Here is a 57,671-nt window from a genome sequence, read left to right as displayed (position 1 = left end):
AACGAAATCTGGTGAAAAGTTCGGCAACAATCACATTTAGACGGCTAAATGTCTAAATGTCCGTTGACAGACTTCTGGACGGCTACTTAAACTGCCCCCACACGCCGAGGCCGGCGCCAACCAGAATAACAAGGGCGATCATCCAATGATCACACTGCAAGCCATCCATAAATCCTTTCGCCAGAAGGACCAGATCATCGCGGCGCTGAAGCCCACGGATCTGCATGTGCCCCAGGGCAGCATCTTCGGCATTATCGGCAGCTCCGGCGCCGGTAAAAGTACCCTGATCCGTTGCGTCAACCTGCTGGAGCGTCCCGACGGTGGCCAGGTGCTGATCGATGGCGTCGACCTGACCACCCTGCCCGCCAAGGAGCTGCGTCGTCAGCGCCAACAGATCGCCATGATCTTCCAGCACTTCAATCTGCTCGCCTCCCGTACCGTGTTCGGTAACGTGGCGCTGCCGCTGGAGTTGGCGGGTGAGGACAAAGCGGAGATCGAGCGCAAGGTTAAGGAACTGCTCAATCTGGTGGGCCTGGCAGAGAAGGTCGACGCCTACCCGGCGAACCTGTCTGGCGGCCAGAAACAGCGCGTGGCGATCGCCCGTGCCCTGGCCAACGACCCCAAGGTGCTGTTGTGTGACGAAGCCACCTCTGCACTGGACCCGGAGACCACCAAGTCCATTCTGGCGCTGCTCAAGACCATCAACCAACGACTGGGTCTGACCATCCTGCTGATCACCCATGAGATGGAAGTGGTTAAGCAGATCTGTGATCGGGTCGCCATCATCGATGGTGGCCGTTTGATTGAGCAGGGCGAGGTTGGGCCCTTCTTCGCCAACGCCCGCACCGAGCTGGCCCGCCGCTTTATCGCTTCCACCTTGCATCTGGATCTGCCGGAGAGCTTCCGTCAGGCGCTGACCGAAGAGCCCGGAGAGAATGGTAAGCCCCTTCTTCGCCTCAGCTTCCGTGGCGACAGTGTGGATGCTCCGGTGATTACCCAGGCGGCCAAGCGCTTTGGTATCGACATCAGCATCCTCAGCGCACAGATGGAGTATGTCGGCGGTACCAAGTTTGGCCTGATGCTGGCCGAGCTGATGGGTAACGAACGCGGCATTGAAGAAGCCAAGACCTTCTTGGTAGAACACAACATTGATGTAGAGGTGCTCGGCTATGTCCAGTGATCTGATCCCGCTGCTGTGGGGCGCCACCGTGCAGACCCTGCAGATGGTCTTTCTCTCTGGCTTGATCGCCGCGCTGCTGGGGATCCCCCTGGGTGTCATCCTGCACCTGACCAAGGCCGGTCAGCTGATGGAGAATCTCACCATCAACCGCATCCTGGGCGTCATCGTCAATGCCGGTCGCTCCGTGCCCTTTATCATCCTGCTGGTGGCCATCATCCCGTTCACCCGCATGGTCGTTGGCACCAGCATCGGCACTATGGCCGCTGTTGTGCCGCTGACCGTGGGTGCCATCCCCTTTATCGCCCGTCTGATTGAGGGAGCGCTGATGGAGGTGCCTGCCGGTCTGGTGGAGGCGGCAGAAACCATGGGCGCTTCACCGCGCCAGATCATTCAGAAGGTGCTGATCCCTGAGGCCCTGCCTGGCATCGTTAACAGCATCACCATCACCCTGGTCACCCTGGTAAGCTACTCCGCCATGGCCGGTGCGGTCGGTGGCGGCGGTCTGGGCGACGTGGGGATCCGCTATGGCTACTACCGCTTTGAACTCGACGTGATGCTGGCTACCATCGTCATCCTGCTGGTGCTGGTACAACTGATCCAATCCCTGGGCGATGCACTGGTACGTCGCATCGACCACCGCTAATCAACAAGAACAAATAACGAGAAGGAACAAGTCATGAAGAAGACCATCCAATCCCTGTTTGCCGCGGCCTCCCTGCTGGCCCTGACCGCCTGTGGTGGTAGCGACTCCAACACCCTGAAGCTGGGTGCCATGGCGGGCCCGGAAGCCCAGGTTGCCGAAGTGGCCGCTAAGCTGGCCAAGGCCAAGTTTGACCTGGATGTAGAGATCGTGCCGTTCACCGACTACGTGACCCCGAACGCCGCGCTCAACGATGGAAGCATCGACATCAACGCTTTCCAGCATCGTCCCTACCTGGACGGCCAGGTAGAAGCCCGTGGTTACGACCTGGTGGCGGTCGCCAACACCTTCGTTTACCCCATCGCCGCCTACTCCAGCAGCATCAGCGATCTGAGTGAGCTGGCAGACGGCGCCAAGGTGGCCCTGCCCAACGATCCGACCAACCTGGGCCGCTCCCTGGTACTGCTGGAATCCCAGGGCCTGCTGACCCTGAAAGAGGGCGTGGGCATCGCCGCGACCCCGCGTGACGTGGTAGAAAACCCGAAGAACCTGGAGATCCTGGAACTGGAAGCGGCTCAACTGCCCCGTGCCCTGCAGGACGTGAGCTTCGCGGTGATCAACAACACCTTCGCAGGCCAAGCCGGCCTGACCCTGGAGAGCAATGGCCTGTTCGTGGAAGACAAGGACAGCCCGTACGTAAACCTGATCGTGGCACGCAGCAACAACCAGGATGACGAGCGTATTGCCCAGTTCATCGAGGCGTACCAGAGCGAAGAGGTGCACACCAAGGCCAACGAGCTGTTTGACGGCAACATCGTCAAAGGCTGGTAAGCCATCCGCATCAAAAAAAGAGGCCTTAGGGCCTCTTTTTTTTGTCTTACACCTGAAACGAGATGAACAGATTCGCCGTCAGGCGCCCGCTGCTCGGTGAAGGGTCAATGTCCTGCTCAGCCATCACCGCAGTGGAGTGCAACAGATTGCCGGGGTAGATTGCCAGCCGGTTCGCCCGGTAACTGACCCTGTCATAACAGTCATAATGCCTGTCACTGCCGGTACGATAGCCAGGCTCATTCGCCTTCACCTCGGCCAGGGCATCGCGCCCCTGGTCAAAATAATCATCCATCCGCTCCTGGCCAACCCGTTCGAATGTCGATGCCCGATGACGAAAGAACAGGGTATCGCCATGGGGCGGTGCATTCAGGTAATGCAAGATGGCAAAGTGAAACCGATCCGGTGTGTCAAAGTGGGGCAGGCACTGAAGCGGCTTAAGGGATTCTGGCGCTTGAGTAATCAAGGAGAAACAAAACCCCCGGGGCTGCATCCTGGCTTGTCTCGGGATCCCATAAACCCGCTGCAGCAACGGGATCAGGTACTGCACCGTATCCACTACGTACGCTTTTGGCAGCGGCGCACGGATCCCCGGATAGTAAGTCTGCGGGTCCGGCTCAAAGCTGGCTCGCTCTGCTGCCTGTCGCAACGGCTCCAGATCCATTAAAAAGTCATCGATCTGGATCACCGGTGTTTGCTCCAGACCGATGCGCCGTATCTGTGGCTCGCTCTGTCGATTCAAGGCAAAGGGAGCCTGATGCGGTGTGCTCAACATCGCTATGACTCCTGAGGTTTAGCCGGGCAATAATGGGCAACGAAGTCAAAATGGGGCGGCAAAGAGGAGACCTTCTTGGTGACCCGGCCCTTGATCCCTCCCAAAAAGCCCTCCAACTCGTGATCGGACATCATATCCACGATGGGATGGTAAGATTTTGGCTCAATCCCCTGCCCCATCATCACCTGCACCCAGGAGGTTTCACCAAACAGGTCCGGGCCATGCTTGAACACCTTGCCGGCCTCCTCAAACATGTTCATGCGGTGGGCCAAACTCTCGGGTACCGGCATCCGCTTGCAGTGCTGCCAGAATGGGCTGTCGTCCCGCTCGGTGGCCTTGTAGTGCAGCACAATGAAGTCACGGATATTGGCCATCTCCTCCAGGGTCTGGCTGTTGAACTCGTTGCGCTCCGCCTCGTAGCTGCCGCCACTGGGCAACAGTTGCATTAAACGGATGATACTGCGCTGGATCAGGTGGATGCTGGTGGACTCCAACGGCTCCAGGAAGCCACTGGCCAGGCCGATGGCGATGCAGTTGCGATTCCAGTGCTGACGCCGGGTGCCGGTGCGGAACTGGATCACCCGCGGCTCATTAAGCAGCTCGCCTTCTAGGTTGGCCAGCAAGGTGGCCTTGGCCTCCTCGTCGCTCCAGTACTTGCTGCAATACACCATGCCATTGCCCACCCGGCTTTGCAGCGGGATGCGCCATTGCCAGCCGGAGGCGTGCGCGATGGAGCGGGTGTAGGCCGGCGGGTTGCTGACGGATTTGGTTTGCACCGCGATGGCCCGGTCACAGGGCAGCCAATGCGACCAGTCGTCGTAGCCGGTGTTGAGGGTTTGCTCAATCAGCAGGGCACGGAAGCCGGTGCAGTCGATGAACAGATCCCCGTCGATACGCTCGCCGTTCTCCAGCACCAGCGCCTGGATATCACCGCTTTCAGCACACTGAGTCACAGACTCAATCTTACCCTCAATGCGGCGGGCACCATGCTGCTCTGCCAGCTTACGCAGGAACTTGGCATAGAGGGTGGCATCCATATGGTAGGCGTGGTTGTAATCCTGGTTGGGCAACACGGCAAAGCGCCCTTCCCGGGCGGCCAGGTGCTCGGTGCAGTAGTCGCCGATCTCGCTGACCATGCCAAGCGCCTTGCCCTTTTGCCAAAAATGGTGGAAACCACAGGCCCAGCATTCTTTACCCAAGAAGCCAAAGGAGTGCAGGTAGCTTTCGTTTTGCACCCGCCAGTTCTCAAACTGGATCCCCAGTTTGAAGGTGGCGTTGGTGGCGGCCATCACATCCTGTTCCTTCAGGCCCAGCAAGCGATGGTAGATGTGCAGCGTGGGGATCGTCGCCTCCCCCACCCCAACGGTGCCGATCTGATCCGACTCCACCAGCACCACATCCAGGCGCTTCCCCATCAACTTGGCCAAGGCCGCGGCGGTCATCCAGCCGGCGGTACCCCCGCCGGCCACCACAACGCGCATCGGTGGCTGGTTCATAAGACTTCTCTCCCTGTCCTACAGCGCCCGGCTTGGGTCGCTATTGTCGTTTTAACTTGTGTAACAGATCCGCTTTGACCTGCTGGGCGCTGGGCGGATCCATCGGCATGCGCAGCATCCCCTGAGACGCTTCCGGCAGATGGGCCGGCGCGCTGCCATCATGATCAAACACGTAATGCTCAAACTGCGCCTTCCAAGCCTGACGCTGCTCCGCCGGCAGGTTACGCAGGGCCAAGATGGCGTGCTGTAAGGCGTTTTCCGGCCGCCCCAGGTAGCCTGGGGTATCCCGCCACCAATGGGTCAACAACACATTCAGTGGCGCCCGCCCCTCGACGTGATGCCACCACATACTGGGCAGATACAAGACGTCCCCCGGGGCCAGCACCGCCTCGGAAGCCACCGCCAGCGCTTCGGCGAAGCGGGGGAAGCGTTCAAGATCCGGATTGGCCAGCTCCACCATGCTGATCGCCTGGCCACCGGGGGCAAACTCCAAGGGTCCGACGTAGAGGTTGTCCACCTGCTCCGGAGGGAACAAGGTGAAGACCCGCTCCCCCACCAGGTTGCAAGCCAGGTTCTGGGGAAAGTCGTAGTGGGCCGCCACCCGGGTCTGGTTGCCCAGCCACAGGTTGCCGACCGGATTGACACCCCCAGGATTGAGGCTGTGCTCTGCCACCATGGTGGGGAACCACTGAGCCAGGTTGGTGGAGCCCATGTAGATCCCACAGGGCTCCGACTTTTCCATCTCTGCCGCCAGGGCGGACAACAGCTGGCCCAAGGTCAGGTGACCGGCCTCGTAGTTAAAGCCATCGACGCTGTCGTTATAGAACACCCGACCACGATGCTCCGGGGCCAGACGGTAGGCGGTGATGGGCTGGCCTGTGTAGTGGGTCAGCAGGTAATCCATCGCTGCCCGGTCTGAGTTCAGGCCGGCCTGGACCAGGGGCCAGTGGCGGCAGTAGCCCTCCAGCACCAGGGGGCTGGTCCGCGACTGGATCAGCGCATCCAGATCGGATATTTCGCTGCCGTTGATCCGCTCTACCGCTTTCATCACCGCCTCCGGACTTAGCTCAGCCGCTGGTTGACCCGGTTCATCAGGTCTCGCACGTTGGATTGGGAGGCCAGTGCCATGTAGATGGCCTGCAGGTAGCCCTGTTTGTGCAGGCTATCCAGCACCTCGGCAGAGAGGCTCTCCAACACCGGCTCGTTGATGGTGTAGAAGCCGTGCATACTGTGCTTATCGCCGTTATCCAGCTCGATCTCCAGGGTGAAGGACTCGAGCAAGTCGTGCTCCTGCAGCAGCTCGACAAAGGCCTTGCTGTCCTCCAGACCATGGTGGATCACCTCCAGCATGTCGGCGACCTCCTCCAGGTAGGGCGTGTTGCCGCCGTAGGGGTGGAACAACGCCTCCCCTTCGGTCTCACTGATGCGGGGGCTGTCCATATCGATGTGGATCACCCGTTGAGTAAAGGCCTCACCGGCATCGTGGATCCGTTGCTGGCCGATCAAGAAGGGCTGACGGCGTACGGTCAGTGGAATGTAGGAGGCGTTCCAACCCTGCTCATCCAGGAACAGGTTCTCGTTGTGTTTGAGGCCAAACAGCGCCACACAGTGGAATTGGCCGGTCTTAGGATCCTTGTGGAAGAACACCGGGTAGTGGGCCTGTACGCTGCGAAACTCCTGCGGAAAGGTGAGGGTAAACCAGATGTTGTCCCCATAGGCCTCACCGTACTGGGTGACGACCTTAAGATCCTTGTGTTCCGCACTATTCAGTAAAACGTGGTTGCCCATGACTCTCTCCCTGATATGGCACTGTCTAATCGTTATATTTTGTTGAAGCCGTACTGGCTTACCTGGTCCAGCAACGCCCGGTTGCTGGGTAACAGCCGCTGCAGTTTGGCGACCTGTTGTTGATTCTCATCAAATAGCCGTCGGGCTAATGCCTTGTCGGACGGCTTCATTAGCGCCATGGCCTGGGTTTCAAAGCCCATGCCATAGAGCACGTATTGGTAGCTGGCGGCGGGGAACAGCGGCTGCTTGATGGCGACGTCCTGGTCCCCCGGTGGCTGGTACTGCCACAGGTCCAGCTGCTCCAGCAGCGAGTCCGGGCAGGTACTGGGGTCACGATGATCGCGCCAATACGCCCCTTGCTCCCGTCGACTGAGCACATAGTGCAGCTTGAGAAACTCGATGATCTGATGCCAGTGCTGGCGATAGCGCCGGTTCATCCGTTGGGCCAACAGCGGCATCGCGGCCCGATCCCGGGGGAACTGATCCGCCAGCGCGTTAGCTGTCCATTCGATCAGCGCCAACGCCGAGGCTTCCAGCGGCTCAATAAAGCCGGCGGCCATCCCCACCGCCACACAGTTGTTTTGCCAGCACACCTGGTGGTGGCCGGGACGGTACTGGATGATCCGAGGGGTCAGGCCCTTGGGGATGCTACCACCGAGGTAGTGCGCCAGATGCTGCTCCGCCTGCGCCTCGCTGCAGTGATCGGCGCTGAACACAACGCCGACGCCACGGCGTTTGGGCAGGCCGATGTCCCAGATCCAGCCATGTTCAGTGGCGGTGGACAGGGTACAGGAGGCAATGGGGTCATCCGCGCGTTGATAAGGCACCTGCAGCGCCATCGCCCGGTCATTGAACAGCACCGACTTCTGACTGATGTAGGGCACCTTCAGATGTTGACCCAGCAACATGGACTGGCGACCGCTGCAATCGATAAAGAGATCGCCCTCAACAGCCCCCTTGCCCTGGGTGATCACCTGGGCGATGTCACCACTGGGGTGGGACACCACCTCGACAACATGATCCTGCAGATGGGTAACCCCCAGCTTTTCGGTGCAGTGGCGTTGCAGTAACTGACCGAACTTGGCGGCATCCAGGTGATAGCCGTAGTTAAGATGAAAATGGTACTCCGGGGTGGTCAGGGTCTTGGGGGCCAGACCCGCCTGGCTGATCGCCTCCTGGGCGCATACCGCTTCCGAGAAGGTGACCTGTTCGCGAAAGGGCAGCCAGAAATCGGCCAGGTTCAGCTGGTTTTGCCCCTGGGGCAAGGTGAAGGGGTGCAGGTACTGATCGGACACCCCCTCCTGCAAACGACGAGCATCGTCCAGGCCCCAGTGGCGAAAGCGGGAGCCCTGCTTAAAGCTGGCATCGCAACAACGAAGAAACTCGGTTTCCCGGATCCCGATGGTCTCCAGGGTGGAGCGCATCGACGGCCAGGTCCCCTCGCCTACCCCCACGGTGGGGACATCCGGCGACTCGATCAGGGTAATGGAGAGCGGCGGTGTGGGCGCCAAACGGCCCTGGTCGGCGTTGTGCTTGGCCGCCAGCACGCCAGCGGTCAGCCACCCGGCGGCACCACCACCGACAATCACGACACGTTGAATCGGATTTTGCATCTCTGGTTATTCAACCCTACTGCAGACAAGCGTTGCGTTTGTGGCATCCAGGCCACAGACGACCGGCGAGCGGCCCAATCCCAACGGAAACATTCCGCCATGAAACCGCTTACATTTATTTATCCACCTTACTACACACCATTAAAAACACAAACCGATAGAGGCGTCTAGGAAAGGAAAACCCGAGCTGGTCTGATCATCACCGCCTGGCCAGTGCAAATCCCCTTGTCGGCGGAATCAGCAAGGCGGTTCTGGGCCTGAGCAAACCACCCTGAAGACAAAAATGGACTTGGTCCTAGCCCGCAGCTGAACTCCATGAAAACTATTGTTGATAGCAGCTCATCGTGCCCCGCCAGCACTTCGCCGACTTGGCCGTTCCTGTGCATCCATGCACTCACGGCATTGATGCATCCTGCATGACAGGTCGCCCAAACGTAGTGGCCCAAGGCCAGGTCGAAGGCCTGGATGGCCTGAGTGGCTTGCGGAGACAAGGATGTCGACTCAAGCCAGAGCCGCAGACTTGGGGCATGAAAGTGCAGGATAGCGACGACTGGAGGCAAACGGGGGTTCCAAGGGGGCGGAACGCCCCTTTGGTTGCTGCCGGCAACCCGGCAACCCGGCAAAGCTATTAGCAAAGAGAATTTAGATCATGAGATCAGCTGGAATACCAGTTAACTCAAATAGAAACAAAAAAAGAGGCAACGATAAACGTTGCCTCCCAAGGAGAGTGACAGAGTCACACATTAGAAGGTGTAGCGAGCCCCCAGGGCATAACGGGCGCCGGTCTCGGTGTAGTTCAACACCTGGTAAGAGCTGCGTCCGTGTACTCGGGTTTCCTCTTCGGTCACGTTGATCCCTTCCAGGAAGACGGTCAGGCCATCCACGACAGGGATGTCGTAGCTGACGTTGAAGTCGATCTGGGAGTAGGCCTCGGTGTACTGAGGGTTGGCACCGGTGTCTTGACCGGTGGAGTTGAGGAACTCATCCCGCCAGTTGTAGGCAACCCGCACCTGGAAACCGTAGTTCTCGTACATGGCCACCAGGTTGGCGGTGTCCGAGATACCAACAATCACGTTCTGCGGGTCATCGCCCGGGCGGTTGAGGTTGAAGTTGTTGTACTCTTCATCCGCATTCACCAGGGTGTAGTTGGCCTGGAAACCAAAGCCGGTATCACCGAAGAAGTGCTGCAGTGCGAATTCCCAACCATCGATGGTCTGCTCACGATCATCGTTACTCGGACGAGTAATCAGGAACGACATGTCCTCATCATTCGCACCACCGGTGATCTCGATGTTGCCGTTGGCCGGGTTCATGGTGACGTTCGGATCCGGGTTAGCAGAGTTAGGACCGTAGTTGTCGAAGATCCACTGACGCTGCTCGATGGCGGTGGTGGCACCGGCGGCGATCGCTTCATTGACGTACTGACCGTTGGAGGGGTCGGCGATGCCGAAGGATTCCTCAAACGGGGTAGAGTCGATGAAGTTGGTCACCTCTTTCATGAAGAAGCCCACGGACACGTAGCTTGCTTCAGTGAAGTACCATTCGGCCGACAGGTCATAGTTGGTGGATTCCAGCGGCAGCAGCCCCGGGTTACCACCGTCACCGCTACCGCCACCCCGGTTGGCCAGGGTACCCAGTACTGTACCGCCCTGGATGGAGGTGTAGTCCGGACGACCAATGGTCTGACTGTAGGCGGCACGTAGGTAAACGTCGTCGATCACCTCGATGTTGAAGTTGACGTTCGGCAGCCAGTAGTCGTAGTTACCGGTGGCGGTATCAAATACCGAACCGTCCGCGTTGAGGGCGATCTCGGTCTCCGCAATCCAGGTAGCCGTGGTGTAGTTGGTCACCTTGGAGGTGGAGGTGACATCGGTATCCTCGTAGCGAACACCTACGTGGAAGTCGTACGGACGAGAACCCAGTTCCCCTTCCAGGTTGTACTGGAAGTAGGCAGAGAGCGACTCCTCCTCGGTGAAGCGGTCAATATCGTAGTTGGTGGAGGGGCAGAAGCCGTTGCCACAATCACCCACCACGCTGGAGTCGTAGTTCTCCGCAGCGAAGGCACGCACCGCCTCGAAGTCCCACATGAAGATGGTGTTCAGCGGCGTCGTGCTGGCATCACCCTGGTAGTCAGAGAAATCGCCCATGGAGCCATCGAACTTGTCCAGAACGGTATCCGCCGGGAACCAGGCCGGGTCCATATCGCCCGGGGAGCCTACGCCACCCCAGTCGTTACGCTGGACGTTCACTTCCTGGGTGTGGTTGCTGACGGTGGTCAGTGCCACACCGAAGTCGATGCTGCTGCCGCCTTCACCGATGTAGTAGCTGCCGTGCAGCTGCCACTGCTCAATCTCAGCACGGTTTTGCGCATTACCGAACACAGAGCCGGTCACCACCATATCAGTGGGCTCCAGCGGCTTGTCGGTACCCACTGCCAGCACCGGGATATCACCGGTGAAATCGGTGGCGGAGCTGTTACGGATAAAGGCCGCGGTACTGAGGTTGGCGTTGCTGCCCCAAGGGCCATTCGGGGTCTGCTCGGCGTAGGAGTCGTGGTAATCCAGCTCCAGGCTCAGGCGGTCGTTAACATCCCAAGTGACGTTAAAGCCCAGGGAGCCACCTTCATCACGGGTCGCGGAATGACCGGCCGCCATGGAGAGGTCAACACCACCGCCCGGGTAGAGCTCGGAGTACACCAGCGGGGAAGATACCGGGCCATCGCTCCAGGTGCTCTGGCTGGGCACAAAGTTGTACCAGGCAGACACGTCGTTGTGCTGGGTGTCGACGTCGTTGCGCATGTAGGTGTAATCCACCGTGGCGCGAACGGATTCGATCGGCTCGTATTGCAGTACCAGCTGGCCGTTAAGGCGCTCACGCTGCTGCTCTTCGAAGCGGTAGATGGTGGTCTGGGGAACGGAGTAAACGTCGTCATCGCCGGGGCGATTGATCTGGTTGTCGTCCTTAGGTACCCCACCCCATTCGGCGTTGTTACCACTCCAGTCCTGATCAACAACACCCGGGAAGCTACGCCAGCCGGTGCCCACCTGGGCCTGGCGGTTGCCACTTTCCCGCTCCTGGTAGCTGGCAGAAACCAGCACACCGAACTTGTCGTCAGCGAAGGTGTTGGAGTAGAGAGCAGAGAGCTCAGGGGTGATGGAGCCGTCCTCGGCGGAGGTATCATCCAGCGCTTTCACACCGAAGCTTGCCTTCATGCCCGGCGCGTTGAGCGGGCGCTGGGTCAGCACGTCGATGGTGGCACCGATGCCGCCGGTGGGGTTGTGGGCGGTGCTGGTCTTCTCAACCACCACGCCGCTGATCGCCTCGGAGGCGATGTTATCAAACTCAAACGAACGCGAGCCGGTGGTTACCGGCATCTGGCGACCATTGAGCAACACCAGGTTCTGATCCGGACCAAAGCCCCGCACGGTAACCCGGCTACCCTCACCGTTTTGACGGTCGATGGCCACACCGGTGATACGCTGCAGCGATTCCGCCAGGTTGGAATCGGGGAACTTACCGATGTCCTCTGCGTTGATGGTGTCGACGATGCCGTCAGAGCCGCGCTTCATGTCCATGGACTTGACCACACTGCCCCGCAGACCACGTACCTCAATTACCTCTACGTTGTCGGTGGAGCCCTCTTCTTCGGCGTGTGCAGGTGCCATGACACCTACGCCCAAAGCCAGCGACAGACTGGTCGCCAGCTTGGTCTTCTTAAAGGTAACAGACGTCATCCCTTCTCCCCTGTTGTGTCGTCTCAGGTACAACCTTCTGATTATTTGATTCGTTTTGAACACGCCTCTACTGCCCTGTCGGCTGTTCAGTTCAAGTCAGCGCCGAGTGAAAGCGCTTACATTCACCCTAGATGGGAAGCGCATTCATGTCAATAAATTATTGATTGTTTGTGTTAAATTGTTGCAACAATGATAAATGACTGATTTTTATAAGGAATGCAGGAAAGGACACCACCAAATGGGGGTATCCAATTCATAAATCTGGGAAAATGACGCCAGTTCAGACCGTGTGCTGGCGTCAGATGTGGGGAGTTGTTAAGGCGTCTTCACCGCGGTGGAGCCCCGGGGGATCAGCGTTGGCATGAATTCAAAGGCGATGGCCACATCCACCTGGTAAACGTGTTTGAGTACCCAGTGGGCCGCCATCTTGCCCATCTCATGGATGGGGTTGCTGATGGTGCTCATGGTGGGCGAGATGTAGCGCGGTAAGGGGTTGTTGTCGTACCCCATCACCGAGATGTCGCCAGGTACACTCAAGCCACGCTCCAGGCACACCGCAATGGCACCGGAGGCCATGCGGTCGTTGGCACAGACAACCGCGGAAAGCGGTACGCCCCGCTCAAGCAGGGCTTCCATCGCGGCGGCGCCACCGTCCTCGGCAAAGTCGCCTTCGACGAAATAGCGCTCATCATAGTCAATGCCCGCCTCGGCCAGGGCCCGCTTATGTCCGGCAATACGCTGGCGCACATCGAGCTTGTAGAGCGGCCCAGAGACGTAGGCGACGTCACGATGGCCCAGAGACACTACGTGCGAGGTGGCCAGGTAACCCCCCTGCTCGTTGTCCAGGTAGATGCAGCGGTCCTGAATGGCATCGATGTAGCGGTTGATCAGCACGATGGGGGTGCGGCCCTTGGCCAGCTGCACCAGGTACTCATCAGTGACCGCCTCCACGTCCAGCACCAGGGCATCACAGCCCCGGTCCAGCAGGAACTCGACCCCATCCTTCTCCAGCGCCTCATCAGAGCGGCCGGCAGCGATGATCACGTGCTTGCCAGCGCTGCGCAGCGCCTCCTCGATCTGCTGCATCATGGTGCCGTAGTAGGGACCCTCCAGCTGGGACACCAAAACGCCGACACTGTCAGAACGATTGGACGCCAGTGAGCGCGCGGTGGCATTGGGCCGGTAATCCAGCTTCTCCATTGCCTCCAGCACCTTGAGCCGGGTTTTCTCGCTGACCTTGGCGTTGTTATTAACCACTCGCGACACCGTCGCCAGCGAAACACCCGCCATCACAGAGACGTCGTAGATGGTAGCCATACTCTCCCTATTCACCACCGTTGAATTTTCGGACGCAGTCTAACACTCAGTTAGCGTGCCACACTATTGGTTTCCAGGGTCATCTGGGCCACTTTCTGGTTGTCCAGCTTGTACCAGCGCATCACCACCGCCACCACCAGCGAGCCGATGGCCGGGTAGAGGGTAAAGGAGATCAGGATGCCATGCAGTGCTTCGGGCGTTTGCACCGAGTCCGGCTGATAGCCGTAGCCCGCCAGCAGCCACCCTGCCGCCGCACCGCCCACCGCCAGGCCCAGCTTGATGAAGAAGATCACCGAGGAGTACACCAGGCCGGTGATCCGAACCCCGGTCTTGTAGTGACCGTAGTCCACTGTGTCCGCCATCTTGGCCCAAAGCAGCGGCGTGGCCATGTTAAACAGGCCGCACCAGAGCATGTAGGCACCCACCGCCAGTACGAATTGGTCGCCCTTAATCCAGTACGCCAGGACACAGACCACCGCAGCCAACAGCTGCAGGCTGATGTAGGCCTTCACCTTACACACCCGCTTAGCCAGCGGTTGCGCGGCCATACAGCCAAAGATGTTGGCCACCATCCCTAAGGTGATGAACAGGGTGATCATATCCGGTGCACCCAGGTAGTACTGGACGTAATAGATAGCCAAGGTGGTTTTGAGCACGTTGCCGGTGAGCAGGAAGAACGCCGCCAGGCAGAGTACCCGCCACTGATCGTTTTGCCACAACGAGCCAAACAGGGTCTTGAAGCTGCCATTTTGCTCCGCCGGCGGATGCAGCCGCTCCTTGGTGCCCTTAAAGCAGAGAAGAAACAGCACCACACCCAGACAGCTCATCGCCAACATGGTCAGCTGATAGCCCTTGGCCCTGTCGCCCTGGCCAAAGAAGTCCACCAGCGGCAGGGTCAGGCTGGAGACCAGCAGGCCACCGAGCATGGCAAAGACAAAGCGGTAAGACTGCACCGATACGCGCTCTTTCGGATCGTCGGTGAGCACCCCACCCAGGGCGCAGTAGGGAATATTGATGGCGGTGTAGGCCATCATCAGCAGGGTGTAGGTGACAAAGGCGTAGGCCATCTTGCCGTTCTGAGACAGATCCGGCGTGGTAAAGGCCAGCACGCTGATCACCCCAAACGGCAGGGCGAACCACAACAGGTAGGGCCGGAACTTGCCCATCTTGGTTTGGGTTCGATCTGTGATGCTGCCCATCAGCGGATCGGTGACGGCGTCCACCACCCGGACCAGCAGGAACATGGTGCCGACGAAGGCCGGCGAGATCCCGAAGATATCGGTATAGAAGAAGGTGAGAAACAGCATCACCGTCTGAAACACGATGTTGCTGGCGGTATCCCCCAGCCCGTAGGCGATCTTCTCTTTTGCACTTACCATTGCGACGTCCCTGTTTTACTTATTGTTATTCTGTCAGTCCCGCTCACCGATAAAATCTCGGTAGGCGTAGCCACTGGCCTTGATGGTGCGCTGCTGGGTGTCGTAATCCACCCGCACCAGGCCAAAGCGCTTGAGATAGCCTTCGGCCCACTCAAAGTTGTCCATCAGGCTCCAGGCGAAGTACCCGCGCACATCCACACCTTGTGAAATGGCGCTGTCCACGGCAGCCAGGTGGCCTTGATAGTACCGGATCCTGTCCTCGTCTGGCACCTCCCCGTCCACCACCTGATCCGCCATCGCGGCGCCGTTTTCGGTGATGTAGATGGGCGGCAGGCGGTAGCGCTCGTTCAGCGATACCAGCAGGTCGGTGAAGGCTTGGGGATAGATCTCCCAGCCGATGTCGGTACGCTCAACCCCTTCGACGATGACCGACTCGTAAGGGGCGGAATCGGCGGCACGGTACATCTCACGGGTGTAGAAATTGACCCCAAGGAAGTCCAGCGGCTGAGCGATGATCTCCATGTCGCCCGGTTGGATCTGCGGCTGCACCGCCTCAGGCAGAGACTGGATTATCTCTGGGTACTCACCATCGAACAGCGGCTTGATATACCACTGGTTGATGTAGTCGTCGGCGTAGTCCGCCGCCGCCTTGTCAGCGTCGCTGTCGGTCAACGGGTAGCAGGGGGTGAAGTTCAACACGATGCCATTGAGAGCGTTAGGCGCATTGCGCTGCAGCACCGGCATCGCCAGGCCATGGGCCAGCAGGATATGGTGCGCCGCCTGTCGGCCTTTCGCGGCTGAGGCTTCACCGGGGGCGTGAATGCCCACCTCGTAGCCCAGGTAGGCACTGCAGAAGGGTTCATTGAAGGTGGCGTAGGCGTGAACACGGTCACCGAATAGACGGGTTACCTTATCGGCGTAATCACGGAACTGGTAGGCAGTCTCACGGTTGAGCCAGCCGCCCTGATCTGCCAGGTGCTGGGGCAGATCCCAGTGATAGAGGGTGACATAGGCCTTAATGTTGCGCCGATTCATCTCGTCGAGCAGGTCCAGGTAGAACTGCGCCCCGGCCTCGTTGACGCTGCCATCCTGGTGCAGGATCCGCCCCCAGGCGATGGAGAAGCGATACGCATCGACCCCCAGCGACTGGATCAGGTCCAGATCCTCGCGCCAGCGATTGAAGTGATCGCAGGCGACCTGGCCATCGGAGCCATCCCGGATCTTGCCCGGTGTGGCGCAAAAGGTATCCCAGATGCAGGGCAGACGATGTTCGGCCCCCCCTTCGATCTGAAATGAGGCGGTGGCCACCCCATAGGTAAAGGCTTTGCGTCGCATCGGCGAGCTGTGTGGCAAAGAGAGCTTCATGGCGTAGACCGTTCCTTTTCCTTTCCATCGCAGCCGCGCTTTGGCCTGGCGATGTGGCTATCTGGTTCTGATGCTTATCCCGGTATCAGAGCGACGCACAGCCCAAATGAAGAATCCCCTTCACCGTCGTCTCTGCTGGGTTTGCTGGTCGGCGTTGACAATACGACAACATTGCACCAACAATGAAAGCGCTTTCATGAGACTAAGGGGTGTCGATATGAAGGTCAACAAGCAAATGAAAATGATTGTTAACTCACTGAATTAATTTAGTCTGGTGCCCAGCCCCTGGATTTGGGGTGCCATTTTTAAGGACCACACCGGGATACCACGCCGGCGTGTAAGGAAGAGGACCTCTATGAGCTCGCGCATTCATGGTACCGCAGTAATGGTGGCACTGCTGCTGTCAGGCTGCAGTCAAACCGAGTCCGGCAACGACGCCCCTCCGGGCAACTCCCCCAACGGCTACCTGGTTGATGGCCAAGCCACGGACATCAACCTGTGGCCGAAGATGGGTTCGCCGCTGCAACAGGATGACGCCCTGGAGCAGCAGGTGGAGAATCTGTTGGCCACCATGACGCTGGAGCAGAAGGTCGCGCAGATGATCCAGCCGGAGATCCGCGACATCACGCCCGAGGAGATGCGCGAGTACGGCTTTGGTTCCTACCTCAATGGCGGCGGCTCCTTCCCGGATGGCAACAAGCACGCCACCGCCCAGGACTGGATCGACCTGGCCGAAGCGATGTACCAGGCCTCCATCGACGACAGCCTGGATGGCATCGCCATCCCCACCATGTGGGGTACCGACGCAGTGCACGGTCACAACAACGTCATCGGTGCCACCCTGTTTCCCCATAACATCGGCCTGGGTGCGGCCCGCAACCCGGATCTGATCCGGGACATCGCGGCGGTGACGGCAAGGGAGGTGATGGTGACTGGCATCGACTGGGTGTTTGCGCCGACCGTCGCGGTCGCGATGGACGAGCGCTGGGGTCGAACCTACGAGAGCTACTCTGAGGATCCGGCACTGGTACGGGACTACTCCGCAGCCATCGTCGAAGGCCTGCAGGGTGCGGTGGATGACGACTTCCTTTCCGATCAACGGGTGATTGCCACGGTGAAACACTTCGTCGGTGACGGTGGTACCGAGGGCGGTGATGACCAGGGTGATAGCCTGGTCTCCGAGCAGGAGCTGATCGAGGTGCATGGTCAGGGTTACGTCGGTGGCCTCGGCGCCGGCGCACAAACCGTGATGGCCTCCTTTAACAGCTGGCACGGCAAGAAAAACCACGGCAATGCCTACCTGATGACCGACGTGCTTAAGGCCCGCATGGGCTTTGACGGCCTGGTGGTTGGCGATTGGAATGGCCACGGCCAGGTTGCCGGCTGCAGCAACGAATCCTGTCCTCAAGCGGTTAACGCCGGCCTGGATATCTACATGGTGCCCACCGACGCCTGGAAGCCGCTGTACCACAACACCATCGCCCAGGTGCAGTCCGGCGAGATCGCCCAGGAACGCATTGATGACGCGGTACGCCGGATCCTGCGGGTGAAATTCCGTGCCGGCCTGTTTGACAAGCCCAGCCCGGCCCAACGCCCGCTGTCCGGCAAGACCGAGCTGATCGGCAGCGCCGAGCACCGCGCCGTGGCGCGTCAGGCCGTACGTGAGTCTCTGGTCCTGATCAAGAATAACGACGACCTGCTGCCGCTCGATGGCAGCCAAAAGGTACTGGTGGCCGGAGACGGTGCTGACAACATCGGCAAGCAAAGCGGTGGCTGGACCATCACCTGGCAAGGCACCGGCAACCAGAACAGTGACTTCCCCGGTGGCACCTCCATCTACCAGGGCATCGCTGAGGCCGTCGCTGCCGCCGGTGGCGAAACCCAGCTGAGTGTCCAGGGCGAGTGGCAAGGTGACGACCGTCCCGACGTCGCCCTGGTGGTGTTCGGTGAAGAGCCCTATGCCGAAGGCAACGGCGACGTGGCCAACCTGGAGTACCAGCGCGGTCAGAAACGTGACCTGGCCCTGCTCAAGCGCCTGCAGGCGGAAGGGATCCCGGTGATCTCCGTGTTCCTCACCGGTCGCCCGCTGTGGGTGAATCCGGAGCTAAACGCCTCCGACGCCTTCGTGGTGGCCTGGCTGCCGGGCAGTGAAGGTGCCGGCGTGGCGGATGTGTTGGTTCGCGACCCGCAAGGCCAGGTACGTCACGACTTCACCGGCACCCTGCCCTTCTCCTGGCCCAACGCAGTGGACGATAATGTCGCAATGCGCCAGCAAGCGGACAACGCGCCGCTGCTGCCGGTCGGATTTGGCCTCAAGGCCGGCCAAGCCAGCACCCTGGCCAACAACCTGTCCGAGGACAACGGCCAAGATCCGAGCCAGTTGGCGAGCCTGGTGCTGTTCGAGCAATCCGCCAAGTCCCCCTGGCAGATGGCACTGGGTCAATGGGGCGAAAACGGTCCCAGCACCGCACCGATCCGCAGCAGCCAGCAATCCAACGCTGCGGTGACCATCAGCACCCAGGACCGCGACGTCCAGGAAGACACCCGCCTGCTCGCCTTCACCGGTGAAGGCACAGGCTGGGCCATGCTGGGCACCAACTTTGCCGAAGACCTTCGTGCCCACATCGAGGCGGGCTCCGCCCTGACCGTAGAGCTGCACGCGGCAGCACCGCTGACTGGTCCGGTGCAGCTGGGTATGGTGTGCGAAAGTGGCGCCGAGTGTTGGGCCCAGGTGGAGATCCAGCCCGCCATCGACGCCCTGTCACAGCAGTGGGGCACCGTCAGTGTCGATCTTGCCTGCTTTGCCCAGCAGGGCATCGATTTTGGCAACGTGACCTCCCCGTTCCTGCTGGCCAGTGGCACTGAGCAGCAGGTGAGTTTCGGTAAAGTCGCCCTGGTGCCGCAACAGGCCCAAAGCGCCGACGTGCGCTGCGAAACCCCGTAAACTCAGTTTGTTGGCGGCGGCAGCCTGGCCGCCGCCAACACTGGCTCGTCCACTTGTCACACATTTCCTGTTATCTTTCCTAACGTTAACCTCTGAAACATCGAATAGTTAGGAGTCATCATGTCGCTCTCCACCTTGATCTTCCCCGCCCTGCTGGTGGTGGTGGTTCTTTACCTAATCAGCATCTACAACAAACTGGTGAGCCTGAAAAACCGCCATCAAAACGCCTTTTCCCAGATCGAGGTTCAGCTCAAGCGGCGCTATGACCTGATCCCCAACCTGGTGGAAACCGCCAAGGGCTACATGAAACATGAAAAGGACACCCTGGAAGCGGTGATCAACGCCCGTAACCAGGCGATGGCCGGCCTGCAAAGCGCCCACGACAACCCCACCGGTGCCGCCGCGATGGCCCAGCTGGCCGGCGGCGAGAGCGCACTGACTGCCGCCCTGGGCCGCCTTAATGTGGTGATGGAGGCCTATCCAGAGCTCAAGGCCAACCAGAACATGATGCAGGTCTCCGAGGAGCTGACCACCACCGAAAACCGCGTCGCCTTTGCCCGTCAGGCCTTCAACGACGCCGTCACCGCCTACAACAGCTACAAGCAGCAGTTCCCACCGGTGCTGTTCGCCAGCATGTTCGGCCACGATGACGACGCCAACCTGCTGGAGTTTGAGGACAGCGCCGAGATCCAGGCCGCGCCCAAAGTACAGTTCTAATGGATTTCTTTGCCCAACAGGAGCAGGCCCGCAAGCGTACCGGGTTGCTGGTGCTGCTGTTTGTGCTCGCCGTCCTGGCCATCGTGGTGGCGATAAACACGGTGATCGCCCTGGTGCTCACCTTCGATAACACCGCTCCAGGCCAGGCCAGCAGCCTGAGTCAACAGCTGCTCTCCCCCACCACGGTGACCATCTCCGCCATCATCATTGTGGTGATCGCCCTGGTCAGCCTGTTCAAGTGGCTGTCATTGCGCGGCGGTGGCGCGGCAGTAGCCGAGTCGCTGGGAGGCCAACGGATCAGCGCCAATACCGACGACCCGGCCGAGCAGCGGCTGCGCAACGTGGTGGAAGAGATGGCATTGGCCGCGGGTATGCCGGTGCCGCCGGTTTACCTGCTGGCCCACGAGTCCGGGATCAATGCCTTTGCCGCCGGACATGGCCCGGCGGATGCGGTGATTGGCGTCACCCGTGGCTGCATGGAGAAGCTCAATCGTGAGCAACTGCAGGGGGTGATCGCCCACGAGTTTTCCCACATCCTCAATGGCGACATGCGACTCAACCTGCGCCTGATGGCGGTATTGGCGGGGATCCTGTTCCTCAGCCAGATGGGCGAATTTATGATGTACGCCCGCGGTCGCAGCAAAGAGTCGAACCAGGCTGCGCTGATCGGCCTGGCGGTGCTGATCCTCGGCAGCATCGGCGCCCTGTTCGGCCGCGCTATTAAGGCCGCCGTCAGCCGCCAGCGTGAATACCTGGCGGATGCCTCCGCGGTGCAGTTCACCCGTAACCCCAGCGGCATCGCCGATGCCTTGAAGCTGATCGGCGCCGATGCGCGCCACAGCAGCATCGACCACCCCAAGGCCAGCGAAACCAGCCACCTGTTCTTTGGTGCCTACAACGCCATGACGGGCATGCTTTCCACCCACCCGCCACTGGAGAAGCGGATCTACGCCATTGAGCCGGGCTGGGACGGCAAGTACGCCCCGGTGGTGCAGCGGATGCAGCAAAGGCAAGGGCGCAGTGCCAGCCAAAGTCCCACCCCGAGAGCCAAAGCGCCACGCCAGGAGGTGTTCAAGCAACTGGTGCTTGGCGCCGCCTTGCTACAGCAGCTGCCCGCGCCGCTGACCCAACGCGCCCGTGAGCCGGAAGACGCCCGTGAACTGGCCCTGGCCCTGCTGTGGCCCGGCGCCAGTGGTGACACCATTGATGGCATCGCTCCAGCGGTACGCCGCGGCATTGACCGCTTCCGCGAGGCACTCGAGCCACTGTCGCCCCAGCAGCAGTTGGGCCTGCTACAACTGGCTTTGCCTGCGCTGAAGCAGTTGTCAGAGCCGCAGTTGGAGCAACTGATGTCGCAGCTAACCCAGTGCTGGCAGCGCAAGCCGGAAGGGGTGCTGCGTTGGTCCGTTTGGCAGTTGCTGCACCATTACCTGGTGGATCAAACCGCCCCCCGCGCCAGTCAGGCGCAGCGCCGGGCGGCGGCAGAAACCATGCTCGGTTTGCTCGCCCATGTTGGCCATGACAGCGATGAGGAGCGCAGCCGCGCCTTCCACCGCGGTACCAACAGTCTGGGGGATTACCTGGCCAAGCTGCCGGAACAGGCCCCTTGGCAGGCGGCCGAGCAGCAATGGGCTCACCTGCGGGGCTATACCCCGGAGAAAAAACGGCGGGTAATGCAGGCGTTCCGGCTCTGTGTCGAGCACGATGGTGAGGTCACCGAAGCCGAAGCAGTGCTGCTGCAGGCCCTGGCCCTGATGCTGGACGCCCCGGTGATCGATTCCCTGGATCCGAAACACTGACAGAGACCATGAGTTCAAACCCAACCTACCCTTCAGCCTGGCACTGCCACACCCTGCAGTGCGGCCCGGATTCCCTTCGGCTTTGCGAGTTCGGCGGCCAGGTACTGAGCTGGTGCAGCGCCGGCAAAGAGCGCCTGTGGCTCAGCCCCTTGGCAGACGACAGCGGCAGCAAGGCGATCCGCGGCGGCGTGCCGCTCTGCTTCCCCTGGTTCGGTGGACGGCCCGGCCTGCCCAGCCACGGCTTTGCCCGTACCCGGCGCTGGCAACTTCTGCGGCTGGAACAGGGCGAGCAGCAAGCACAGGCAAAACTGGCCTTCAGCGAGGACGACCACACCCTGGCGCTCTGGCCTTATCGTTTCCAACTGACGCTGACCGTCACGCTGCGCCCGGGCGAGCTTGACCTTGCCCTGACTCTCCACAACACCGGCACAGAGAGCTGGGATTTTACCGCTGCTCTGCACACCTACCTGGGGATGGCACCGGACACCCCGCTGCCTGAGTTGGTTGGTCGCCACTACTTCGATAAGCTCAGCGACGGTCAGGACAAAGAGTTCCTCCAGCCGATAGCGCCAAACCCCATCGATGCCATCGTGCCGGGTCTGGGGCGCATCGACGCGGCTGGCCTGTCACTGCACAATCATGGCAGCGACGCCACGGTGGTCTGGAACCCCGGTCCCAGTGGGGCCAAAGCCCTGGCCGATGTGCCCGACGCCGCCTTTGCCGAGTTCCTTTGTCTGGAGAGCGCGGTGGCATTGCAGCCGGTGACACTGGCCGCCGGCGCCCAATACCAGCTTGGCCAGAGGCTGCGGCTGGGCTAGGCTCGGCCCCTTCCCAAGCCCCTCTGAGATCAGTACCCTATCGAGACGCCAACTTTTGCAGCAGAAAATATACAAAATGCGCCAGGGAAGCCCCATCGTCCATAAAACTCGCACCCAAGTGGTGGTCGAGGTGCTCAGGGAACGCATCCTCTCCGGCGACATCCGTGCCGGTGAGCCGCTGCGTCAGAGCAACCTGGCGGAGGAGCTCAACGTCAGCCGTATCCCGGTGCGTGAGGCGCTGCTGCAACTGGAGGCGGAGGGACTGGTTCGCTTCGAAGCCCACAAGGGAGCCACCGCCACCGAGCTCTCCATCACCCAGCTGGAGGAGCTGTTTGAGCTGCGCGCCCTGATTGAACCGGGCCTGCTGGCCCGATCCATCCCGCAACTGACCGCCACCCACCTGCAGCAGGCCGAAGCGCTGCTGACCCAGCTGGAAGCGACGCTGGAGCAGGAGGAGGACGCGGTCAACAGCTACAGCGAGCTCAACAGCCAGTTTCATCTGAGCCTCTACGCCGGGGCTCAGCGCCCCCATACCCTTGAAGTGGTCAAGGGGCTCAACACCAATGCCGACCGCTATATCCGTCTTCAGCTGTTGCTGGCCGGGGGGATCCCCAAGGCGGAAGAGGAGCATCGCCAACTGCTGGAGCTGTGCCGAAGCGGCCAGGCTGAGCCCGCCGCGGCATTGTTGAAGAAACACATCCAGACCGCCGCTGCCGGTGCGCGCCGCTTGGTTGCCAAGCACTTCGCCGACAGCAGCAAGCCCGAATGAAGGTCACTACACTAACAAACGGCTATTTCACGCCTATCTAGCTCAGGAGTTGTACATGCTTTGCGCCGAAATTACCGGCTGGGGGAAATGCTTACCCCCGGCGGTACTGACCAACGACGATCTCGCCACCATCATGGACACCAGCGATGAGTGGATCCGCACCCGTACCGGGATCGGTGAGCGTCGCATCAGCCACGTCGGCACCGCCGAGATGGCCACCGTTGCCGCCAAGCGTGCCCTGGCCGCCGCCGGGCTGGACGGAGCCGATCTGGACATGATCATCCTGGGTACCTGCAGCCCGGATACCCTGATCCCCAACATCGCCGCCAGCGTGCAACAGTCCTTAGGAGCGCACTGCGCCGCCTTTGACATCAACGCCGCCTGCTCCGGTTTTCTCTATGGCCTGGGGATGGCCAGCGCCCAGATCCAGAACGGCCAATGCCGTCGCATCCTGGTGATTGGCGCTGAGCGCCTCAGCTTCTACCTCAACTGGACCATGCGCGACACCGCTGTGCTGTTTGGTGATGGCGCCGGTGCGGTGATCCTCGAGGCCAAGGAATCCGACACCCCGGTGGGCGTGCTCAGCTACGCCATGCACAACGACCCCACCGGCCGCGAGCACCTCAAGGTATCCGGCTTTGGCACCGAGATGGACCGCTTTGACGCGGAAGCAACCGAGTTCTTCCTGCAGTTCAATGGCCGTGAGATCTTTAAGCGCGCCGTGGCGGGCATGGGCCGCCTAAGCCAGCAGGTGTTGGAGCGCGCCCAGGTAGCTCCAGCGGAAGTGGATATTGTCGTCCCGCACCAGGCCAACGTTCGTATCATCGACACCCTGGTGGCCAAGATGGGCCTGCCGGCGGAGAAGGCGTTCGTTAACATCGAGAAGCACGGCAACACCTCGGCCGCCACCATCCCCATGGCCCTGTGTGATGCCCTGGAGCAGGGCCGCATCGCCCCGGGAGATACCCTGCTCTCCTGTGCCTTTGGCGCCGGCCTCACCTCCGCCGCCGCGCTGATCAAATGGGGCGATCGCACCACCCCCATCGATCACAGCGATGCCGAGCTGCCGCCTTGCGAGCAGACGGCTCTGGAGTTGATCGCCGAGGCGGTTGCCAACCAGAAGGCCAAGCTGGCTGAGTAACGCCGCCACCGACAAAAAACGGCGCCCAAGGGCGCCGTTTTTGTTTGCTTTGCCGGTTACAGCACCTGCTCGGTGGTCACCAATGGCAAGCGGGTGGAGACCGCGTGCAAAGCAATGTTGTGGATCATCTCATCCACCGTGGTGCAGCAATCCATCAGGATGGACACCTCATATTGCTCCGCCGCTTTGGAGATGGCGGTATGGGTCACGCAGTTTTGGGTCATCATCCCGCACACCAGCAGTTCGTCGACGCCGTGCGCCTCCAGGGTTTTGGCCAGGTTGGTCTGCTCAAAGCCATCGGCAAAGCGCTTCACGACCACCTCACCTTGCGGTGCCGCCGCCAGGATCTCCGGGTGGATGGCTGCCCCTTCCGTGCCTTCATTGAAAAAGGGCGACAAGCCAAGGGCGGGATCGGCAATGTGCTGGATGTGGATCACCGGGATCCCCTGTGCCTTGGCCCGCTCGATGGCGACTTTGATGTTCGCCAGGGTCTGTTCGGTGTTCCACAGCGGAAACTTGCCACCGGGGAAGTAGTCGTTCTGCAGGTCGATAACTAACAGGGCTTTCTGGCTCATGCTCGTGCTCCAATAGGGGGAAGTGGCTCGACAGCGGTCGACAGGTAAAGTCGAAAGGTATCCGCTGTGGTTTGAGAGCCAGTATGACGTGGTTGTCTCCGCAGCACCGATGGCTAAAATGACACAAAAGATGCCAAAAACGACAAACAGCGATGAGCCAGATAACCCTTGGGATCTACAGCTACCCCAACGCCGCTAAGTCCGCGGTGTATGGACTGGAGGAGGCATTCCAGTTCGCCAACCTGGCCTGCCAGGAGCAGGGACTGGAAACCCGCTTTGCGCCCCGTGTCCTCACCGAAGCCACTGCGCCCAGCGGCTTCCAGGTGCTGCTGTTGCCACCGGCCATCGACAGCGAGTTCTACCTCAATCCCAGTCAGGAGGTCTTGCAGTGGCTGCAGAACTTACACCAGCAGGGCACCGTACTGGCCTCTGCCTGCGCCGGGGCCTTTATCCTCGCCGGTACCAACCTGGTACAGGGGCGCACCCTCACTACCCACTGGGGCCTGGCAGAGCGTTTTGCCCAGCAGTTTCCCAATCAGCCTTTGGACATCAACGCTATCCTGGTGGACCACGGTGATCTGATGAGTACCGGGGGCATGATGTCCTGGCTTGATCTGGCACTGGAGCTGATCGCCCGCTACGCCTCGCCCTCGGTGATGCGTCAGGTTGGCAAGATGCTGGTGGTGGACACCGCGCCGCGACAGCAGCGCTACTACCGTCAGTTCAACCCGGACCTGCACCACGGCGACACCGCCATCGTGCAGCTGCAGCAGTGGCTGAATCTGCACCATGCAGAGCCGTTCTCTTTACAATCTTTGGCTGATAAAGCGGCCATGACCGAGCGTACCCTGCAGCGCCGCTTTCTCAAGGCTACTGGTCACAACCCCAATCAGTACCTGCAACGGCTCCGAGTCCAGAGAGCCTGCGATCTGCTGGAAACCACCCCCCTGCCCTTTGAGACCATTGCCAGCCAGGTGGGCTACGGCGACGCCAGCGCCTGCCGCAAGGTGTTTATCAAACTGATGGGCCTGACCCCCAGCGCCTTTCGTCGCCGCTTCAGTCGCCAGCCCACATGACTTAGCTGCAGCAAAAGCACTAGGCTAGGGCAATCGACATTCCATTTGTTGACGCCAAAAGGCATTCACTGAGATGAGATCCCAACTCCGGTTATTGGCTTATGTCCTCTGTTCCACTTTGTTCGTCCCGGCTCAGGCAGACAGCACTAACGCGCGCTGCGAGCTCCAACCCGACGATGCTGAGCAGGCGCCAGTGACCCTGGATTGTACCTTCAGTCAGCGCCAGGGCTACATCACCATCGCCCGCAGCGACGGCGTTGAACACCAGCTGACCCCCACTGGCGATAGCCCGGGCAACTTCGTCGACCAGAACGGCAGCCCGGTGTACCGGCAAAGTGGACTGGGCGATCAGGGTCTGATCTTTCGCTTTCCCGCAGAGCGCCTGTTGGTCTACTGGCAGGCCGAGACTGTACCAACCAAGGCCAGCAAAGAAGCCAGCGCAGCCTCGCCGTTCTCGAACAAGGAGTACGATGCCACCACGCAACTGGCCTGCCGTAGAGAGGCACAGCAGACATATGGGCAGTGCCCCGCCGCCGTGCTGCGCATGGAGGACAAGCAGGCCAGCGTGGTGGTACAAAGTCCCAAAGGCGAGGTGTTTACCCTCAACTTTATGCGCGATTACATCAACGCCACCAACCGAGCGGTGGAGGCCAAACAGCAAGGCGATAGCTGGGTGGTTATCGTCGAGGGTGAGGAGGAATACCGGGTGCCACTTGCCTTCATCGAGGGCAGATAGCTTCTTCACGGTGATGAGGACGATAACGTCAGTCTACTCTTCCGGTCCGTCCGGCCATACAAACGCTACCAGAGGCAGGGATCCCAGTAGAGGGCTTGCTGATAGTGATCCGCCAGCCGGCGATTAAGAGAATGGAAGCTGGAGATACGCTGCTCGCTGCCACTGAGGCAGGACCAGACGAAGCGATGGCAGTTGTTATTGCGCAGGTGATAATCACGGGCGGTGAACAGCTGCTCGGCGGCACGTTGAGCCGCTAACTCGCTGCCTAAGGGCCGATGATGACGGTCACAGCAGACATAGATCCGCGCGCCGGAGCGCTTATGCAGGAAGCGTTTAGGGGAGATACCGCGAATGAGGCCACTGCCATGCAGCTCGGCAATGGTGTCGTCACCCAGCCAGATGCCGCTATGCTCCACCACGCCGAACACATGGCACACCACCACACTACCCGGGGTAGGCTCCACCTTGCGGGCCCCAGGCAGCCACTGACTGGGGCTCAGCGCCATACCCGGCTCGCCGGGGTCGAAGTAACGCCGAGCCTGGATCTTATTGCGCTGTGCCCGGTACTCCACCGCGGCGGCCGCGCCAGCCAATAACAACCAAACCGGTAATGCCATACCCCCTCCTTTCCTCCCAGCTTACACAGCTTTAGAAAGAAGGTTCAGGCAAAAAGGTTACAGAGTGTCGCGCTGGTTCAGGACCGATAAAGCCTCGAGTGGCCCAAACGTCACTCCATTATCACGTCAGCTCGTCTCTGTCGGGGATTAACCCTTTTCCTTATCAGCCAGCTCAGTCAGGTGATGGAGAAAATGCTGAAGCTCCTCATCGCCAGGGCTATCGAGCTGGTATTTATGATGAAACATCAAGGTAAGGCTAACGGTGCCGTTACTCAGGGTGATGTCGTAGCCGTCGTGGCCGGCGGTAGCGACTACCCCGTCCAGATGGAATTCGCCGCCCTGCTGTTTGCCGTCCCGGCTGATGCGGTCAAAGGCGCGCAGTACTTCATGTGCGTTGATGACATGTTCCATGTGACCTCCTGCTGGCTCTCGATCTCAACATAGACTATGGCATTGTTGTTGAGGGTGATCCCCGTCAAGCTTCCGGCCTATGCCGACAGCACGCTGCCCAGGCTCACCCCTTTACGTCCCCCGATAGCCGCCAGTTGAGCCAACAGCAGCTCGCCACAGGCCAGCGCATCTATCAGAGCGTTATGACCGGGGTAATTGGGCAGGTTGTAGCGCTCGCGACAGTTGCCCAGCCTGAGGCTGTCGGATTTCGGCGTCTCACCACGGCCGGCCAGGCGTTTCTGTTCCAGCAGCAAGGTATCCACCGCCTCCAGTGGCAGGGTTTCACCAAAGCACTGCTGCAGCCCTTTATGCAGGAACGCCAGGTCCAGTGTCGCGTTATGGCACACCAGCACCCGGCCACTGAGCCTTGGCAGCAGGGCCTCCAGTGCTTGCTGCAGCGGCAGCCCCTGAGCCATATCGATGTCACGGATGCCATGCACGGTGCAGCTGTCACCCACATCGCCGTCGATCCGCACCAGTTGATGCCAGGCCTGGTCGAGCCGGATCAGCCCCTCATCGATGGGCACACAGGCGATGGAGAGGATCTTATCCTGCGCGGCCGACAAGCCGGTCAGCTCCAGATCCAGCGCCAGCAGCGGGGCGTGATCCGCCCTGACGCCACTGGCCACAAAGCCGCCCTGGTAAAAGGTGCTCAATTGCTCCTGGTTATTGCGCTGGCGGGCCCACAGGTAGCGTGCTCGGCGGATCATAGGCTGCGCCCGTACTTCATCGCCACGCCATCCTGGGAGCGTGCCACCATGGTGAAGGCTTGCTTTAGCTGGTGACGCACCAGGCCGGACAGTTGACCCGTGGCCAGCCAGTTGGAGACCTCGCTGCCCTGCTCATACTGCCGCCCCTGGTTTTGCAGCCTCAGGTGGGCGATGAACTCCAGCGCATCCGCTAGGTTGAGGGCATCCTTGCGGCTGAGCAGGCCAGCCTTAAGTGCCGCCTGGATCCGTTTCGGTGTGCTGACCGCACTGCTGCCACAGGCCAGCGCATAGATACGGCCAATGTCGTTGATGATGGCCAGGCCCTTGTGCTTAAGATCCAGCACCTTGCGATGCTCGCCATTGCGCTCCACCACCAGTTGGCGGAAGAAGCCCAGTGGCGGACTGTTGTGGCGGGCATCCGCCGCCAGCATCGCCAGGAAGATCTGGTTGTCTTGGCACTGGCGCAACACCTGCTGCTGCAGTTGGGTGCCCAGGTTCAGGTTACCCGCCACCGGGCGCATGTCGAAGAAGATGGTGGCGTGCATCACCGCCTTAGGCTCGGGCTGCCGAGTCCAGCGCTCGAAGCGGTCACGCCACTCGTCAAAGCCCAGGCACCACTTGGGGTTCATCGCCATGATGCCGCCGGGGCAATGGATATAACCGGCGTCGTTGAGGCCATCGCAGACCAGCTTGGCCATATCGAGGAAATACTGGCGCTGCTCCTCGGTGGGCACCTTGGCCAGCAACAGGCCATTATCCTGATCCGATTTGCCCGCCTGGTCCATACGTGCCTGGGAGCCAAACGCCAGCCAGCACCAGGGCATGGGGGCCGGTCCCAACTGGGCCTGGGCCATCGCCAGCAGGCGGCGGGTCAGGGTGTCGGTAAGCTGGGTCAGGACCCGGCCAATCTCCTCGGCGCGGGCATCGGCCTGGATCAGGCTCTGCAGCAGCTCGGGGAAACGGCTGGCTAATTTAATCAGCTCCTCCCGATCGGTCTGCCGCTCCAGCTCGCCGATCAGGTGCAGCGGGTCGCTGCGCTGCATACGGATAAGATCGGTGCTGGTCACCACCCCCACCGGGCGCCCTTCGCTCACCACCGGCAGATGGTGGATATTGTGCCGGCTCATCACCATCATCGCCTCGAATACCAGGGTGGTGCTGGTAACAGACAGCGGTGGCTGGGTCATCATGCTGCCGATGGTGACCTGGCCATCCAGCCCCTCCGCCAGCACCCGGTTGCGCAGGTCCCGATCGGTCAGGATCCCCACCAGCTTCTCCTGTTGGCACACCAACAGGCAGGACACCCGCTGCTCGCGCATCTGCTGCGCCGCCTGCTGCACCGTGGCGTCCGGCTCGATGCTCTGCACCGGGGTGGCCATCACCGTTTTCACCCGGGCGGTGCTTTGATGATCCCGCGCCAGGTAGCGGGCGCTGTGGCGCAGCCGCTCGGCGTACTTGCGGTTGAAGAAGCGGTCGAACTCGCGACTTTGACGGCGCAGGGCCTGGAAGCTGGATTCCGACAGGATATAAACCAGGCCGTCTTCGAGGATCGCCACCTTGTTGCTGACCTGCTCGCCGGTCAGCAACGAGGGAAAGCCGAAGTAGTCTCCTTCTCCCAGTCGGTCGAGCAGATCCCCCTGGTCGGAGCGCACCTCGAAGGCACCACTGCGCACGATGTAGAGGTTGGGCTGCTGGTAATCCACCGGCACCTCGCGCTGACTCTTGGCGAAATAGCCGATCTCGATGCCGCGGGTGGCCAGCTCCAGCTGCGCCTCATCCAGTTGATCAAAGGGCACCAGCTCAGCGAGAAACTCGCTTATGGGCGCCAATTCTGACGAGTTCATGTTCACCTCTTTAGGGGCCCTAACCCTAGCCATGGCCCTACGCTGATGACGTTGGGTAAGCGCGCTGTGGCAACACGCTTACCCAACATCGGGCGTTGCTTACTCCTCACCCGGTTCCCTGTCACTGGTTCTGCAGAGCCAGCCCGCAATCCCGGCTCGAACAAATCCGCAGATCAGAGGTCTTTCTTAGCCTAACCCCTGATACCATGGGTAAAAAACTCATGGAGAAGAGAATGTTATCACTAGTTCAATCGCTCTTGCTGGGCCTGGGTCTGGCCATGGTCCTGTTGGCTTTGGTTCGCTACCTGCGCCGCACCGGTAACTGGCACGCGCTCTGGCAGGTGTGGGTGGGCCAACTGAAAGACCTCAACATGAGTGAGTTCCGCTTCTTCCGCAGCGGTGTCGCGCTGCTGTTTGTTGGCATCCTGGTACGCATCGTCAACCTGACGCTCAACGGTTAACCTCCCCGGATACCGGCGGCTTGGATCCCAAGCCGAATCGCCGGCACTTCTCATAACAACGCGGGCCCAGGGGCCCGCGTTAAACTGAGCAAAAGCGGCCCCAAGGGGCCGCTTTGTTGTGCTTAGTGGTGCGTCGCGGAGCCCGCCCCTTTCGGGAATCGGATGCTCTCTACCATGTCCTGCACCTCTTGCGGGGTTTCCGAAGTCACCCGGCTCACGGCGAAGGCCACGATGAAGTTCAGCACCATACCCAGGGTACCGATACCCTCCGGGGAGATACCGAACAGCCAGTACTCCGGCGTGTTGGGGATCAGCGGCTCGAAGAACACCCCTTTGTACGCCAGGATGTAGCCCGCGGTGAAGGTGATGCCCACGATCATGCCGGCAATGGCACCCTCTTTGTTCATCCGCTTGGAGAAGATCCCCATGATGATGGCCGGGAAGAACGACGACGCTGCCAGGCCAAAGGCGAACGCCACCACCTGTGCCACGAAGCCCGGTGGATTAATCCCGAGATAACCGGCCACACAGATCGCCACCGCCGCCGCGATTCGCGCGTAGGTCAGCTCCTGTTTGTCGGAGATGTCTGGCATCAGGTTCCGCTTGAGCAGGTCATGGGAGACCGAGGTCGAGATCACCAGCAGCAAGCCCGCCGAGGTCGACAGTGCCGCGGCGATACCACCGGCTGCCACCAGGGCGATCACCCAGTTGGGCAGGTTGGCGATCTCCGGGTTGGCCAGCACCATGATGTCGCGGTCGATCTTCATGTTGTTGCGCTCATCGCCGGAGTAGAACATTACGCCCTGCTCTGCCATCTGCTCACCGGCAGGGCCAGCAGCAGTCACGTTCTCGTCGGTACCGGAGAAGCCGATCAGACCGGTCTGCTCCCAGTTCTGGATCCACTGGGGACGCTCAGAGTAGAGAGTACCGTTGCCGTCCGGACCATTGATGGTGTCGATCATGTTGAGACGAGCGAAGGAAGCCACGGCGGGAGCTGTGGTGTACAGCAAGGCGATAAACACCAGGGCCCAACCGGCAGAGATCCGCGCGTCAGCCACCTTAGGTACGGTGAAGAAGCGCACGATCACGTGTGGCAGACCAGCGGTACCCACCATCAGGGCGGCGGTGATGAAGAACACGTCCACGGTGGATTTCGAGCCGTCGGTGTACTCGTTAAAGCCCAGCTCGGTTACCAATCCATCGAGCTTGGCCAGCACCGAGGTTCCAGGTTCCGCCACCAGATCGGAGCCGAAGCCAATCTGCGGGAAGAAGTTGCCGGTCAGCATGATGGAGATGAACACAGCCGGCACCAGGTAAGCGGTGATCAGCACCACGTACTGTGCTACCTGGGTGTAGGTGATCCCTTTCATGCCACCGAGTACGGCGTAGAAGAACACCACCACCATACCGATGATCACACCCATGGTGACGTCCACTTCCAGGAAGCGGGAGAACACCACGCCTACACCACGCATCTGGCCTGCCACGTAGGTGAAGCAGACGAAGATGGCGCAGATCACCGCCACGGTACGGGCGGTCTGGGAGTAGTAACGGTCACCGATGAAGTCCGGCACGGTAAACTTACCGAACTTACGCAGGTAGGGCGCCAGGCAGAGTGCCAGCAGCACATAGCCGCCGGTCCAGCCCATCAGGTACACCGCACCGTCATAACCCATAAAGGCGATGAGGCCGGCCATCGAGAGGAAGGACGCCGCAGACATCCAGTCTGCTGCGGTTGCCATGCCGTTGGCTACCGGGTGTACACCGCCACCGGCCACGTAGAACTCCTTGGTGGAGCCGGCCTTCGCCCAGATGGCGATGCCGATGTAGAGGGCGAAGGTCGCGCCCACTACGATGTAAGTTAGTACTTGCAGATCCATAGCCCGACTCCTAGTCCTCGTGCACGTTGTACTTGCGGTCCAGTGCATTCATCTTCATCACGTAGACAAAGATCAACGCCACGAACACGTAGATGGAGCCCTGCTGTGCAAACCAGAAGCCCAGCTTGAAGCCGCCCAGCTGCACTACGTTGAGCACATCCACCAGCAAGATGCCGCAGCCGTAGGAGACCACAAACCAGATCGCCAGCAAGCTCAGCATCAAGCGCAGATTCTCTTTCCAGTAGGCGCGCGCCTGTTCATTACTCTCAAATGCCATAACTCGTTCCCCGTTCCTTTTATTGGAATAGTCAGCAGCTAACCTAGCAAGGCAGGGAGTGTGAGGAAGATCGACCTTAGTCCAAGGAGGGGATCTGGCGCACGATGGCGCCAGAGATATTTTCTTTACATTTCATGAAGATAAGTTAAATGACAGGCTGTTAACCTGGCCCAAGGTCAGGACTATAGACTTTGGTCGCAGCCAAAGGGCGTAAAAACACGGGTAACTGCCTAATCCAGTTGGAAACGTACCCGCAGCTGGACCCGCTCGGTGACCTGACCCGGGCGGATCGGGCCGGCACTGTCGGCACTGGCCATCCGTGCCATTGGCCTCGGCCCGGCGTTGACCACAATGAACTCCACCGGCCCCAGGCTCTGCCCTTCCGGGGTCAGCACCTCCGCCTGTTCGCGGGCATCCGCCAAGGCTTCCCGGTAGAGCCGGTCGCGGAAGGCCTCCTGGCCACTGGCAAAATAGTGGGGGGAGGAGATCTCGGTCATCCCCATCTCAGCCAGTTGCTGCAGCCACTCGCCGGTCAACTCAATCGGCAGCACCATGGTCACCTGGCGATTGGCCTTGAAGCCCAGCAGCTGCGCCTTGCGGTTGTCATAACGGTACTCCGGCGCCACCGTGACATGGCCCGCCACCAGCTTGCGAGCGGCGTGGTCGTGCTGCTCGGCGACGGTCAGCACCTGGTCCATCACCTTACCCACCTCTTCCAGCGCCATGGTGGGTGTGTCCGCCAGTTTGCTTACCGAGGCGGTCAGTCGGACGCTGTCCGGGGTCAGCTGACGCTCCGCCATCCCGTCCACCTCGATGTAACCAGCCCAGGCAACCCCGAGCTGCAACCACAAGCACAACACCAACGCGCCAATCCGACTCATCATTCGATTCCTTTTATAAGGTATATGGTTGAAATAACCCGACACCAGGGCAACAATGGCTCGGTAACCTGTGAGGAAACCATGTCCGCTGCCATACAAAAAATCCTGTTTCTATTAAAGCAGAAAGGCCCCACTCCGCTGCAACCCATCGCCGATGCCCTGTCGATGACCACCATGGGCGCTCGCGGCCACCTCAAGCGGCTGGAGCAGGACACCCTGGTGGCGTTTGAAGACCGCAGCCAGGGCCCTGGCCGCCCTGCCCGCCATTGGTTCTTAACCGAAGCCGGCCATCAGCGCTTTGGCGACCGACATCCGGATCTCACCCTGCAGTTGCTCGATAGCCTGGAAGCCACCCTGGGCACCGAGGGTATGAGCGCCTTATTACTGCACCGCCAGGCACAACAGCAGCAACAGTATCAAACGGAATTAGGACAGTTAGAGGGCGAGGAGCGGCTGCAGGCACTGGCGACTTTGCGTCACCAGGAGGGGTACATGGCTCGGTTGGAGCCGCAGGGAGAGGGTTGGCTGCTGATTGAGGATCATTGCCCCATCTGTGCCGCAGCTAAGCGCTGCCAGGGCTTCTGCCAGGGTGAGTTAGAGCTGTTTCGATTGCTGCTGGCCCCCCAGTGGCAGGTGGATCGGACCGAACATCTGCTCAGCGAGGGACAACGCTGCTGCTACAGCATAAAACCCAGCAGCGCCTGATTCTCGGCTTGGCCTGACCTGAGCCTGAGCCTGAGCCTAGGCATGAGCTCAGTCCTGGCCCATGGGCGGCATCAGGAAAGGGTCCGGGTAGCGGTATTGAAAGCCCAGCTGTCGTACCAGCTTGCCGCCGTCCACCCGCTTGCCTTCAGTGGCCTCGTCACCGAAGCTCGGCTCCGCCAATCCCAGTGCCCGAGCCGCCGCCGGGTAAAACGCCTCTCGAGTCGGATGGTTGGGGGCGGACAGGTTGAACACCTCGCCCCAGCATCCGCGCTCCAACACACACTGAATGGCACCGATGACGTCATCCCGATGCACCAGGTTGACCGGCGACTGTGCCCCGGCCAGGCCCTGACGCCCGGCGAGGAAACGTCCGGGGTGGCGCTCGCCGCCCACTAAGCCGGCGGCCCGCAGGATAATCACCCGCTCAAATCGCGCCTTCACCGCTTGCTCTGCCTGCCACATCGCCTGACCACGTGGCCCCTGGGCCAGCGGCGCGGACTCGTCCATCAGCGAACAGGCGGCGTCATCGGGGTAGACCGAGGTGGCGCTGACAAACACCGCCTGACGCACGCCATGCTGGTAGGCTAACTCCGACAGCAGCGCGATGCGGTCGGCATAACTGTTGTCCTGGCTCTGCCGCCCTGGCGGCACGTTGATGAGCAGGGTCTCGCCATTGAACAGGGCCTCGGGATCGGCACACTCGACTTGGGTATCCAGCGACAGCGCACTGTTGGCGATGCCCAGCGACGACAGCTCTGCCAGGGTCTCCGGGTTGCGACTGGAACCGCTTACCTGCCAGCCCTGGGCCTGCAGGTGCTGCGCCAGTGACATCCCCAGCCAGCCACAGCCTACGATGGTTAATTGCGCCATGTAGCCTTTCCTTTCATCTGAATTTTCACAGGCTTAGGTTAGGTGAAACCGGCCCGGATTGCGACCGAGCTGGTACAGCGTCGGGCACAAAAAAGGCCACGCATTGCGTGGCCTTTTGTTGGAGTCAGTCCGTTAGCCGTTGTACTGCGCCAGCAGGTCCAGCAGGCCCTGCTCATCCAGCACCGCCACGCCAAGATCGGTGGCCTTGGTCAGCTTGGAGCCGGCCTTCTCCCCCGCCACCAGGGTGTGGGTGTTCTTTGACACGCTGCCGGAGACCTTGGCGCCCAGCGCTTCCAGCGCCGCCTTGGCATCGGAGCGGCCCATCTCGCTTAGGGTGCCGGTCAGCACCCAGGTCTGGCCCTTGAGCGGCTGCTCGGACTCGTCCGCCACCTCGATGGCCGGCCAGTTAACGCCGGCACCCTCGGCATCGATGAGGGCATCGATCACCTCGATGTTGTGGGGCTGACGGAAGAAATAGTAAACGTGCTTGGCCACCACCTCGCCGACTTCGTCCACCTCCACCAGCGCCTCAATGTCGGCACTGCGCAGCGCTTCCAGGGTCTGGAAGTGGCGCGCCAGATTGGCGGCGGTGGCTTCACCCACCTCGCGGATCCCCAGGCTGTAGAGGAAGCGCGGCAGCGTGGTGGTGCGGGCGCTATCCAGTGCGGCCACCAGGTTCTGGGCCGACTTCATCCCCATCCGCGGCAGCATGGTCAGGGTGGAGGCGGACAAGCCGAACAGATCCGCCGGGGTGCGCACCAGTTCACGATCCACCAGCAGCTCCACCAGCTTGTCACCCAGGCCATCCACGTCCAGCGCCTTGCGGGAGGCGAAGTGCTTGATCGCCTCCTTGCGCTGGGCCTCACAGAACAGGCCACCGGAGCAGCGTGCCACCGCCTCGTCCTCGAAGCGTTCTACCTTGGAGCCACACACCGGACACTCCGACGGGATCTCAATCTCGCGGGCATCGTCCGGGCGACGGTCCATCACCACGGATACAATCTGCGGGATCACGTCACCAGCGCGACGGATGATCACCGTATCGCCGATCATTACGCCCAGGCGCTCAATCTCATCGGCGTTGTGCAAGGTGGCGTTGGAGACGGTCACGCCGCCGACGAACACCGGTGCCAGTCGTGCGACCGGGGTTACCGCCCCGGTACGACCCACCTGGAACTCGACATCATTGAGGGTGGTCAGCTCCTCCTCGGCGGGGAACTTACAGGCGATGGCCCAGCGCGGCGCCCGGGCAACAAAACCCAGTCGCTCCTGCTGCGCGATGCCATCCACCTTGATCACCACGCCGTCGATCTCATAGGGCAGATCCGGGCGCTGCTCTCCCACCTTGCGGAAGTATTCCAGCGCACCGGCTTCGCCTTCTACCGCTTCCACCAGCGGTGACACCGGCAGGCCCCACTCACGCAGTTGCTGAAGCTGGCCATGGTGGCTATCGGACAACGGTGCGCGCTCCCCCTCCACCACACCCATGGCGTAGGCATAGAAAGCCAGCGGGCGCTTGGCGGTGATGCGGCTGTCCAGCTGACGCAGGCTACCGGCGGCGGCGTTACGCGGGTTCACAAAGGTTTTCTCACCGGCGGCGAGGGCCTTGGCGTTCATCTGCTCAAAGCCCTGCTTGGGCATAAAGGCCTCGCCCCGCACCTCCACTAGTGCAGGGTATTGATCCCCCATCAGCCGCAGCGGCACCGCACCGATGGTTTTAACGTTGGCGGTGATCTCCTCCCCGGTGGTGCCATCACCCCGGGTGGCAGCACGCTCCAGCACGCCATCACGGTAGAGCAGGCTCACTGCGATACCATCCAGCTTGGGCTCGGCACAGTAGCGGATCGCCTCGCCGGCCAGCCGCTCCTCGGTACGCAGATGGAAGGCGCTGAACTCCTCCTCGTTCATGGCGTTGTCCAGCGACAGCATCGGCCGCAGGTGCGCCACCGACTCGAACTGACCCATGGGGGCCCCGCCTACACGCTGGCTGGGGGAGTCCGCACGGCGCAGCGCCGGGTGCTCTGCTTCCAGCTGCTGCAGCTCGCGCATCAGCCGATCGTACTCGGCATCGGGAATGGTGGGGTTGTCCAGCACGTAGTACTGGTGATTGTGGTGGGCCAGCTCAGCGCTGAGCTGGTCGATACGTTGTTTTGCTGTGTCGCTCATAGGGGTTCCAAAAAAGGCCGCATGATGCGGCCTGGACTGGGTCAAAGGGTCAGGCGGGGACCCGCTCAGCGGCCTTGATGCGGCCGAGGTAGCGGTTATGGGCGGCATCGTCCCACTCGTTGCGCTGGTCATCCAGCAGCTTGGCGCCGTGCAGCTCCGCCAGGTTCTGGGCCGCGCCCAGCATGATGGAGAAGCAAACCTTGGCATCGCCCTTGGCCGGCAGTGTCATAAACAGCGCCACCCCTTCTGTGGTGAACTGCTCCATGTTGTCCGGATCGAAGGTGCCGGGCTTAACCATGTTGGCCAGGGAGAACAGCACGGGACCGGTGCCAGCGCTGCTCTGGTGACGATGGAAGATGTCCATCTCACCGAATTTGAAGCCCAGGGTGGTCAGGTTGGGCAGCAGCTCCTCCCCCAGGATGGGTCGGCGATCGCCGACTACGTGCAGCACCAGGACGTCGGTGGGCTGATGATCCACCTCTTCCGGCTCGCGGTGCTGGGCCAGCTCCGGCTTTTCGGTCTGTTCCTGCTCGTCCTTCACCTGCAAGGCCTCGGGGATCTCCGTCACCGGCTCCATGCTGGGCTGTTCCAGCTCCAGCTCCAGCGCCGGCGCCGGCTCTTCGCTCTCGACGGGAGTATTCTCCGGCTCCAGGCCCAGCTCGATCTGCTCGCTACCCAGGGTCGGCTCCTTGCGACTGGCACGGCTACGGGGGGCACGGGGCTTGGCGGCAACCGGAGCGGGTTCCGCCTCGGGCTCCTCGTCCAGCAGGCTCTGTTGCGCCGGCATCGGGGTCGGTACCGGTTCCGGCTCAACAAAGGGTTCGGGTTGTTCGTTGTTAACCTGGGGTTCGGCACGGGAAACCACTCGAGCTGGGCTGACAATCCCTTCCACATCGTCATCGGTGGCCAGGGGCGCCGGCTGCGGCGCCGGGCTCGGTTCGATCTTGGCCATCCGCTTCTTGCCACGACCGACGCTGGTGCGGCGGTTGCGATTGCGGTCCGGGCTGTTGCGCCGCAGCGACCAGAAGCCGTGTACGCAGAGGCCAACAATGGCCAGCAGGCCGACGACAATGAAAACAATACGCATGTCCATAATGGTGCGAAACCCTGTAATTATCCGATTTTGGCCATCGCTGCGGCCTCTTCAATGTCAACGGCGACGATCCGGGATACCCCCGGCTCATGCATGGTCACCCCGGTCAGGCGGTCAGCCATCTCCATGCTGACCTTGTTGTGGCTGATGTAGACAAACTGGACCGTTTCCGACATCTCTTTCACCAGCCGACAAAAGCGGCCTACGTTGGCATCGTCCAGCGGTGCGTCCACCTCATCCAACATGCAGAAGGGTGCCGGATTGAGGCGGAAGATCGCAAACACCAATGATAAAGCGGTCAGCGCCTTTTCACCACCGGAGAGCAGGTGAATGGTACTGTTTTTCTTACCAGGTGGTCGCGCCATAATCGTTACCCCCGCCTCCAACATATCATCGTCGGTCAGCTCCAGGTAGGCACTACCGCCGCCGAACACCTTGGGGAACAGATGGGTGAGGTCGGCATTGACCTTATCGAAGGTCTCCTTGAAGCGACTGCGGGTCTCCCGGTCGATCTTGCGGATCGCCGCCTCCAGTACCTCCAGGGCCTGGGTAAGATCGGCGTTCTGCTCATCCAGGTAGGCTTTTCGCTCGGTCTGCTGCTCGTACTCCTCGATGGCCGCCATGTTGATGGCGCCCAAACGGCGGATCCGCTCCTTGACCCGTTCCAGATCGGCGCTCCACTGGGCCACCGCCGCCTCTGGGCTTAGGGTTTCCAGGATCCCTTTAAGCTGCATCTCCGATTCTGCCAGCAGGTCGAGTTGGCCCTGAGCCTGGACCCGCAGGCCCTCAAACTCTAGCTGCTGTCGGTTGATCTGATCGACCAGGGTCTGGATCCGGGCCTGCTGGTCGCGCTGGTTTTCGTTGATGCCGGACAGGGTCTGGTTAACCTCCTGCAGCGCATCACGCACCCGGGCCTGCACCTGCTCCTGTTCAGAACGGCTCTCCAGCTCCTCCTCCAGCGACAGCTCAAACTCCGCCAGCGGCTCCGCCAGCCCCTCACGCTCCTCGCGAGCCTGGGCGATGCGTTCCTGCCACTGTTCCGCCGCCATCTGCGCCTGACTGCGCCGATCCGCCATGCTGTCCAACCGGGCCTGCTGACTCTGCTGCTGTAATCGCATCTGCTGCAGGCGCTGGTTCAGCTCGGCCTGACGCTGCTGCTGTTGGCGCAGCTGGTCACGCTGCTGCTGGCGTTGCTGGTCCGCCTGGTCAAAAGCCAGTTGGGCCTGCTCCGCCTGCTGCTCCAGCTCCTCAAGCTGCTCCTCCAGGCCATAGCCGCGCTGCTCCAGCTCCTCGAGGCGCATCACCAGCTCCTCTTGTTGCTGCTCGAGCAGTTCCCGCTGCTGACCCTGTTGTTGCAGCTGCTCCGCCAGACGCTGGTGCGCCCCGGCGTCGGTCAGTGCCCGCTCACGGGCGCTGGTGGCCTGCTGGCGGGCCTGGTTCACGTTGTTCTTGGCCTGCTCCAAGCCGCTCTGGGCGTCATCGAGCGCCTGCGCTGCTTCGCTCTCGGCTTCCACCCAGCGGTCACGGTCAGCTTCGGCTTGCTGCTGCTGACGCACCAGTTCGGTCAGTGGCTGCTGAGCGGCCTGACCGGCGGCAATCTCAAAACCCGGCCCCAGCCAACGGCCGTCGGCCAACACCACCGACTCGTGGGACTGGCATTGGCTCAGCCACTGCCTGGCCTGTGCCTTATCCTCGGCACAATAAACGTGGGACAGCCAAGGGGTGAAGTTAAACGGTCCCTGGATCTGGTCCAGCAGGCAGGGCCAGTCCCGTTGCGACGAACGCTCGGCCGAGTGGGCACTTAGCCGGCTGACGCCCTCGGGCAGGGTTTGCTGTTCTGCGCCGACCACCGACTGCAGTAACCGCCCCAAGACTTGTTCTACGGCTCCGGCCCAGGCCGGTGCCACCTGCACCTGCTGCCAGGCCCGGGGCAGTTGATCAAAGGGCGCCGGCAGCGCTTGCTCCCGCGCGGCAATCAGGGTCTGCAGCGAGGCCAGGGTGCTTTCGGCGGCGCTGCGTAGCTGCTGGGCCTGCTGTCGCTGCTCCCGTGCCTTATCTCGCTGCGCTTCCGCCAGCTCCAGGGCTTGCTGGGACTCCTCCAGCTCCAACTGGGCCTGTTCGGCCTCCTCCTGGCTCAGCGCCAGGGCTTCCGCCAGAGCCTCCAAGCGAGCCTCGCCATCGTCGGACTGCCACTGTTGCAGCTGCTCCGCTAGTCGTTGCTGCTGGCTGGCCAGCTGCTGGCGCTCACGCCCCAGCCCGGCCAGTTCGGTCAGGCTGATCTGACGCTGACGGTCGGCGTTCTCCCGCTCGCTGCGGCAGCGCTCACGGGTCTGTTCAAGTTCATCTTGCTGGGCTTCCTGCTGCTCCAGCTCCAGGCTGAGCCCCTCCAGCGCCATCTCCAGCGCCTCGATCTCCGGCTCAAGCTCCGCCAGGGCACCTTCCAGCTCGGATTGCTCATCGCCTAAACCGCCGAGCTGGCGTTCGCTGCCCTCCAACTGCTCCTGGGTGCGACGCACCTCATCATCCAGCTGCTGGCTGCGTTGACGGGCATGGAGGATCTGCTGCTCCAATCGGGTGACCGCGCCATTGCTCTGGAACAGGCGCTGCTGGCACTGCTCCAGCTCGGCGCTGAGATCGGATTTTTGCTGCTCAAGCTGAATTTGGGTGGCGTCATCACCGGCAAAGGCGTGCTCCTGCTGGGCCTTTTGTTGCTCCAGCTCGGCGATCTTCTCCTCCACCGCCTGCATCTGCATCGACAACTCGCGCCAACGCAGTGCCAATAGCTCGCCATGCAGGGTGCGCTCTTGCACCTTGAGTTCGCGATAGCGACGGGCGGCATCCGCCTGGCGACGCAGCCGCTCAATCTGGCTGCCCAGCTCGATGCGCACATCCTCCAATCGCTCCAGGTTCTCCCGGGTATGACGGATGCGATTCTCGGTCTCGCGGCGGCGCTCCTTGTAGCGGGAGATCCCCGCCGCCTCCTCGATAAAGACCCGAAGCTCCTGGGGCTTGGACTCAATCAGACGGGAGACGGTGCCCTGCTCGATGATGGCGTAGCTGCGCGGGCCCAGGCCGGTGCCCATGAACAGATCGGTGATGTCGCGACGGCGACACTTGGCGCCGTTGAGGAAATAGGTGGATTGGGCGTCGCTGTTGACCTGACGCTTAACCGAGATCTCGGCGTAGCTGCCGTACTGACCGTCCAGCCGCCCTTCGCTGTTGTCAAACACCAGCTCCACGCTGGCCACCGACACCGCCTTACGACCACTGGAGCCGTTGAAGATGACGTCGGTCATGGCGTCGCCGCGCAGATTCTTGGCACTGCTCTCCCCCAGCACCCAGCGTACGGCATCAATCACATTGGATTTGCCGCAGCCATTGGGGCCGACGATGGCGGTCATCTGATCGGGAAAGGGGACTTTGGTGGGATCCACGAAGGATTTAAAGCCCGCCAGTTTTATCATTTTCAGCCGCATAGGGCGCAGCAGGGTCTCACAAGATGGTAATAGTCAGGCACTTTACCAAAGCCGGGAATGTTTTGTAACAGCCTGAAATACCCGCTTTGTTGACCTAGAGGCCGGGATCACAACACAATGAAATTCTCGAGCTGACGGAGCCGTTTGTGATGGCTTTTCAGCAAGGTGTTCGTGCCAAGTTGACCTCTGATGGCCTGACAATGGGCTCGAGCGCCGAGTCAATGCCAGGGAAAACGACACCCTGACCAACAGAATGTGGATCTGCGATGAATTCTTCCCCTACGCCGGAGCAGAAAAGCGGCGTTGAATACTTTCTGCAAGGATTTGAGCTGATCCGCCGGCCCGGCCTGCGTCGCTTCGTGGTGCTGCCGCTGACCGTCAACCTGCTGCTGTTCTCCACCGCCTTCTATTTCCTGTTCCAGCGGATGCAGGTGTGGATCGGCCAGTTAATGGACTGGCTGCCGGATTTTCTCAGCTGGCTCGATTTCCTGTTATGGCCGCTGGCGGTGATCAGCGTGCTACTGACCGCCTCGTTCACTTTCAGCGCCATTATGAACTTCATCGCCGCCCCCTTTAACGGGCTATTGGCAGAGCAGGTGGAGAAATCACTTACGGGGAAACCCATGGACACCGGTGGCGTGTTGGACCTGGTCAAAGACACCCCGCGCTTGATAGGCCGGGAATGGACCAAGCTGTGGTACTACCTGCCCCGGGCCCTGGTGTTTCTGATCATCCTGCTGTTTGTGCCGGGTATCGGCCCCATCCTCTGGTTTGGCTTCACCGCCTGGATGATGGCGATCCAGTACCTGGATTACCCGTTCGACAACCATAAGGTGCCGTTCGACCGGATGCGTGGCGCACTGCAGATGCAGCGCTGGCGCAGCTTCAGCTTTGGCGCGGCCGCTGCCATCATGGCGATGATCCCACTGGTGAACCTGGTGCTGATGCCGGTGGCGATCTGCGGTGCCACTGCTTTGTGGGTGGATCAGTACCGTGAGGTGCACGGTCGCTACGGGCTGGATTGACAAGCAAATTCCCTCGCCGCCATGATGGGGCATGACGCATTCACTCCAGGATGGAACCATGCCCCTTCGCCCTCAGCGTATTGCCATCATCGGTGCCGGGATCAGCGGCCTCGTTGCCGCCAAGGTGCTTAAGCAACACGGCTTGTCGGTCAGCGTGTTCGAAAAAGGCAGCGCCCTCGGGGGGATCTGGCGCTTCAACAACGACAACGGCGCCTCCACCTGTTACCGCTCGCTGCACATCAACACCTCCAAGCGGATGATGCAGCTGTCCGACTTCCCCTTCAAAGAGGAGATGGCGGAGTACCCACCCCACTGGCAGATACTGGAAGAGTTCGAGCGCTACGCTGAGCAGTTCCAGCTGCTCCCGCTTATCCAGTTCAATACCGAGGTGCGCCACTGCGCCCCAATGCCCGAGGGTGGCTGGCAGTTAACCCTCCATTGCGCCGAGGGCGAACAAACCCAGGACTTTGATTTTTTGGTGGTGGCCAATGGCCATCACTGGTCACCCCGCCTGCCTGAGTTTTCTGGTCAGTTTGATGGCGAGCTGATCCACGCCCACCACTATGTGGATGTGACCGAGCCGCTGGATCTGCGCGATAAAACCGTCGTCGTGGTGGGCTCCGGCAACTCCGCCATGGACATCGCCTGCGAGCTGGGCCGAACCGGACAAGGGGCAAAAAAGGTGCTGCTGTCCCAGCGCTCCGGTGTCTGGGTACTGCCCAAGCTGTTTGGCAACCTGGCCCAGGACAAGTTTGTCCGCCACCCGATGAAGCCACCCTCACTGTGGGAGCGCCTGGTGCGGGAGACCTTGCCGCGGCGTTTTCGTTTGGCGGTGCGCGACCGGGTACACCAGGGCCTCATTTCACTGCTGGCGGGCTCCCCACAACGGATGGGGATGAAGCCTCCGAAGGGGCGACTGAGTCAGCACCACCCCACGGTATCCCAGGAGATCTACCACCGCCTCACCCACGGCGATGTGCTGGCCCGGGGTGAGATTACGCAGCTGAATGGCCACACCGTCACCTTCGAGGATGGCCAGCAGGAGCAGGTAGACGCCATCATCTGCGCCACCGGCTACGACATTCGCTTCCCCTTCTTTGACCAGCCGGAGCTGACGCCCCAGGGCAACCGCTTCCCGCTTTGGCATCGGATCTTCCCGCCCCAGCGTCAGGATCTGGCCTTTATCGGCCTAATCCAGCCGGTATGTGCGTTAATGCCCATCGCTGAGCTGCAATCGGAGTTTCTGGCTGATGTGCTTATCGGCGAGGTGGCCCTGCCGGACGGTGCCAAGCTGGCCAAGGAGACCGCGGCTCAGGATGCTGAGGCGGCCGAGGGCTATCTGCCCTCCCCCAGCCACACCATCCAGGCGGACTGCCCGGAGTACTCCTACAACCTGCGTAAGGCCTGGCAGCTGGGCCGCAAGCGAGCAAGCTCAACGGCCCAGACACCCAGCTAATGGAAAGCGGTGGTTCAAATATGAGAACAAAACGATGAGCGCAGTGCAGGGACAGCAAGGTTTAAGGGCGAAAGGACTAGCGGGGTTATTGCTTTTACTGCTGGCGCCCTTGGCCGCAGCCGAGTGCAACCTAACTGACGTCGAGCTGACTGATGCCGAGTTGAGCCAGCAGATGACCCTGTCGTTCAAGGCATTTGACCAAACACCAGACCAGGGCTGGCGTCGCTATTACGACAGAGGCTGCTATAGCCAGGCGGCACAACTGCTGGTGGCCTACGTCGAGACACATCCAGAGCGTGCCGAGCGTTACACCATCTTGCTGATGCACACCGGGCAGCTGCTGGCGATGAGTGGTGAAGATGATGCTGCCCTGCCCTACCTGCGCCGTCAACGCGCCCTGGAGCAAGGCAAAGACAATCCCTATTGGGATAACGCCGCCTTTACCGATGCCCACATCGCCTTTTTGCAACGAGACAAAGCAGCGCTGATCGCGGCGCGGGACCGCATCGCTAAAAAGCAGCCCATCCCTGACACCTCGGACTGGCCCGACTGGATGCGGGGTAAGATCGCTAACCTGGATGTGGTTGAGGGTTTTCTGCACTGCTTTGACCGCCCCTTTGCCGAGGCCTACGGTCAAGACTGTCGACAGGGGCTAACCCCACTGACTGATATCGACCTCTGAACTGAGCACAAAGAGGCCATTTTCGCCCCAAACCAGCCATTGAGGTGATTTCAATCCACTCTGACCCCTTTGGTCTCTGCCTTTGGTCTCACTATGCTCGTAAGTCTTCTTTGTACTCTGCAGCACTAAGAATCTCTTTATCTATAAAGTCCAGCCTTCGTTTTAACAACTCGGAGTTCTCAGGATTAGCAGGAACGTTTACTGGAATAAGATCATCAACTGTATCACCAGAAGCTGCTGCCTTGACCCACTCTAGCATTGCACCTACGTAGCCATCTAATGCACAAGCTGGATTAGGAGCATTCTCTGACGTTATATAAGCTGGGGGTAAATCACCCACTATCACCCAAACAAAATTATCGCCCTCGAGCTCTTTTTCAATTGTAAGCTCGCAGTCAAATAGGAACACACATAAAATCCCATCAAAGCACATTCCAACGAAAGTATCTTTAATGCCCTTATGCCAATCAAAATCATTTATATACTTTTTGGCTTCATCATAGCTTTCTAGAAGGAATTCTTCATGTTTGAAATCAGTGTTAAGAATTTCTTCAATTTTATGTGCTTTGTCTAGATTCAAATCTCGAATGTCCTTTCACATAACGCTAAGCTAAAGAGCAAAGGTCAGCGTCACCGCCACCTAGTGGCCTTTGTCCCTGGGAGCGAAGCGACCGGTATTTAAACCCTTGTTAGGCATCAATTCCGAACATCTCTTTGCGGTAGATAGTTCGCTCCTGCTCGCTTAGGATGTACGCTGAGTTTGGCCGAGCAGCCCCGTTTAGAAGTATTTCGTCGTAGTAGTTGGGATCATGCATTACGTTCCAAGGGATAAGCCCGTGAACTGCTGATAGGAATTTTGTAAGTATTCCAGCATCGTAGTTCTCTGCTCCGATATATCCATTGCTGGCATACTCCTCATTCGGGAACTCATGTTTCTCAAACAACTCCTTTTCGATACCAATCGATAACCACTCTCCTCGATTTAAGCCTTGCCGCCACGTTGCGCAAAGCGAGACCACTTTTGCGCGGCTCAAAACGGGAACTTCATTGGGTACTTCATCGAATCTATCTTCGAAAAGCGCAATGTAGATTACGCTGTCGAAATTCCCCTGACTTACGTTCGCTTGAGCTATACCGAACGAGCCATCAGCCAACGGAACGGCATAGACCATTCCGGGCATATACCTTGATTGCTTGCGAGGTTTAGAAGATTTCACATTGATGCCTAACAGTGTTTCTTTGCGCCTGTTGGCACCTATGAGGGCGCAACAACTCCGGCTAGGGTTTTTCCAACGTACCAAGCGCTCCCCATTCAATCAATCTCTTAGATGCCGGCCCTGATTGCCCTTTGGGTGAGACAGAGAATCTATACGGTGAAGGTGCGCGTGTCCCAACGAGCGACTGCTTTTGGCGCCAGAGCAGACGCTCGCCACGTGCGTGGGTGGATCACCGACAATAGGGGCTACCTGGTGGCTCCTGCCGCCCCGGAGAGGTCATTGAAGAACTTCATTCCACCTTGACCCCTTTGCTTCTCCCCACAACCCGTCAGGGCGCATCACTTAAACGCGATTGAGCTGCCCTTGTCCAACTGGTGCTGCTCAAGTGCTGCATGAAGTCTTGCCATGCTCTCCTGGTACTCACGCTCCTCCTCATCAGTGGCTCGGGTTTGGCGGTAGCTGTCGAGCCATTCTCGGGCGAATTTGCCCTGCACGGGATGATCCTCGATATAGGGGCAGGCGGATTCAGGCAATCCATCGTGTTTCGCTTGCTCTCCCTCGTCAGCTGCCAGGCTGTAGCCCTCGTATAGGGGCTTATAAAGTGGGGAGACCTGCTTCTCAACCTGTGCTCTAAGTAGAAACAGCACCAGCTCGACGCCGATATAGGTCACTGCCATGCAGGCCAAGGTAATCAGCAAGCTGCCACTGAACAGGTGCGCTGCGATCCCGCTCCCCAAAGAGGTGGCAAACTGGCCCCAGCGAGTGACATCGTCACCGGAGTGGGTACTGAAGCTATGTTGCCTGCGCTCTAAGCGTTTCACTTCGCGGGCTAAGCCGAAGTAGTATTCGCGTTGTTCATCGGTCATTGCCTACCACCTTGTTAGCATGCCTAAGAGATTGAAAAATCAGTTAATGGTCAGTGAGGCTACCTGTGTGACTGAGCAGCAGCAACCCCTTTGAAGGCATTCAGTCAATATCGAGCTCAAGCCACTCTGGCCCCTTTGCTCCCCCTTTGTTCCCTCTCTTGGTCAAAGGACTCAATGCTGGCACCCTGCTCAATGGTTGGTTACTCAACGGGGCGGTTGCGGTACGCTCGAGTGATAGCAGCCCGAATTGCACACCCAAAAAGGACAGCGGTAATTGGGCATGGCGGGTTGCTGGCAGGGAACTGTCGGGGTGCTGTCGGGTGGGATTCGTGCCCGACAGGCCTTGCATTGAGCCAGTCTAGAACCAGAAAAGGAAGCACACGGTGGTATTGAAGCAGTTACGTCTTGGTCGGTATTTGTCGCAGGAGCAGTTAGCTCAGATCTCTGGGTTGAGCGTTCGAACCATTCAACGGATAGAGAGTGGCCATAAAGCCAGTACCGAATCTCTGAGGTGTTTGGCAGCGGCGTTGGAGGTTGAGGTGGAGACGTTGACACAACCTAAGGTTTCGATAGACAGCGGCAGTGAGAACTGGAAAAAACTGCCCTTTTTCGTCAGGGCCTGGTTCACGTTCAATTATCTGGCAGCCAAGCCCAATCGAGCCGCGACACAACGAGTCATCATGCTTTCCCATCTGTTTGGCTTTCTTTTCGTTGTTCTGGGATGGGTCAATGAAACGGCGCTGTTTGGCGGTATTGTTTTGCTCTCGAATGCCTATTTTTTCGAGTTGCTCAAGTGGCAGGGGGATAAGTACGGGATCTGGTTTGATCCCGAGCTTTGAGCCCAGCTTTATCGACATTTTCAGCGAGCGTCCGACCCATCTCCTAACCCAACAGTAAGGAGAATCAAAATGAACCAATTGAGTCAGGTATGGGCGCAGGCGGATGGCGGCTTTTTTGTATTAGTGATATTGGCGATGCTATTGGTGTGGTTTCTCCCTGCCATGCTGGCGCTGATATTTAACCGCAAACATTTCAGGTTGATTCTTCTGGCCTGTATCCCGGCGGGTTTCTCGTTCATCGCTTGGGGTGGCGTCATGGTTTGGGCTATTTCAGGCAAGGTCACTGACCGCCTGCGCAAGCAAAACGCCTCAGCGGCACAGGTCAATCGTTAGAGATTGGCAGCGGACGCCGGGTCAGAGTGAACTGAAAGTGCCCCGTCACGCTTCCCTGGCGTTCTCGAGCTGGAGCAGGATTTCATCAGCGTAAAAACTCCAAAGACTCGGTTCCTTGGGGCAATCAAGCGAGTGTGATACAAGTTGTCTCCGTGATTCAGGCATTGAATTGGGCCTGGCCGTATTCGCACAAGGACAAGGGAATGACACCAGAGGAACAACAGAAGTATTTTGTGCTGGCTGAGAGGCACCACCGGTTGGATCGCCTTTATCGGGGCTCGCAAATCGGTGCCAACAAAAAGTTTGACCGCCTCTGCAGTATCGGCTTCACCCTGGGCGGTATGGCGGCAGTGTATGTTGGAAGGGACAATGCCGCGATGACGATACTGTTTTGCGCCCTATTGGTGATGGCGGTATTACTGGGCCTGGCTCTGTTTCGCCGCGTCATCTCTCACGCCAAACGCCCACTTAACGAAGAGCTCTATATCGGCTACCGCATGGCATCAGACCAGGGTTGGCAGGCAGGAATGGACGGCATCCCAGAGAGGGACTGCCCCTATCTGGAGAGCAAAACAGAGCAAGCAGAGTTTGCCCGACGCTGGAAAGTCAGCCACCGCAGGGCTGACCAGCGCCGGATGGAGTCCCGACTCGCCTAACCCGCCCCTCCAGAATCAGGTAGTCCAGTTGGCTCGAGCTGGGCTATCTCCCCTCCAGATCCTCCCCGTAGGATACTTATTCCATCTGGCTATAAATCAACAGACTCTGATCCATCTGTGAACCAATCTGGTCTCTTAGATCAACGTATTGAGTTAGATTATCAGCCCCGATGGAGAACAGACCCATGAGCAAAACCCAAAGCCAGGAGGCCACCGCCCCACTCGAGTCCAGCACCACCGTTGGCGAGGTGTTGGCCGCCAACCAGGAATACCAGCAACAGTTCGGTGACAAGGGTGCCCTGGCGATGCCGCCGGCGCGTCGCTTTGCCATCCTCACCTGCATGGACGCACGGCTGGATCCGGCCCAGTTCGCTGGACTGGCCGAGGGGGATGCGCATGTCATCCGCAACGCCGGCGGACGCGCCAGTGACGACGCCATCCGCTCACTGGTGATCTCCTACAAGCTACTGGGCACTAAGGAGTGGTTCATCATCCACCACACCGATTGCGGCATGGTCACCTTTGATGGCCCCACCATGGCGGGCCTGCTCAGTCGCAGTTTGCAACCGGCCGAACACAACGGCGAGCACTGGCATTGCCCGGCGGATCACTCCGGCACCGACGAGGGCCACTTCGTCCCCTGGCTGACCTTTGACGACCCGGCCCAGGCGGTGCAGGACGATATCCGTCGGATCCGGCAAAGCCCGATGGTACCGGAGGAGATCGCCCTGCACGGCTACGTCTACGATTGTGGCAGCGGCGCGCTGATCCCAGTAGCCGCACCTGAGTAACCCCTGCTGTCTCACCCTCCCTAACGACAAAGCGCGAGCCAGGGCTCGCGCTTTTTGGTCGCAACGGATGCGCTGGGCCTGTCGATGTTCCTACTCCTCCACCCAGTGCAGTACGTCCTTGATCACCGACCAGCGCGCCTTCTTGGGCTCGGCGTTCTTGCCCAGGATCCAGTAGTCGTAGAGCTTATCGATGTGGCCGGAGGAGCGCTGCAGCTCCAGCCAGCTGTTGAGGAACAGCTGCAATGACAGGTTCTGCTTGGCCACGGCGTAGGAGGCGGGGAAGGACCTCACCTCCTCGCGGTTGTACAAGGTGGTGTATTCCGGATAGAGGATGGTCCAGGTCTTGCCCGCCTCCAGGCTCAAGAGCAAGCCATCGAACTGCTCGCCATCGTCCTCGAAGAACACCCGGTCGGAGGGGATACGGGCAAAGGTGAGGTTCTCAAACTTCTGCTCCAGCTGAGGGATGATCTCGTAGTCCCCCACCGAGGCGACGGTGATGGGGCCGGCATCGCGGATCAGCTCATCGGTAGCAAACTCATCTGCGCGGTAATCCTTCACCACAAAGGCGTAGTGCAGGGTCATCACAGGATCGGTGAAGCCCACATACTTAAGCCGGAAGGTGGTCATCTGCAGCCCGGACACCACCAGGTCCACCTCGCCGGTGTTGAGCAGCTCCAGAACGTTGTCCGCCTTGTAGGGGATAAAGGCCAGCTTTACCTCCAGCTCCGCGGCCAGGCGCTTCATCAGCTCCACATCAAAGCCCACCAGCTCGGCGTTGGCGTTGTAGTAGGAGAACGGCAGCTGACGCGGGTTGTAACCCACCCGCAGGATGCCCTCATCGCGGATCTCATCAATGCTGCGGGGGCCGTGCAGCGCCTCGACATCACCCCAGGAGTACTGGGTGACGATCTCCGGCAGTTCCTCTGAGGAGGTCATCTGCACCACCACCTGGTCCATCTTGTATTCGGTGTCCACCACCTTGCCAAGCAGCAGCGCCGTGGCCACCAGGATCCCGCCCATCACCACCGGGGTCATGCCCAGGTAGAACATCAGCTTGGTCTTGCTCAGTTTGGCCCGGCCGGACAACAGCGCGGTGCCCCCCACCGCCAGCACGAACAGGTTCATCGCCGCGAGCAGCGAGGTAAAGCGGCTGGTGAACAGACTGGACACCACGTAGAGCTGGAACAGATCAGAGGAGAGCTCCAGCGAATCGAGCAGCATGGGGATGGTGAGGTAGACGCTGCCAAACAGGCTGATCAGGCCGTTGATCGCCATCGGCAGGTAGGTGATGAAATCCATCTCCATGCCGGAGAACCAGGCGGCGAACAGCACGAAAACGATAGTCAGCAGCTTACCCAGGTTGGGGAAGCTGAACACCACCGGGATGATCACATTGGCGTAGTCATCGGTCTCCTTGTCACCGATCTTGTACTTATGAAACAGCTCCTTGGTGTGCTCGATCAGCAGCGGCAATATGATGAAGATGTTGCCGGCGGCGAAGGCGGTGATCAGCGCATCCTTGGCGATGCCGCTGATGTCGCGGTAGGAGAAGGGGGTGATCACCGCGACGATGGCCGGCAATACCCAGTAAGTGAGAACGATGGTCATCACGATGTGGGCAGCAAAGTACACCTGCAGCTTCTGAAACTCGTCGATCTCCATGGTACCGGCGGTGGCGGCGGTCATGGCGAAGATCCCCAGCGGCATCAGGTTAACGATGTACTGGGTGACCTTGTTAAAGGCCACCCCCAGCAGCTCCAACGGGGTGATCAGCGACTCCTTGTTGTCGATGGAGATCAGCGCCAGACCGGTGGCTACGCAGAACAATACGATGGCGGGGATGTAGCTGTTGGAGAGGGAGAAGAAGGGGTTGGCCGGGATGTAGAGATCCAGCAGGTTGACGCTCTTCGGGTCCTGCAGCGCAGTCAGGCTGAAGAACTCCCCCGCCACCCATTCGGGAAAGGTGAACTTGATCAGGTACATCACCACGATGCCCAGCACCCAGATCACCAGCATCAGCTTGCCAACGTTGAGCCCCAAGCTGCGGGCCTGGGCGTAGCTGAGGCTGCCCAGGCTGGAGATCAGCGACACCATGATGTACGGGATGATGGTCATCTGCAGCAGCTTGATAAAGGCATCGCCAATCACCGACATCCAGGCCAGCATCTCGCCGAAGAACAGCCCTGCGACGATCCCGGCACCGAAGGCGATCAGCACCAGGGTCGACATGCTGAGCTTCTTCTCCTCCGCCGGCGGGTCCGCCGCCACCGCCTTTTCACTCATCCTTGCTGCTCCCGGGGCACCGATTGCATGCCGTGGTGGGCATGGATGGCCCGCCGGTAGCAGGCCAGGTAGGCACTCAACTGCCGCTGTGGGCTGAACAGCCTGGCCGCCCGCTCACGGCCGGCCTGGCCCATGGCCCGGGCAGTGGCATCGCAGCTGAGCAGAGTCTCCATGTAGGCCGCCAGGGCCTGTACATCGTCGGTATCGGCGACAAAGCCGGTGACACCGTGCTCCACCACCTCGGTGATGCCATCAACGTTGCTGCTCACCGTCGGCACGGCGCAGGCCATCGCCTCCAGCAGCACCATGCCAAAGGATTCGCGGTAGCTGGGCTGGATCACGCAGTCGGCCACCGGCAGGTACTGCTCGACATGAGTGACGTCGCCGAGGAAGGTCACCTGTTCCAGCAGGTTCAGATCCCGACAGCGCATCTTGATCATGTCGATGTCCGGCCCGGTGCCGAGCAACACCAACCGGGCCTTAACCCGCGCGGTCAGCTGATAGAACGCCGACAGCACTGCGTCACTGTTCTTGATGGGGCGGAAATTGGAGACGTGCATGACGATCTTCTCATCGTCCGCTGCCAGCTCCCGTCGCAGGGTCAGGCTGGCGTGAGCCGGGGAAAAGACCTCAAGATCGATGAAGTTGTGGATCACCTCCAGCGGCCGCTCCAACGGAAAATGCTCCAGCACATAATCGCGCTGGTAATGGGAGACGGTGGTCAGCCGGGTGCTTTGATTCATGCTGTGCAGGTTGAGGGCGTAGAGCCCCTTATCCTGGCCAATCACGGTGACATCGGTGCCATGGATGGTGGTGATCACCGGGATCCCCCGGGGCGCGATGGCGCTGGCCAGGATGGCGCTGAGACTGTGGGGGATGCTGTAGTGGGCGTGCACCACATCCAATTGATGCTCGGTCATCACCTCAAGGATCTTGGCGGTGAGGGTGTAGGTGTAGAGGGGATCGGAGAACAGCGGATAATGCACCGGGTCCACCGGGTGGAACATGAGGTTGGGGGTGGCGGGATCCAGCTTAAAGGGCCGCTCCCGGGAGATGACGTGGACCTGGTGCCCGCGCTGCGCCAGCCCCATGGCCAACTGGGTGGCCACCAACCCCGAGCCACCAATGCTTGGGTGACAGACTATTCCTATACGCATAAGGGTGCGCCTTCTGTGTTGTTCCCTCAACGCTGCGCCCGCTGAACCCGTCGTTCACGCAGCCCGTGCCGGCCCACCGCCAGGGACACCGAACTCGACCGCCATTAATAGTAGTCCAAGAAAAGATGGTTAAAGATAACAGGGTGTTACATAAGGCAGGTCAGCGCCAAAACGGCCTGGGTAGCGCTGCAACAGGGTCAAACCGCCATTTGAGCCAAAAGCAAAATAACTTAATGTTTACTGGTAATTACGTTTGAGCATAAGGCATAACCAAGCGTCACTTCCGCCCGCTTCGTCAAGGGATAAGCTATGGTCATCTGGGTAACTGACCGCCCCTTCCGAAAACTGCAGGAAAGCAAACCATGGCAAAGATTTACGAAGACAACTCCCTCTCCATCGGTAACACCCCGCTGGTACGCCTCAACCGCGTAACCGAAGGCAGCAACGTGCTGGCCAAGGTGGAAGCACGGAACCCGTCGTTCAGCGTAAAGTGCCGCCTGGGTGCCAACATGATCTGGGACGCCGAGAAAAAAGGCCTGCTGGGCCCGGGCAAAGAGATCATCGAGCCCACCTCCGGTAACACCGGCATCGCCCTGGCCTTCGTCGCGGCTTCCCGTGGCTACGCCCTGACCCTGACCATGCCCAACACCATGAGTCTGGAGCGCCGCAAGCTGCTCAAGGCGCTGGGTGCCAACCTGGTGCTGACCGAAGGTGCCAAGGGGATGAAAGGCGCCGTGGCCAAGGCCGAAGAGATCCTGGCCAGCGATCCGGACAAGTTCGTGCTGCTGCAACAGTTTGAGAACCCGGCCAACCCGGCAATCCACGAACAGACCACCGGCCCCGAGGTGTGGAACGACACCGATGGTGAGGTTGACGTCTTCGTTGCCGGTGTCGGCACCGGTGGCACCATCACCGGTACCGCCCGCTACCTCAAAGGCACCAAGGGTAAGGATGTCCTCACTGTCGCGGTGGAGCCGGAAGACTCTCCGGTGATCGGTCAGGCCCTGGCTGGCCAGGAACTGACCCCGGGTCCGCACAAGATCCAGGGTATCGGCGCCGGCTTTATCCCCGGCAACCTGGACCTGGAACTGGTTGACCAGGCCGTAACCGTCAGCAACGACGACGCCGTGGCCATGGCCCGCCGTCTGATGGAAGAGGAAGGGATCCTGGCAGGCATCAGCTCCGGCGCTGCCGTCGTGGCCGTCAACAAGTTGATCGCCGCCAAGCCCGAGCTGAAGGACAAAACCATTGTGGTGGTACTGCCTTCCGCTGCCGAGCGTTACCTCTCATCCGTGCTGTTCGCCGGGATGTTTAGTGATCAAGAAAACGTTCAGTAAGTGATCCCTTTCAACCTCTGAATAAAGGCGGCCCTCGGGTCGCCTTTTTTACTTGGCCCCGGTTCTAACTGAAGGCAAACTAGCTGAAAACAGTTACAAAAAAACAAGACAAGGACGCGGTTATGTCTGTGTTGCGCCAACTCTCCATCTCGCTTCGCCTGCTGCTTCTGCTCGGTCTGGCTGCCTTTGGCACCCTGACCTACACCTACCTGGGACTCAGTGAGCAGCGTCAGCAACTGCTGTACAGCGAAAACCAGCATCACCAGCAGACCGTGTCCGCGATGAGCACCCTGCTGCGTAGCATCCAGTGGCAAGACGCTGGCGACACCGCCTGGCAACAGTCCGATCAGCTGGTGGATGTGCTCAGTGCCGATGGCCAGTGGCACCTGGGTAACGCCCAACAGGCCAGTTGGCGCGGAGTCTTGGATCACAACCGGGTGCAGGCAGCACTGCAAAGCGGACGCGACCAGGACCTGGCGCTGGAGGAGATCTCCAACCGAGAAGGCTGGCTCAGCATCCGTCAGCTCGGTGGTGAGACCCTGATTTTGGCCACCGACGTGGCCCGCATCGACCGCCAAATGGGCGAGATCATGAAGACCTACGCCATCTTCCTGCTGGCGCTGTCGCTGCCGCTGGCCGCCCTGTTCCTGCTGCTGAACTTCTCCATCACCCAGCCGCTCAACGCTGCCAACGCCGCCCTGGCTGAGATCGCCGACGGCGATGGCGACCTGAAGCGCCGCCTGGATGACAGCGGGCAGGATGAGATCGCCCGCTTCAGCAACAGCTTCAACCACTTCAATGCCAAGCTGGCGGACATGATCACCCAGCTTAAGCCAATCGGAAACAACGTCAGTGAGAGCGCGGCCCGACTGACCGTCACCGCCCACGAAAGCCAGCAAACCGGCCAGCGGATGCACCAGGAGACCCAGTCGGTGGCCAGTGCCATGAACCAGATGCTGGCCAGCACCGGTGAGGTGGCCCAGTCCGCCCAATCCGCCGCCAACGAGGCAGTCGCGGCACACCAGGAGGTGCAGAGCTGCCGCAGTGCGGTGCAGTCCACCCACACCCTGGTGAAGACCTTCTCCTCGGATCTGCACCAGACCGCTCACACCGCCGATGAGCTGGCACGCCACAGTGCCGAGGTGGGCAACATCCTCGAGGTGATCCGCAACATCGCCGACCAAACCAACCTGCTGGCTCTTAATGCGGCCATCGAGGCGGCCCGGGCCGGCGAGCACGGCCGTGGCTTTGCGGTGGTGGCCGATGAGGTGCGTGCCCTGGCCAACCGGACCCAGGCCAGCACCGATGAGATCCAGGCCATCGTCGACAACATCCACAGCGGGGTTAACCAGGTGACTGACGCCGCTGCCAGCTCGATGGATCAGTTCCAGCAGCTGGAGAGCCAGTCCAGCCAGGCCAACCAGGCGTTGGACAGCATCGTCGGCGCCATCACCGCCATCGAGCAGCGCAACAGCCAGATTGCCGCGGCCACCGAAGAGCAAAGCCAGGTGTCCAACGAGATCAACCACAACGTCCAGGCCATCGCCGAGCTGACCGAGGCCACGGTGAAGGCGGATGAAAGCCACCTGGTGGCGGCCCAGTCGCTGGAGCAGATGGGTCAACAGCTGGACGGGGAGCTGGAACGTTTCAAGGTTTAAGGCCTGACAGCCACACCGAAACGGCGCCCCTCAGGCGCCGTTTTTTTCACGCTATACAACTCCATCCACTTGCGGTCATTTGACCCATCCCCACCCTGAGCAGTATCCTTACGCCACCAACGCAGTTGCCCGGTGGGCCCAGAATTACCATGATCCAACGCGCCGTCACCATCTCCGCTCCTCACGGCCTTCATACCCGGCCCGCCGCCCTGCTGGTGAAAGCCGCCCAGGACTTCCCCTGCACCATTACTGTCCTTAGCCAGGGCCGACAAGCCAGCGCCAAGAGCCTGTTTCGGCTACAAACGCTGGATCTTCGCTACGGCACTGAGATCACCCTGCAGGCGGAAGGTGAGCAGGCGGAACAGGCGATAGACCGGCTCAGCGATATGCTATCGGATCTCAAGTAGAGGACAGACAAGGATGTCGAAGGTCTTCACCGCCACCGCCATCAGCCCCGGCCTCGGCCTGGGACAACTGCAACGCTGCAACAGCTACCGCATCAGCACCCCCAACCCCGATCCCGCTCAGCTTCTCGCCCAGGAGTGCCTGGCCCTGCAGGGGCTGCTGCAACGTCAGGACCTACCCCAGGATCAGCGCCAGCTGCTGGAAGCCGACCACCTGATGCTGTCGGATCCCGAGCTGCTCGAGGCGCTACAACAGCGATTAGGCCAAGGGGATTCCCTGGCCCAGGTCCTGCGCCAGCTGTTTGCCGAACACGCCGAGGTGCTCGCCTCCCTGCCGGATCCGGAGCTGGCCAAGCGGGCCAACGACATGCACCAGCTGGGCGAACGCCTGGCGCGGCAAAGCCTGGGACAAAACCTGCAATTGCCGCAGATCCTGCCGGAGCCCACCATCTTGGCGGTACCGGATCTCACCGCCGCCGAATTCATCCAGCTGCCCAAAGAGAACCTGCAAGGCGTGGTGCTGGGCCAGGGCAGTGCCACCGATCACCTGGCCATCCTGCTACGCAGTGCCGGGATCCCCGCGTTGGTGCTCACCGACGCCTGCGGTCGACTCAGTAGCGGCCCCACCCTGATCGACGGCGATCGAGGCCAACTGACCCTGGGCCAAAACGAAGAGGAGCTGCAGCTGTTTACCCAGGCGCTGGCCCGTTGGCAACGCCAGCAGCGACTCTATCAGCAGGGGATGGAGAAGCCGGCGCACACCGCCGATGGCGACGAGATCTGGCTGGGCGCCAACATCGGTACCGAGGAGGAAGCCAGCCAGGTGCTGGAGTTTGGCCTGGATGGC

At 60.5% G+C, this 57,671-nt stretch carries 50 protein-coding genes (1 of these 50 cut by a window edge); 24 read left to right on the top strand and 26 right to left on the bottom strand.

What is annotated here, in order from left to right; translation table 11 throughout:
- Positions 1–145 precede the first annotated feature (145 nt).
- From metN to metQ, 3 genes are read left to right on the top strand one after another with little or no spacing between them, the layout of a single operon-like run.
- Complete coding sequence (metN, locus tag BUC04_RS19490; protein WP_067664867.1) at positions 146–1,180, top strand: methionine ABC transporter ATP-binding protein MetN; 1,035 nt, start codon at positions 146–148, stop codon at positions 1,178–1,180.
- Positions 1,170–1,823, top strand: a complete 654-nt coding sequence (locus BUC04_RS19485) for a methionine ABC transporter permease (protein WP_067664865.1) — start codon at positions 1,170–1,172, stop codon at positions 1,821–1,823. Before metN ends, BUC04_RS19485 begins: the two co-directional genes overlap by 11 nt.
- Positions 1,824–1,856: 33 nt before the next feature.
- Positions 1,857–2,651, top strand: a complete 795-nt coding sequence (gene metQ, locus BUC04_RS19480; RefSeq protein ID WP_067664863.1) for a methionine ABC transporter substrate-binding lipoprotein MetQ — start codon at positions 1,857–1,859, stop codon at positions 2,649–2,651.
- A 46-nt stretch (positions 2,652–2,697) separates the two neighbouring features.
- Here the strand turns inward: metQ and BUC04_RS19475 are convergent, their stop codons facing one another.
- From BUC04_RS19475 to BUC04_RS19430, 9 genes are all read right to left on the bottom strand, one after another.
- The gene (locus BUC04_RS19475) at positions 2,698–3,423 is read right to left on the bottom strand and encodes a DUF6445 family protein (RefSeq protein WP_067664861.1); all 726 of its coding nucleotides are present in this window, start codon (positions 3,421–3,423) and stop codon (positions 2,698–2,700) included.
- A gap of 2 nt (positions 3,424–3,425) precedes the next feature.
- The gene (locus BUC04_RS19470) at positions 3,426–4,919 is read right to left on the bottom strand and encodes a tryptophan halogenase family protein (RefSeq protein ID WP_067664859.1); all 1,494 of its coding nucleotides are present in this window, start codon (positions 4,917–4,919) and stop codon (positions 3,426–3,428) included.
- 40 nt (positions 4,920–4,959) lie between these two features.
- Positions 4,960–5,967, bottom strand: a complete 1,008-nt coding sequence (locus BUC04_RS19465; RefSeq protein WP_067664857.1) for a cupin-like domain-containing protein — start codon at positions 5,965–5,967, stop codon at positions 4,960–4,962.
- 14 nt (positions 5,968–5,981) lie between these two features.
- The gene (locus BUC04_RS19460) at positions 5,982–6,707 is read right to left on the bottom strand and encodes a SapC family protein (RefSeq protein WP_067664855.1); all 726 of its coding nucleotides are present in this window, start codon (positions 6,705–6,707) and stop codon (positions 5,982–5,984) included.
- 32 nt (positions 6,708–6,739) lie between these two features.
- Positions 6,740–8,320 carry a tryptophan halogenase family protein gene (locus BUC04_RS19455; protein ID WP_067664853.1) on the bottom strand — a complete coding sequence of 527 codons (1,581 nt, stop codon included), beginning with the start codon at positions 8,318–8,320 and terminating at the stop codon, positions 6,740–6,742.
- Positions 8,321–9,063: 743 nt separating this feature from the next.
- Positions 9,064–12,054, bottom strand: coding sequence for a TonB-dependent receptor (locus tag BUC04_RS19445; RefSeq protein WP_067664850.1), 2,991 nt, complete (start codon positions 12,052–12,054; stop codon positions 9,064–9,066).
- A 315-nt stretch (positions 12,055–12,369) separates the two neighbouring features.
- Positions 12,370–13,371, bottom strand: a complete 1,002-nt coding sequence (locus BUC04_RS19440) for a LacI family DNA-binding transcriptional regulator (protein WP_067664849.1) — start codon at positions 13,369–13,371, stop codon at positions 12,370–12,372.
- Positions 13,372–13,421: 50 nt separating this feature from the next.
- Positions 13,422–14,750 carry a glycoside-pentoside-hexuronide (GPH):cation symporter gene (locus BUC04_RS19435; protein ID WP_067664847.1) on the bottom strand — a complete coding sequence of 443 codons (1,329 nt, stop codon included), beginning with the start codon at positions 14,748–14,750 and terminating at the stop codon, positions 13,422–13,424.
- A gap of 33 nt (positions 14,751–14,783) precedes the next feature.
- Positions 14,784–16,115, bottom strand: coding sequence for a GH1 family beta-glucosidase (locus tag BUC04_RS19430; protein WP_067664845.1), 1,332 nt, complete (start codon positions 16,113–16,115; stop codon positions 14,784–14,786).
- Positions 16,116–16,470: 355 nt separating this feature from the next.
- Between BUC04_RS19430 and BUC04_RS19425 the strand changes: the two genes are divergently transcribed.
- From BUC04_RS19425 to BUC04_RS19400, 6 genes are all read left to right on the top strand, one after another.
- Positions 16,471–19,059, top strand: coding sequence for a glycoside hydrolase family 3 protein (locus BUC04_RS19425; RefSeq protein ID WP_067664842.1), 2,589 nt, complete (start codon positions 16,471–16,473; stop codon positions 19,057–19,059).
- A 120-nt stretch (positions 19,060–19,179) separates the two neighbouring features.
- On the top strand, positions 19,180–19,776 hold the full coding sequence (locus tag BUC04_RS19420; RefSeq protein WP_067664840.1) for a LemA family protein: 597 nt from the start codon (positions 19,180–19,182) through the stop codon (positions 19,774–19,776).
- Entirely contained in the window at positions 19,776–21,575 is a 1,800-nt protein-coding gene (locus BUC04_RS19415; protein WP_067664838.1) for a M48 family metallopeptidase, read from the top strand. Before BUC04_RS19420 ends, BUC04_RS19415 begins: the two co-directional genes overlap by 1 nt.
- A gap of 8 nt (positions 21,576–21,583) precedes the next feature.
- Positions 21,584–22,393, top strand: coding sequence for a D-hexose-6-phosphate mutarotase (locus BUC04_RS19410; RefSeq protein ID WP_067664836.1), 810 nt, complete (start codon positions 21,584–21,586; stop codon positions 22,391–22,393).
- 76 nt (positions 22,394–22,469) lie between these two features.
- Positions 22,470–23,162, top strand: coding sequence for a GntR family transcriptional regulator (locus BUC04_RS19405; protein ID WP_067664835.1), 693 nt, complete (start codon positions 22,470–22,472; stop codon positions 23,160–23,162).
- A 55-nt stretch (positions 23,163–23,217) separates the two neighbouring features.
- A complete protein-coding gene (locus BUC04_RS19400; protein ID WP_067664834.1) occupies positions 23,218–24,303 on the top strand; it encodes a ketoacyl-ACP synthase III in 1,086 nt (361 codons plus the stop codon).
- A 56-nt stretch (positions 24,304–24,359) separates the two neighbouring features.
- Here BUC04_RS19400 and BUC04_RS19395 read toward each other — a convergent pair whose 3' ends face one another.
- The gene (locus BUC04_RS19395) at positions 24,360–24,878 is read right to left on the bottom strand and encodes a cysteine hydrolase family protein (protein ID WP_067664832.1); all 519 of its coding nucleotides are present in this window, start codon (positions 24,876–24,878) and stop codon (positions 24,360–24,362) included.
- A 152-nt stretch (positions 24,879–25,030) separates the two neighbouring features.
- Here BUC04_RS19395 and BUC04_RS19390 point away from each other — a divergent pair, with 152 nt between their 5' ends.
- Both BUC04_RS19390 and BUC04_RS19385 read left to right on the top strand, forming a co-directional pair.
- Entirely contained in the window at positions 25,031–25,954 is a 924-nt protein-coding gene (locus tag BUC04_RS19390) for a GlxA family transcriptional regulator (protein WP_067664830.1), read from the top strand.
- 73 nt (positions 25,955–26,027) lie between these two features.
- A complete protein-coding gene (locus BUC04_RS19385) occupies positions 26,028–26,690 on the top strand; it encodes a hypothetical protein (RefSeq protein WP_067664827.1) in 663 nt (220 codons plus the stop codon).
- 65 nt (positions 26,691–26,755) lie between these two features.
- On the opposite strand, the gene BUC04_RS19380 is transcribed toward BUC04_RS19385, so the two are convergent.
- From BUC04_RS19380 to BUC04_RS19365, 4 genes are all read right to left on the bottom strand, one after another.
- On the bottom strand, positions 26,756–27,307 hold the full coding sequence (locus BUC04_RS19380; RefSeq protein ID WP_067664826.1) for a hypothetical protein: 552 nt from the start codon (positions 27,305–27,307) through the stop codon (positions 26,756–26,758).
- A gap of 147 nt (positions 27,308–27,454) precedes the next feature.
- Positions 27,455–27,718, bottom strand: coding sequence for a DUF3081 family protein (locus tag BUC04_RS19375; RefSeq protein WP_067664825.1), 264 nt, complete (start codon positions 27,716–27,718; stop codon positions 27,455–27,457).
- 77 nt (positions 27,719–27,795) lie between these two features.
- Positions 27,796–28,467: an exonuclease domain-containing protein gene (locus BUC04_RS19370; RefSeq protein WP_067664823.1), complete on the bottom strand. Its 672-nt coding sequence runs from the start codon at positions 28,465–28,467 to the stop codon at positions 27,796–27,798.
- Positions 28,464–30,311 (bottom strand): DUF294 nucleotidyltransferase-like domain-containing protein, encoded by a 1,848-nt coding sequence (locus tag BUC04_RS19365; protein ID WP_067664820.1) that lies wholly within the window; start codon positions 30,309–30,311, stop codon positions 28,464–28,466. Before BUC04_RS19365 ends, BUC04_RS19370 begins: the two co-directional genes overlap by 4 nt.
- A gap of 233 nt (positions 30,312–30,544) precedes the next feature.
- On the opposite strand from BUC04_RS19365, the gene BUC04_RS19360 reads away from it, so the two are divergent.
- Complete coding sequence (locus BUC04_RS19360) at positions 30,545–30,772, top strand: hypothetical protein (RefSeq protein WP_073326081.1); 228 nt, start codon at positions 30,545–30,547, stop codon at positions 30,770–30,772.
- Positions 30,773–30,894: 122 nt separating this feature from the next.
- Here the strand turns inward: BUC04_RS19360 and BUC04_RS19355 are convergent, their stop codons facing one another.
- The 3 genes from BUC04_RS19355 to BUC04_RS19345 all read right to left on the bottom strand — a co-directional run bounded on the left by BUC04_RS19355 (position 30,895) and on the right by BUC04_RS19345 (position 33,810).
- Complete coding sequence (locus tag BUC04_RS19355) at positions 30,895–32,652, bottom strand: sodium:solute symporter family protein (protein WP_067664815.1); 1,758 nt, start codon at positions 32,650–32,652, stop codon at positions 30,895–30,897.
- A gap of 10 nt (positions 32,653–32,662) precedes the next feature.
- Complete coding sequence (locus BUC04_RS19350; RefSeq protein WP_067664813.1) at positions 32,663–32,929, bottom strand: DUF4212 domain-containing protein; 267 nt, start codon at positions 32,927–32,929, stop codon at positions 32,663–32,665.
- Between the two features lie 230 nt (positions 32,930–33,159).
- Entirely contained in the window at positions 33,160–33,810 is a 651-nt protein-coding gene (locus tag BUC04_RS19345) for an SIMPL domain-containing protein (RefSeq protein WP_067664812.1), read from the bottom strand.
- A gap of 81 nt (positions 33,811–33,891) precedes the next feature.
- Between BUC04_RS19345 and BUC04_RS19340 the strand changes: the two genes are divergently transcribed.
- The gene (locus BUC04_RS19340; protein WP_067664871.1) at positions 33,892–34,515 is read left to right on the top strand and encodes a helix-turn-helix transcriptional regulator; all 624 of its coding nucleotides are present in this window, start codon (positions 33,892–33,894) and stop codon (positions 34,513–34,515) included.
- Between the two features lie 48 nt (positions 34,516–34,563).
- Here the strand turns inward: BUC04_RS19340 and BUC04_RS19335 are convergent, their stop codons facing one another.
- From BUC04_RS19335 to smc, 4 genes are all read right to left on the bottom strand, one after another.
- Positions 34,564–35,385, bottom strand: a complete 822-nt coding sequence (locus BUC04_RS19335) for an SDR family oxidoreductase (RefSeq protein ID WP_067664810.1) — start codon at positions 35,383–35,385, stop codon at positions 34,564–34,566.
- 132 nt (positions 35,386–35,517) lie between these two features.
- Entirely contained in the window at positions 35,518–37,551 is a 2,034-nt protein-coding gene (ligA, locus tag BUC04_RS19330) for an NAD-dependent DNA ligase LigA (RefSeq protein WP_082766798.1), read from the bottom strand.
- A gap of 49 nt (positions 37,552–37,600) precedes the next feature.
- On the bottom strand, positions 37,601–38,644 hold the full coding sequence (gene zipA, locus BUC04_RS19325) for a cell division protein ZipA (RefSeq protein WP_067664806.1): 1,044 nt from the start codon (positions 38,642–38,644) through the stop codon (positions 37,601–37,603).
- A gap of 20 nt (positions 38,645–38,664) precedes the next feature.
- Positions 38,665–42,120: a chromosome segregation protein SMC gene (smc, locus tag BUC04_RS19320; RefSeq protein WP_073326079.1), complete on the bottom strand. Its 3,456-nt coding sequence runs from the start codon at positions 42,118–42,120 to the stop codon at positions 38,665–38,667.
- 266 nt (positions 42,121–42,386) lie between these two features.
- Between smc and cysZ the strand changes: the two genes are divergently transcribed.
- The 3 genes from cysZ to BUC04_RS19305 all read left to right on the top strand — a co-directional run bounded on the left by cysZ (position 42,387) and on the right by BUC04_RS19305 (position 45,283).
- A complete protein-coding gene (gene cysZ / locus BUC04_RS19315; protein ID WP_067664802.1) occupies positions 42,387–43,145 on the top strand; it encodes a sulfate transporter CysZ in 759 nt (252 codons plus the stop codon).
- Positions 43,146–43,203: 58 nt separating this feature from the next.
- Entirely contained in the window at positions 43,204–44,601 is a 1,398-nt protein-coding gene (locus tag BUC04_RS19310) for a flavin-containing monooxygenase (RefSeq protein ID WP_067664800.1), read from the top strand.
- Between the two features lie 88 nt (positions 44,602–44,689).
- Positions 44,690–45,283 (top strand): hypothetical protein, encoded by a 594-nt coding sequence (locus BUC04_RS19305; protein WP_067664798.1) that lies wholly within the window; start codon positions 44,690–44,692, stop codon positions 45,281–45,283.
- A gap of 91 nt (positions 45,284–45,374) precedes the next feature.
- Here the strand turns inward: BUC04_RS19305 and BUC04_RS19300 are convergent, their stop codons facing one another.
- The 3 genes from BUC04_RS19300 to BUC04_RS19290 all read right to left on the bottom strand — a co-directional run bounded on the left by BUC04_RS19300 (position 45,375) and on the right by BUC04_RS19290 (position 47,366).
- On the bottom strand, positions 45,375–45,863 hold the full coding sequence (locus BUC04_RS19300; RefSeq protein WP_067664797.1) for a hypothetical protein: 489 nt from the start codon (positions 45,861–45,863) through the stop codon (positions 45,375–45,377).
- A gap of 109 nt (positions 45,864–45,972) precedes the next feature.
- Entirely contained in the window at positions 45,973–46,455 is a 483-nt protein-coding gene (locus BUC04_RS19295) for a hypothetical protein (RefSeq protein WP_067664795.1), read from the bottom strand.
- Positions 46,456–46,838: 383 nt separating this feature from the next.
- Positions 46,839–47,366, bottom strand: a complete 528-nt coding sequence (locus BUC04_RS19290) for a hypothetical protein (protein WP_067664793.1) — start codon at positions 47,364–47,366, stop codon at positions 46,839–46,841.
- A gap of 383 nt (positions 47,367–47,749) precedes the next feature.
- Between BUC04_RS19290 and BUC04_RS19285 the strand changes: the two genes are divergently transcribed.
- The 4 genes from BUC04_RS19285 to BUC04_RS19270 all read left to right on the top strand — a co-directional run bounded on the left by BUC04_RS19285 (position 47,750) and on the right by BUC04_RS19270 (position 49,985).
- On the top strand, positions 47,750–48,205 hold the full coding sequence (locus BUC04_RS19285) for a helix-turn-helix domain-containing protein (protein ID WP_067664791.1): 456 nt from the start codon (positions 47,750–47,752) through the stop codon (positions 48,203–48,205).
- Positions 48,206–48,274: 69 nt separating this feature from the next.
- Positions 48,275–48,538, top strand: a complete 264-nt coding sequence (locus BUC04_RS19280) for a superinfection immunity protein (RefSeq protein WP_067664789.1) — start codon at positions 48,275–48,277, stop codon at positions 48,536–48,538.
- A 203-nt stretch (positions 48,539–48,741) separates the two neighbouring features.
- Entirely contained in the window at positions 48,742–49,194 is a 453-nt protein-coding gene (locus tag BUC04_RS19275; RefSeq protein WP_067664787.1) for a hypothetical protein, read from the top strand.
- 185 nt (positions 49,195–49,379) lie between these two features.
- Positions 49,380–49,985, top strand: coding sequence for a beta-class carbonic anhydrase (locus tag BUC04_RS19270; RefSeq protein ID WP_067664786.1), 606 nt, complete (start codon positions 49,380–49,382; stop codon positions 49,983–49,985).
- Positions 49,986–50,075: 90 nt separating this feature from the next.
- Here BUC04_RS19270 and BUC04_RS19265 read toward each other — a convergent pair whose 3' ends face one another.
- Together BUC04_RS19265 and bshA are read right to left on the bottom strand one after the other, a co-directional pair.
- Positions 50,076–52,268: a cation:dicarboxylate symporter family transporter gene (locus BUC04_RS19265; RefSeq protein ID WP_067664784.1), complete on the bottom strand. Its 2,193-nt coding sequence runs from the start codon at positions 52,266–52,268 to the stop codon at positions 50,076–50,078.
- Complete coding sequence (gene bshA, locus BUC04_RS19260; RefSeq protein WP_067664782.1) at positions 52,265–53,425, bottom strand: N-acetyl-alpha-D-glucosaminyl L-malate synthase BshA; 1,161 nt, start codon at positions 53,423–53,425, stop codon at positions 52,265–52,267. The genes BUC04_RS19265 and bshA overlap by 4 nt, the downstream gene beginning before the upstream one ends.
- Before the next feature lie 362 nt (positions 53,426–53,787).
- Between bshA and cysK the strand changes: the two genes are divergently transcribed.
- From cysK to ptsP, 4 genes are all read left to right on the top strand, one after another.
- Entirely contained in the window at positions 53,788–54,762 is a 975-nt protein-coding gene (cysK, locus tag BUC04_RS19255) for a cysteine synthase A (protein WP_067664780.1), read from the top strand.
- Positions 54,763–54,884: 122 nt separating this feature from the next.
- On the top strand, positions 54,885–56,420 hold the full coding sequence (locus tag BUC04_RS19250) for a methyl-accepting chemotaxis protein (RefSeq protein WP_067664778.1): 1,536 nt from the start codon (positions 54,885–54,887) through the stop codon (positions 56,418–56,420).
- Positions 56,421–56,569: 149 nt separating this feature from the next.
- A complete protein-coding gene (locus BUC04_RS19245) occupies positions 56,570–56,827 on the top strand; it encodes an HPr family phosphocarrier protein (RefSeq protein WP_067664776.1) in 258 nt (85 codons plus the stop codon).
- Positions 56,828–56,840: 13 nt separating this feature from the next.
- Positions 56,841–57,671, top strand: the beginning of a protein-coding gene (ptsP, locus tag BUC04_RS19240; protein ID WP_067664774.1) for a phosphoenolpyruvate--protein phosphotransferase. Its footprint extends 879 nt past the window's final position; 831 of the gene's 1,710 nt are visible here — the first part of the coding sequence; its start codon is at positions 56,841–56,843; its stop codon lies off the right edge, out of view.

Source organism: Ferrimonas marina (genome assembly GCF_900129905.1).
GTDB lineage: Bacteria > Pseudomonadota > Gammaproteobacteria > Enterobacterales > Shewanellaceae > Ferrimonas > Ferrimonas marina.
Note: the sequence above shows the minus strand (reverse complement) of the source record. Positions and strands in the feature narration are given on the sequence as shown.

Bases quoted from the DNA above. Each gene is read 5' to 3' on its own strand.
- BUC04_RS19245 (WP_067664776.1), top strand. From the start codon at position 56,570: ATGATCCAACGCGCCGTCACCATCTCCGCTCCTCACGGCCTTCATACC.
- BUC04_RS19440 (WP_067664849.1), bottom strand. From the start codon at position 13,371: ATGGCTACCATCTACGACGTCTCTGTGATGGCGGGTGTTTCGCTGGCG.
- BUC04_RS19415 (WP_067664838.1), top strand. From the start codon at position 19,776: ATGGATTTCTTTGCCCAACAGGAGCAGGCCCGCAAGCGTACCGGGTTG.
- BUC04_RS19435 (WP_067664847.1), bottom strand. From the start codon at position 14,750: ATGGTAAGTGCAAAAGAGAAGATCGCCTACGGGCTGGGGGATACCGCC.
- ligA (WP_082766798.1), bottom strand. From the start codon at position 37,551: ATGAGCGACACAGCAAAACAACGTATCGACCAGCTCAGCGCTGAGCTG.
- BUC04_RS19345 (WP_067664812.1), bottom strand. From the start codon at position 33,810: ATGAGTCGGATTGGCGCGTTGGTGTTGTGCTTGTGGTTGCAGCTCGGG.
- BUC04_RS19380 (WP_067664826.1), bottom strand. From the start codon at position 27,307: ATGGCATTACCGGTTTGGTTGTTATTGGCTGGCGCGGCCGCCGCGGTG.
- metQ (WP_067664863.1), top strand. From the start codon at position 1,857: ATGAAGAAGACCATCCAATCCCTGTTTGCCGCGGCCTCCCTGCTGGCC.
- BUC04_RS19370 (WP_067664823.1), bottom strand. From the start codon at position 28,467: ATGATCCGCCGAGCACGCTACCTGTGGGCCCGCCAGCGCAATAACCAG.
- BUC04_RS19375 (WP_067664825.1), bottom strand. From the start codon at position 27,718: ATGGAACATGTCATCAACGCACATGAAGTACTGCGCGCCTTTGACCGC.
- BUC04_RS19335 (WP_067664810.1), bottom strand. From the start codon at position 35,385: ATGGCGCAATTAACCATCGTAGGCTGTGGCTGGCTGGGGATGTCACTG.
- BUC04_RS19340 (WP_067664871.1), top strand. From the start codon at position 33,892: ATGTCCGCTGCCATACAAAAAATCCTGTTTCTATTAAAGCAGAAAGGC.
- BUC04_RS19275 (WP_067664787.1), top strand. From the start codon at position 48,742: ATGACACCAGAGGAACAACAGAAGTATTTTGTGCTGGCTGAGAGGCAC.
- BUC04_RS19485 (WP_067664865.1), top strand. From the start codon at position 1,170: ATGTCCAGTGATCTGATCCCGCTGCTGTGGGGCGCCACCGTGCAGACC.
- BUC04_RS19355 (WP_067664815.1), bottom strand. From the start codon at position 32,652: ATGGATCTGCAAGTACTAACTTACATCGTAGTGGGCGCGACCTTCGCC.
- BUC04_RS19420 (WP_067664840.1), top strand. From the start codon at position 19,180: ATGTCGCTCTCCACCTTGATCTTCCCCGCCCTGCTGGTGGTGGTGGTT.
- BUC04_RS19310 (WP_067664800.1), top strand. From the start codon at position 43,204: ATGCCCCTTCGCCCTCAGCGTATTGCCATCATCGGTGCCGGGATCAGC.
- smc (WP_073326079.1), bottom strand. From the start codon at position 42,120: ATGCGGCTGAAAATGATAAAACTGGCGGGCTTTAAATCCTTCGTGGAT.
- BUC04_RS19425 (WP_067664842.1), top strand. From the start codon at position 16,471: ATGAGCTCGCGCATTCATGGTACCGCAGTAATGGTGGCACTGCTGCTG.
- BUC04_RS19295 (WP_067664795.1), bottom strand. From the start codon at position 46,455: ATGGTCTATGCCGTTCCGTTGGCTGATGGCTCGTTCGGTATAGCTCAA.
- BUC04_RS19455 (WP_067664853.1), bottom strand. From the start codon at position 8,320: ATGCAAAATCCGATTCAACGTGTCGTGATTGTCGGTGGTGGTGCCGCC.
- BUC04_RS19405 (WP_067664835.1), top strand. From the start codon at position 22,470: ATGCGCCAGGGAAGCCCCATCGTCCATAAAACTCGCACCCAAGTGGTG.
- BUC04_RS19360 (WP_073326081.1), top strand. From the start codon at position 30,545: ATGTTATCACTAGTTCAATCGCTCTTGCTGGGCCTGGGTCTGGCCATG.
- BUC04_RS19430 (WP_067664845.1), bottom strand. From the start codon at position 16,115: ATGAAGCTCTCTTTGCCACACAGCTCGCCGATGCGACGCAAAGCCTTT.
- cysZ (WP_067664802.1), top strand. From the start codon at position 42,387: ATGAATTCTTCCCCTACGCCGGAGCAGAAAAGCGGCGTTGAATACTTT.
- BUC04_RS19390 (WP_067664830.1), top strand. From the start codon at position 25,031: ATGAGCCAGATAACCCTTGGGATCTACAGCTACCCCAACGCCGCTAAG.
- BUC04_RS19475 (WP_067664861.1), bottom strand. From the start codon at position 3,423: ATGTTGAGCACACCGCATCAGGCTCCCTTTGCCTTGAATCGACAGAGC.
- BUC04_RS19265 (WP_067664784.1), bottom strand. From the start codon at position 52,268: ATGAGTGAAAAGGCGGTGGCGGCGGACCCGCCGGCGGAGGAGAAGAAG.
- bshA (WP_067664782.1), bottom strand. From the start codon at position 53,425: ATGCGTATAGGAATAGTCTGTCACCCAAGCATTGGTGGCTCGGGGTTG.
- BUC04_RS19410 (WP_067664836.1), top strand. From the start codon at position 21,584: ATGAGTTCAAACCCAACCTACCCTTCAGCCTGGCACTGCCACACCCTG.
- BUC04_RS19445 (WP_067664850.1), bottom strand. From the start codon at position 12,054: ATGACGTCTGTTACCTTTAAGAAGACCAAGCTGGCGACCAGTCTGTCG.
- BUC04_RS19250 (WP_067664778.1), top strand. From the start codon at position 54,885: ATGTCTGTGTTGCGCCAACTCTCCATCTCGCTTCGCCTGCTGCTTCTG.
- BUC04_RS19270 (WP_067664786.1), top strand. From the start codon at position 49,380: ATGAGCAAAACCCAAAGCCAGGAGGCCACCGCCCCACTCGAGTCCAGC.
- metN (WP_067664867.1), top strand. From the start codon at position 146: ATGATCACACTGCAAGCCATCCATAAATCCTTTCGCCAGAAGGACCAG.
- BUC04_RS19290 (WP_067664793.1), bottom strand. From the start codon at position 47,366: ATGACCGATGAACAACGCGAATACTACTTCGGCTTAGCCCGCGAAGTG.
- BUC04_RS19400 (WP_067664834.1), top strand. From the start codon at position 23,218: ATGCTTTGCGCCGAAATTACCGGCTGGGGGAAATGCTTACCCCCGGCG.
- BUC04_RS19365 (WP_067664820.1), bottom strand. From the start codon at position 30,311: ATGAACTCGTCAGAATTGGCGCCCATAAGCGAGTTTCTCGCTGAGCTG.
- BUC04_RS19465 (WP_067664857.1), bottom strand. From the start codon at position 5,967: ATGAAAGCGGTAGAGCGGATCAACGGCAGCGAAATATCCGATCTGGAT.
- cysK (WP_067664780.1), top strand. From the start codon at position 53,788: ATGGCAAAGATTTACGAAGACAACTCCCTCTCCATCGGTAACACCCCG.
- BUC04_RS19470 (WP_067664859.1), bottom strand. From the start codon at position 4,919: ATGAACCAGCCACCGATGCGCGTTGTGGTGGCCGGCGGGGGTACCGCC.
- BUC04_RS19350 (WP_067664813.1), bottom strand. From the start codon at position 32,929: ATGGCATTTGAGAGTAATGAACAGGCGCGCGCCTACTGGAAAGAGAAT.
- zipA (WP_067664806.1), bottom strand. From the start codon at position 38,644: ATGGACATGCGTATTGTTTTCATTGTCGTCGGCCTGCTGGCCATTGTT.
- BUC04_RS19385 (WP_067664827.1), top strand. From the start codon at position 26,028: ATGAGATCCCAACTCCGGTTATTGGCTTATGTCCTCTGTTCCACTTTG.
- BUC04_RS19395 (WP_067664832.1), bottom strand. From the start codon at position 24,878: ATGAGCCAGAAAGCCCTGTTAGTTATCGACCTGCAGAACGACTACTTC.
- BUC04_RS19280 (WP_067664789.1), top strand. From the start codon at position 48,275: ATGAACCAATTGAGTCAGGTATGGGCGCAGGCGGATGGCGGCTTTTTT.
- BUC04_RS19460 (WP_067664855.1), bottom strand. From the start codon at position 6,707: ATGGGCAACCACGTTTTACTGAATAGTGCGGAACACAAGGATCTTAAG.